Below are 55,234 nucleotides of genomic sequence, written 5' to 3'. Positions count from 1 at the left end.
TTGGGCGTGACGATTTACGAAGGAAGCCGGGTGCTTGACTGGCAAGCCGGGCGGGTCACCACTGAGCGCGGCAGCGTGCAGGCCGACTGGGTAGTGCCGGCGGTGGAGGGCTATGCCGCCAGCCTGCCACACCTGGGCCGGCACCAGTTGCCGGTGCAAAGCCTGATGGTGGCTACCGAGCCGCTGCCGGCCGCCGTGTGGGGCGAGATTGGCCTGGCCAAGGGGCAGGCTTTCAGCGAGTTCAGCCGCCAGGTCACCTATGGCCAGCGCACTCGCGATGACCGCCTGGTGTTTGGCGCTCGCGGCGGCTACCTGTTCGGCGGCCGGTTGCGCACCGACTTCAACCTCAACGACGACGAACGCAGCGTGCGTCATACCCTGATGGGCGAACTGTTTCCCGCCCTGCGCAAGGTGCGCCTGACCCACGCCTGGGGCGGCAACCTGGGCATGGCCCGGCGTTTCCAGCCACACATGCTGCGCGACTCGCGCAACCGCATCGCCCTGGCGGGTGGTTACGGCGGGGAAGGGGTGGGCGCCAGCAATCTGGCCGGGCGCACCTTGGCGGACTTGATCCTGGGCCGTGACAGCCCGTTGCTGCAGCAACCCTGGGTGCTGGCCGACAGCGCCGTGGCCAGCCTGCGCCGCTGGGAGCCGGAGCCCTGCCGCTGGCTGGGCTACAACGCGATCATTCGCAGCTTTGCCAGCGAAGACGCGCTGTTGGCCAACCCGCGCACCCCGGCCTGGCGCCGTCGTCTGGCGCAGGCGCTGGCTGACCGCATGGAAAGCCTGATGTCGTGGAAAGTCGGCTAACCCCTGAATCGAACACACGGAGCGCAGCATGAACATCACCCATTTGAAGAACAGCCACAACGTGGCGCTGGACGAAACCTTCGCCGTGGCTTTGCCGCTGGGCGAGCCGGTGGCCACCGTGTCGGTGACCTGCGTGGAGCGCACCGACGGCGTGGAAACCGGCATCTGGGAATGCACCCCGGGCCGTTGGCGGCGGCAGATCGCCCAGCAGGAGTTTTGCCACTTCACCACCGGCCGCTGCACCTTCACGCCGGACGGTGGCGAACCGCTGCACATCGTTGCCGGTGATGCCTTGATGATGCCCGCCAACACCTGCGGCGTCTGGGACATACAAGAAACCTGCAGAAAAACCTACGTGCTTATCTTTTGAACTGCCATCCCCCCAGGTCAGGAAAATCGAGGTGCTCATGCTCAAGAAACTGTTGCCGCTGATGTTCGTGGCGTGTACCACGCAGGCCGCTGAAGTCGTGCACATTTACAACTGGGGCGAATACATTGCGCCCGACACCCTGAAGAACTTTCAGGCGGCCACCGCCATCGGTACCCAATACGATGTGTACGACGCCAACGAGACCCTGGACGCCAAGCTGATGGCCGGCCATTCGGGGTACGACGTGGTGTTCCCGTCGGCCCACTTCATGGCCAACCAGATTCGCAGCGGTGCGCTGAAAAAGCTCGACCGCAGCCAACTGCCGAACTGGAAGAACCTGAACCCGGTGCTGATGAAGGCCCTGGAAGCCGATGACCCCGGCAACCAGTACGGGGTGCCCTACCTGTGGGGCACCACGGGCATCGGCTACAACATCGACAAAGTCCGCGCGGTGCTGGGCAAGGACGTGCCACTGGACAGCTGGGACGTGCTGTTCAAACCCGAGAACCTGGCCAAATTGCACCAATGCGGCGTAGCGGTGCTCGACAATGGCCCCGAGTTGTTGCCCATCGCCTTGCACTACCTGGGCTTGCCGCCCCACAGCAAAAACCCGGCGGACTACAAGAAAGCCGAGGCGTTGTTGATCCAGATGCGCAAGAACGTCACCTACTTCCACAGCGCCAAGTACATCGGCGACTTGGCCAATGGCGATATTTGCATGGCGGTGGGCTGGTCCGGCGACATCATGCAGGCCGCCAGCCGCGCCAAGGAGGCGGGCAATGGGGTGAAGGTGCAGTACGAGATACCTCGTGAAGGCGGACCCTTCTGGATCGACATGATGGCCATGCCCGCCGATGCGCCCAACGCGGCGGCCGGTTACGCCTTCATCAATTACATCCTGCAACCGCAGGTAGCGGCCGATATCAGCAATTCAGTGCGCTATGCCAACGGCAACGCGGCCGCCGACAGCCTGGTGGACCCGGCGCTCAAGGCCGACCCCACGGCGTACCCGCCTCAGGAAGTGATGAACAACATGTTCATTCTGCAGGCGATGCCGCTGGACATCGACCGCTTGCGCACGCGCATCTGGAGCAAGGTAAAGAACGGCATCTAGGCACGCATGGGCGCCGCGTGCGCCTGCCCAGGCGCACGCGGCAGCCAGTGGCGTCATACCTTGAACTGCAACACCACCTGGTTGAGCTGCACTGCCAGGCGAGACAGCTCGCCGCTGGCGGCGGAGGTCTGGTCGGCGCCGGCCGAGGTCTGGATGGACAGGTCGCGGATGCTGGTGAGGTTGCGGTCCACCTCGCGCGCCACCTGGGCCTGTTCTTCGGTGGCCGAGGCGATGCTGACGTTGCGCTCGTTGATCTGCACGATGGCGGCGATGATGTCCGCCAGTGCATTGCCTGCACCCTGGGCCACTTCCAGGCTGGCGCGAGCGCGCTCGCTGCTCAGGCCCATGGAGGTCACGGCCTTGCCGGCACCGGCCTGGATGGAGGCGATCATCTGTTCGATTTCGGCGGTGGACTGCTGGGTGCGGTGGGCCAGGGCACGGACTTCATCGGCCACCACGGCAAAACCTCGGCCGGCATCACCGGCGCGCGCGGCCTCGATGGCGGCGTTCAGGGCCAGCAGGTTGGTTTGCTCGGCCACGCCCCGAATCACGTCAAGCACGCCGCTAATGTCCTTGAGTTGCAGGGCCAGGCCATCGATTTCCACAGCGGTGGCGCCCACTGACTCATGCAGCGCGTTGATCACGCTCAGGGTTTCGTCCACGCGCTGGCGGCCGTTTTCGGCCGACTGGCTGGAGTCGCGCGCGGCGGTCGAGGCCATGGCGGCGTTACGCGCCACTTCTTCGACCGCGGCGCTCATCTGATTGATGGCAGTGGCGGCCTGGTTGATTTCGTCGTTCTGGCGCTGGATGCCGTGCAAGGCATCCTGGGTCAGCGCGGCCATTTCTTCCGACGTGGAGGCCAGGTGGTTGGATGAACCGCCCAGGTCGCCGATGGTCTTTTGCAGGTTACGCTGCATCACGGCCAGGGCGGCCAGCAGGCGGCCAGGCTCGTCGTGGCCGTCCACGGCAATCGGCTGGCTGAGGTCGTTGGCGGCAATTTGCTGGGCCACGGTCAGGGCCTGGGCCACGGGGCGTACCAGGCTGCGAGTGAACAGGGCGGCCAGGGCCAGCGTGGCGGCCAGGGCCACCAGAATGGCGGCGATGGTGACATTGCGCGCCTGGGAGTAGGCGTTGGTGGCCACCACGTCCGACTCGGCCATTTTCAGGCTGGCCTGGTGCGCCACTTCGTCAATGTCGCTGCTGAACTGGTTGCCCGCCACGGTCTGCTCGCCGGTAGGCAGGCTGAGGGCGGTTGCCACGTCATCGCGCTTCTGCTCAAGGGCCTGGAGGAAGCGCACGTGCACGTCCAGGTACTTGCCCATGGCGATTTGCAGGGTGCTGTAGGCCTGCTGGGCGTCGGGGCCCTGCATCATGGCCTTGAGCTTGCTGACGTGGGCCTGCAGCTCGTCGCGGCCATGGTTGATGCTGGTGCGGGCCAGGTCTGCCGCCTGGCTGTTGGGCGCGGTGCGCAGGTTGGTGTTGCCCAGGCGAATGGTCAACAGGTCGCTCTTGATCAGGCCGATGGTCTGCACCGCTGGCAACACCTGCTCCTGAAGCGTGGCGCGCGAGCTTTTCAGTTCGGCGAACTGCAGCAGCGAGAACAGGCCCAGGGCGGTGATCAGCAACGCGAAGAAGCCGAAGCACAGTAATGAGCGAGGGGCGATATTGAGGTTTCTGAGGTTCATGGCGAGGGCTCGGAGTGATGGCAAAAGGATATTACCTTATCGTCATGAATTGATTCAGCTTGAGGCCGCGTGCTAGACGCTTTGGCGCCGTGTTTCAGGGGCTCAAACACAGGTGATGCGACGTTGTGACGCGGCCTTAAAATTTCATCTTGCTTCGCCTGCCCAACTGCCACAGGGGCAATGAACCGTCTCATGAATGTCCATCACAAGCCGGTAGGCATTGCCGCCGGTTACGGCATGCGCGCGGCGTCTGGCGACGCGGCAAAGCTGGCCAGCACGTCTTCGGCGAATGCCCGCTGGGCTTCGCTGGCGGCCTGGCCACGGCGGCCCGCCAGGTAAAACGGCACTTCGAACAGCCCCTTTTGCTCTTCTATGCAGCGCATCAGGCCTTTTTCCACCCACGGTTGCGCATAGTGGCGGGGCAGGTAACCAATGTGGCGGCCGGACAGAATGAACGCCAGCGTACCTTCCACCTGCTCTGAACACGCCGAGCTGTGGGCCATGACCTGTGTTTCGCGATTCTGCAGAAAGCGATAGGGGTGTTCGACGCGGTCGGCGGCGCGCACGTCCGCTTCCCGGTGGCCCACACCCTCGAACAGTGGGTGGCCCGGGGCGCAGTACAACTGCTGGATTTCCGTGAACAGCGGCCGGTAGTCAAACGCGGTCTGGCCCATGGAAAAATAACCGATGGCCAGGTCCAGTCGCTGCTCCAGCAGCAGGCGCTCCATGTCGGCGGGCATGGTGCTGAGCAGTTCGATACGCACCGACTCGTCGCGCTGGCGAAAACGCTGTACCGCCAGGCCCAGGCGCTGGATCACCCCGGGGTCCAGCGCTTCGGAAAAGCCCAGGCGCACCTCGCCCAACAGGCGTCCGGCCACCCCGTTGGATTGCTGGCGAAATTGCTCGATGGAGGCAAACAGGCTGCGGGTGGCCAACAGCAGTTGTTCGCCCTTGGCGGTCAGGCGAAAGCCCGCCTTGCCACGGTTGCACACACGGTAACCCAGGCGGGTTTCCAGGCGCGCCATGTGCTGGCTGATGGTGGGCTGGCTCAGGCCCAACGTGCCTTGGGCGGCACTGAAACCGCCGGCTTCGACCACACTCACGAACAGCCGTAGTTGTTGCAGGTCCGGATCGTGCAATTGGCCCAGCATCACACATTGCTCCTGATCAATGTCAGCTTGTTAAAGCCGGTATTTTTCCAATTTAAACCGTGCCCCATGATCACTGCACGTCCTTTCTATCGAGATCACTGTCATGCGCCCATGGTTATTGATGCTTTCCTTTGCGTTTGTCCTGCCGGTGCACGCCGAGGACAAGGTGGTGAACCTGTATAGCTGGGCCGATTACGTCAGCCCGCAGACGTTGCAACGCTTCGAAAAGGAAACCGGCTACCAGGTGCGCTACGACACCTTCGATTCGCCGCAAGTGCTGGAAACCAAACTGCTCACCTCCGCCAGCGGCTATGACGTGGTGGTGCCGTCCAGCAGCGTGCTGACTCGCCTGCTCAAGGCGGGGGCGCTGCAACCCACCGGCCAGCAGGGCATGCCCGGCTACGCCAACCTGGACAGCGACCTGCTGGGCAAGCTGGCGGTGGTGGACCCCGGCAATCGCTACGCGATGCCCTACACCTGGGGCACCCTGGGGTTGGGTGTGAACCGGCAGGCCGTGGAAAAACGTCTGCCCGGGGTGGCCCTGGACAGCCTCGACCTGCTGTTCAAGCCCGAGTACGCCAGCAAGCTCGCCGACTGCGGCATTTCCCTGATCGACTCGCCCGAAGAGGTGATCGGCCTGGCCCTGCACTACCTGGGCAAAGACCCCTACAGCAAGAACAAAGCCGACCTCGATGCTGCGGCCGCCTTGCTGCACCGCTTGCAACCCTACGTCAGCTACGTTGCCAACGGCCGGCAGATCAACGACCTGGCCAATGGCAGTACCTGCCTGGCGCTGACCTACAACGGCGATGCCGCCACGGCCGCCGATCAGGCGCAGAAGGCGGGCAAACCCTATCAGGTGGAGTACCGCATCCCGCGCGAGGGCACGCTGATCTGGCAGGACAACCTGGCGATCCCCAAGGACGCGCCGCACCCTGAAGCTGCCAAGGCCTTCATCGCCTTCATGCTGCGCCCCGAATCAGTCGCCGACCTCACCAACACGCTGTTCTTCGCCAACGCCAACCAGAAAGCCACGCCGTTGGTGGACGAAGCCGTGCGCAACGACCCCAACATCTATCCCGCCCCTGACATGCGCCAGCGCCTTTATGCCGACCAAAGCATGAGCCTGGACGCCATGCGCCAGCGCACCCGGCTGTGGACCGCCTTCCGCAGCCGCGAACAATAACAAGGAACCGCCCCCATGGAACAAGCCTTCGACAACGACCAGGCCCTGACTCGCCCCAGCCATTACGGCACGGCGGCGGAGAGCACCTACGGCGGCATCACCAGCTTCATGCGCCGGCGTTACAGCCGTGACCTCAATGGCGTGGACGTGGTGGTGAGCGGCGTGCCCTTCGACACGGCCACCAGCAACCGCCCGGGCGCGCGCTTCGGGCCACGGGGCATCCGCAACGCCTCGGTGCAGTCGGCGTGGGCACGGCACTGGCCGTGGCAGTTCGACCCCTTCGACCACCTGGCGGTGATCGACTACGGCGATTGCAGTTTTGACCATGGCCGCCCGGAGTCGGTACCAGGCAGCATCGAGCAGCACGCCGATCACCTTTTGGCCGCCGGCTGCGCCATGCTCACCCTTGGCGGTGACCACTTCATCACCTATCCGTTGCTCAAGGCCCACGCCAAGGTGCACGGCCCGTTGTCGCTGATCCACTTCGACGCTCACAGCGACACCTGGCCCGATGACGACAACCCGCGCATCGACCACGGCACCATGTTCTACCACGCTGCGCGCCAGGGCCTGGTGGCGCCGGAGCGCTCGGTGCAGATCGGCCTGCGCACCACCAACGACGACACGCTGGGGTTTGAGGTGCTGGATGCGCGCCAGGTCCATCGCCGAGGCGTCGACGCCATCATCGAGGCCGTGCGCCAGCGGGTGGGCGACCACCCGGTCTACCTGACGTTCGACATCGACTGCCTGGACCCGGCTTTCGCCCCCGGTACCGGCACGCCGGTGTGCGGTGGTCTGAGCACGGTGCAGGCCCTGGAGATACTGGCCGGCCTGCGCGGCATCAACCTGGTGGGCATGGACGTGGTGGAAGTGGCGCCGGCCTACGACAACGCCGAAATAACCTCGCTGGCGGCGGCCACGTTGGCCATGGAGATGTTATGCCTGTATGCGGCGCGCAAGGTTGACGCACGGTAGCCGCTGCCGCCAGGCTGCGTTGGGCCTTGACCGTGCCTGCGATCGTTAGAACGCAGGTTGCCCGCCGTTCTTTAGGTACGGCGCTAGAGGTCGCTTTCCGGCTCTGGCGGCTGCTTGTCGCTGTGGTGCGCAGGGTTATCGATGGGGGGCGGGTGTGGTGGGTCGGTGGCTGGGTCGTTGACATCGGGCGAGTCCGGGTCGAAGCCCAGGTCATTGTCCTGGTCGGCGTTAGCGGCAAGCAAGGGAGTGCGGGTCAGGTTCATGGCAATGTCTCCTTGGGCAGGCGTGAAGTGCCTGCTCCTGGGGTTAAGAAGGCATCGCCGGGCAAGAGTGCCTTCGAACGGACAAGCGGCGCGGTTGTAGTCTTGCGGACGAGGGTGAAAGGGTTATGATGATAGCCATGTGATATCTCTCCCCCGCGAGGAGTTGGCCATGGCCCTGCGTACTCGGAAGTCGCTTCAGCTTGCCCCCGGTATCAAAGTTGACGTAGCCCAGGCGGATGTGGGTGCTGGGTTGCTGGTAGCGCTTATATTCGGTGGCATTATCTGGGCCATTTTTAACTGATAGTGCCCCTGGTGTTGAAAAACCGCCCTCGGGCGGTTTTTTATTCTTCCCAGAACATCCGGGAAACGCCAGGGCAACAGCCGAGGCAACGGCTCACAGCTCCTTCTTCATGTGCTTCTCAATCTGCTCCAACGATTTCCCCTTCGTTTCCGGCAAGCACAGAAATACAAACACCAACGAGCCCACATTAATTGCCGCGAACACAAAGAACGTGGGGTTCCCCAGTGAACTCACGGCGATGGGAAATACAAACGCCACCGTGGCATTGAACAACCACTGCATCGACACCGCCACACCCGTCAACAACCCCCGAACCTGCATCGGAAACAGCTCCGACATCAGCAGCCAATACACCGGCGCAATACACATCTGCATGAACAGCAGAAACACCAGAATGCACCCCAGGGCCGCATAGCTTTGTGTGAGGTTCTGCGGCATGAATTGCAACACGCAGCCCAGGCTGGCCTGCATCGCAATGACGATCACCAGTCCCGTCATCAGCAGGTGGCGGCGCCCGTATCGGCCGATGGCCCAGATGCCCAACAATGTGGCGATCACCGATACCACGCCATTGCCGATGGTGGCGGTCAGGGCCGCGTTGGTGCCCATGCCGGTGTGTTTGAGGATGATGGGCGTGTAGTACATGAACGCGTTCACACCCGTGAACTGGGCGGTGAAGCCCAGGCCCACGCCGATGAACAACAGCTTTATCACCCAGCGCTGGCTGAGTAACTGGGACACCGGCGCGTGATGGCGCGACTGCTGGTCGTGGGCCTTAATGGCATCCACTTCGCGTTGGGCTTCGGCCGGGGTGTCGCGCAGTTTTTCCAGGGTGGCCCGCGCTTCGTCGAAACGGCCTTTGGACGCCAGCCAACGGGGTGAAGCGGGTACGAAGAAAGTACCCACCAGCAACAGCACCCCCGGCACCATGGCGATGGCCAACATGGTCCTCCAGATGCCGGGCGTATGCAGCAGCGCCGCCAGCACGGCGCTCAGTACATAGGCCAGCAACTGGCCGCTGACAATCATCAGCTCGTTGCGGCTGACCAACCGTGCGCGCCTCGACGGGCCGGCGATTTCGGCGATGAACACCGGTACGGTCGCCGAACCGCCCCCCACGGCAATGCCCAGCACCAAGCGCGCGGCCACCATGAAGGGGATGGAAGGGGCCATGGCCGTGCCCAGGGCGCCAGCGATGAACAGCAGCGACAACAGCCGTAGCGTGAGGCGTCGGCCGAAACGATCGGACAGGTAGCCGCTGGCCAGCGAGCCAAACGCCGCGCCAACGATCAGCGAAGCGGTGATCAGGCCCTCGCTCACCGGGTTCAAGCCCAGGCCGCCCTGGTCCGGCGGCAGCGTCATGAAGGGCAGGGCGCCGGCGATGATGCCGGTGTCGTAGCCAAACGCGAGCGCGCCCATGGTGGCCACCAGCACCGAGATGAAAATCAGCCGGCTGGCCGACGCCACGGGCTCGTCGGTTTCGTGCGTGGCACAGGTGGTGGTGCTGGAAGACATGGGTGCAGACCTCTCTGGAAACGGCGGGGGCCAGCCTTGCTGACCACGACGTTAGGGCCGTTCCAGAGCGGTGAGTTCCCTATTGCGCCTCAACATTCATCAACGTGCCAGCCTATTTGCACTTCGCCAACACGACTTTGCAGGTGCTGGGCGTACCGCCGGAACGGCTGGCGTACAAGGCGCAATCATCCAGGGATTTCTTGCGCGCGCTGTTCATGCTGTTGGCCCAGGCCAGGCCACCTTCACCTCGGCTGGGCACGGCTTCGGCGTAGCATTTGGAGCCCGCAGGGGCGCTTGAACAGCCCGCCAACAACAGCGGCAGGGCCAGAAGGGTGCGCCAGGCCTGGGGCAAACGTGAGCGCGAAGTGGTGCTGGTCATCCCAAATCCTTGTAGCGAGAGACGGCGACGCCAAGCATCAGGCCTGGCGTGAGGGCGTCATTATGCGGCACGCAGGCAGGGGTGAACGTAAATAATCGACGCTACTGGGCGGCGGCCGCTACAGCCGTTACGCCCCCAACAACTCCCGCACCCGCGCGCCCACTGCATCCACCGCGAACGGCTTGGTCAGCACGTGCATGTTCGCAGGCAAATGCGCGTCGCCGATCACCGCGCTTTCGGCGTAGCCGGTGATGAACAGGGTTTTCAGCCGCGGCCGCAGTTGCAGGCCGGCGTCGGCCATTTGCCGGCCGTTCATGCCGCCGGGCAGGCCCACGTCGGTGAGCAGCAGGTCGATCTGCACGTCCGAGCGCAGCAGTTTGAGCCCTGCGGCGCTGTCGGCGGCTTCCAGCACGGTATAGCCCAGCTCGCCCAGCACATCGGTGAGGAGCATGCGCACGGTGGGCTCGTCGTCGACCAACAGCACCGTCGCCGCCGGTTGCTCGGCCTCGGTGGCGGCCTTGGCGGCGAGGTTTTCGTCACACGGCACTGCGCCGTGATGGCGGGGCAGGTAGATGAACACGGTGGTGCCTTGCCCTGGCCTTGAGCAGATGCGCACCTGGCCGCCCGATTGCTGGGCAAAGCCGTAGATCATCGACAGGCCCAGGCCGGTGCCTTGGCCGATCGGCTTGGTGGTGAAAAATGGCTCGAACACGTGGGCCAGGACTTCAGGGGTGATGCCGGCGCCGGTGTCACTGACGCACAGGCACAGGTATTGGCCCTCGGGCATGTTGTGCGCGCGGCCAGCCTCGCGGTCCATCCACTGGTTGGCCGTTTGCAGGTTGATACGTCCGCCGTTGGGCATGGCGTCACGGGCATTGATGCACAGGTTGAGCAGGGCGTTTTCCAACTGCCCTGCGTCCACCAGGGCGGGCCACAGTGCCTGTTCGCCCACGGTCTCGACCTGTATGCCGGGGCCCACGGTGCGCTGGATCAATTCGTTCATGCCGAACATCAGCGCGTTGACATCGGTGGGGCGTGGCTCCAGGGTTTGCCGTCGCGAGAAGGCCAGCAGCCGGTGGGTCAGGGCGGCTGCGCGGCGAGCACCTGCCTGTGCCGCCACGATGTACTTGTCGATATCACCCAGGCGACCCTGGTCGAAGCGGCGGCCAATCAGTTCCAGGGAGCCGGAAATGCCCGCGATCAGGTTGTTGAAGTCATGGGCGAGGCCGCCGGTCAATTGCCCCACCGCTTCCATTTTCTGCGAGTGGCGCAGCTTTTCCTCTGCTTGCATCAGCTTGGCCGTGCGTTCGGCGACGCGCTGCTCCAGGGTTTCGTTAAGGCTGCGCAGGCGGGTCTCGGCCTGGCGCTGTTGTTCTTCGATTTCCCGCAGCATCGCGCACGTGCGTTGCAGCTCCTGCTCGCGGGCACGCAGGGCTTCTTCGGCCATGGTGCGCTCCAGCAGGTCGGCCGCCTGGCGGGCGAGGATGTCCAGCAGCCGCAGGTCGCGTTCGGAGGGTTGGTGTGGCTCGCGCCAATGGGTGGAGATCATGCCCAGCAAATGGCCGCTGCGCGACAGCAGGGGGGTGGACTGGGCCGAGCGGATACCGGTGCGCCGAAACGCCAGCAGGTCTTCGGTACCCGCTATCTCGTCCCATTGCTCGAAGTCGACAATGATTGCTCGCTGGCCAAGCTTCAATGCCTGCGTGCAGCTGCTGTGTGCCGCAGGGCTTACCCACTGCCAGAAGCCTGCCGCTTCGGGTGGCAGGCCGCGCGAGCACAGCAGTTGCAGCTCACCATCGTGCCCTGGCGCATGCCCTTTGGGGCACAGCAACTGCATCGTGCCGAACTGCGCACCGGTGATGGCAATGGCCGCGTCGACGATCTTGCCATACAGGGCCTCGCTGTCCTGCTCGCGGATCAGCTCCACGCTGATCGCGTGAAACAGGGCAATGTCACCCAGGGCGTTGGCGGGAGCCGCAGGAAACCCTGCCGAAGTGGCGACATATAGTGGGGGCATGGGCGTTCCTGCACTGCTGGCTATGAGCTATAAGCAGCATACCAGCAAATGCAGGGCCGCTGGATGCGGCAGGTTGTTGCGCGACGAGTAGCCGCTATCAGAATCGATAGCTGGCCTTCAGGCTGCCGCTGAACCCCTGGCTGTCGCCACCGGTAGTGGCTCCGGCTTCGGCGCCGACGCTGAAGCCACCCAGGTTGGCGGCAAGGTTGAGGGCGCCGCTGACCTGGTCGCGGGTGGAGTAGGCTGCGCGTTGTTCGATGTCCAAGCCCAGCAGTTGGGCATCGCTGTCTACCTGGTGGTTGCCTAGCACGTGCTCGTAGTCCAGCGACGCGCCCGGTACCAGTTGCCAGCCACCGGCCACGCCGATCGGCGTCAGGCTGGCGTTGAGGTGGGTGAAGGCGGCGCGGCGGGTTTGCGACTGGCTGTCCACGTCCAGGGCCAGTTCGCTGCCTTTTTCGTCGAAGCCGTCGAGGTTCAGGTGGCTGACGCGCAGGCCCAGGCTGGGCTCCAGGGTAATGCTTGCGGCAGGCAGGCGGTAACCCAGGGCCAGGCTGGCGCTGCTGAGGGTGCCGTGGGTGTCGCCCTTGGCCTCGCCCAGGCCACCGCCCAATTGGCGCTTGCTGCTGTAGTCGACGTAGCCGGCACCGGCCTCGGCGGCCACGAATACACCGTGTTCCAGGCTGCCCGGTGCGAAGCGTGCACCCGCAGAGAGGAACGTCAGATCGGTGTCCACCTCGCCGCCGGCACCGCCGACGTTGCCATGGCTGTAGCCAAAGCCGGCGTGGCCGCTGAGCTGATCGGTGAAGCGCTGCGTGAGGCCGATCAGGGTGCCCTGGGTGTGCTCGTTGCTGCTGGCGGCCTGGGACGAGCCGTCGGTGCCCAGGTAGCCGGCAAGGCCGGTGGTCCACAGGCTGCGCTGGCCCACCTTGAGGTCGATGCCCGAGGTGTAGGGCGCGGCGGCCTGGTCGATCAGCGCATTCTGGCGCAGCAGGTAGCTGGCTGCGTCGGCGTGCACCTGGCCACCCACGGTGGACTGCACGCCGCCCAGGGTGCCGGCGTCGATAGCCGATTGCAGGTAGTAGTTGTAGGCGGTGTACGCGCCCGACAGGCCGGTGTTCTGCAGTTTCTGCAACAGCAGCGCGCCGGCGGCGTCGTTGCCGAACATCGCCGCCTGGCCCGGCAGGCTGTTGTAGTAGACCATCTTGGCGCGTAACACGTAGATGGTGGCCTGGGACAGCCCCAGGCCTTCCTTGAGGTAGTTGTCCATGCTGCCGTACAGCGCGGTCACTTCATCCAGGCCCGCCTGCAGATAGCTGGCGTCCACGGTCAGCAGCGGCTCGTAGATGGCGGCCATGCTACTGGGCAGGGCGGCCAGGGTGGCGGCCACGCGGGTAGCGGTGTAGTCATTGGTGGCCAGGTAGTTGGCCATGATGGTCGAGGTATTAACCCCGGCGATGCTCAGCAGCACGGCTGCGGTCCAGCCGGTGCGGTCCTTGCCGGCCGTGCAGTGGAACAGGGCGGCGCCGTCCACGGAGGCCAGGTCATTGAACAACACGCCGAATTGGCTGCGCATGGCGGCGTCGCTGACGAATTCGCGGTTGGTTTCCTGCATCATGGCCACGGCATCGGCGGCGCTGGTCAGCGACAGGCTGCTGATGTCGGCGCCTGACGTGCTGCTCCCGATGATATCGATATTGGTGTAGGTGGCGCCGGTGAGCAGTGTGTCCGGCGTGGCCGCCACTTCGCTGGCGGTGCGCAGGTCATACACGGCGGTGATCCCCAGGCCGTTCAGCGTGGCCAGGTCGGCGGCCGAAGGCGTCAGCGCGTTGGAACGGTAAAACACGCCCTCGCGCAGGGTGCCGTCGTTGGCCGCGGTGTAGGCCGTGGTGGTACCGGCCAGGTCGCGGAAGTTGTCGATGCTGGTGAGGATCGGCGTATTCAGGGCATAGGTATCGGCGGCATGGGCGGCCGAAATGGACAGGGTCAGGACAGACAGCGAACAGACGATGCGGTGCAACACAATGTAGCCTCCTTGGATACAAGTCAGGCTGGCTACTATCTGTGTCGATGTGTGAACGATTATGACAAGTTCAGGTACACGCAAAATGCCCGCGCGAATGGGCCGTGGGCTGCGCGATTGGTCCGTCCACACACCCTCCGTAACGCGGCTTGCGCCGCTGCTACAGGTTATGGGTTAAGGAATTGCTCGTAGTTGGCCTTGGTGATCAGTTGGTAAGGGATGGTCAACTGCGCGGTGTAGGGTTCCTTGCGCACCATCTTCAACGCCAGGTCGATGGCACCGTTGGCTTGGCCCTTGCTGTCCTGATACACGGTGACGGCCAACTGGTCACGCTTCACCGCTTCCAGCCCGGCCGCGCCGCCATCGCTGCCGCCCACCAGTATGTCCTTGCCAGGCTTGAGGCCCGCCTGGGTGATGGCCATGGCCGCGCCGATGGCCATTTCATCGGCATTGGCCGCCACGGCGTCGATTTTCTGCCCCGACACAATCCAGTTGTTCATCAGGTCCATGGCCTTGCTGCGTTGCCATTCGGCGCTCTGCTCCTCCACCACATGAATGTTCGGATAGTCCTTGAGCACCGCTTTCACGCCCTGGGTGCGGCTGTGAGTGGCGTCGTTGGACAGCAGGCCGAGCATGATCGCCAGGTTGCCCTTGCCGCCCATTTTCTCCGCCAGGTAGCGCATCTGCAATTCACCCGACTTGACCTCGTCGGAGCCCACATAGCCCACCCCGGTTGGCAGGCTGGCCACGTCGGGACGGCGGTTGATGTATACCAGCGGCACCCCGGCCTTTACTGCGTCGTCGGTCATTTTCTGAGTGGCGGCGGTGTCCACCGGGTTGACGATGATGGCGTCCAGACCCTGGGCGGTGAAGTTCTGCACCTGGTTGAGTTGGCGCACCACGTCGCCCTGGGCATCTTCGAATTGCAGGGTCACGCCGGGCAACGACTTGGCGTGGGTCGCCATGTAGTCGCGCATCTGCGCCAGGAACACATCGTCGACCTGGGCAATGCTCACGCCGATATGAATATCTGCCAAGGCCAGAGGCGCGAAGATAACGGCCAGCAGGAAGGTCAGGAGTCGTTTTTTCATGGTTTCAGTCCGCTCTTGTTGTTGTAGTCGACTAGGAAAAAAAGGGCGTCATGCATTGCGTTTGTCACGCTGGCGCTGCACCGCTTCGGCAAAGGTTGCCAGCGGCCAGCGCTCAGCCAGTGCCTGGTGCATCAACTGTTGCCCGGTTTGCGGCGCCAGGCCGTGCACGGGCGGATCGGTGTCGAGGTTGGTGGGAAAGGAATAGCCGTCGGCGGTGCAGGCAATTACCGCCGCCACCTGTTTGGCGTCCAGTACCTGGTCGCTTACCCGCTCCAGCAGGCAGGGGTACAGCGCCAGCATCATGCGTTCACGGTCCACCGCTTCCATGGGCTTGCCGAACGCCGAGGAAATCTGCAACAGGTTGGCCATGCGCTGGCAGTCGGCCGTGCGGTTGGTACCGGCGGCGTGGAACAGCGCCGGGTTGAAGAACAGCAGGTCGCCCTTGTTCAGCGGCAACTGCACCGCGTGCTGCTGGAAGTATTCAATGAATTCCGCCCGGCGCCAGGCCAGGTAACCCAATGCGTACTGCTGGGAAAAAGGCAGCAGCTGGGTGGGGCCGGTTTCCAGCGGCATGTCGGAATGAGCGATGGCGCCTTGCAGGGTCAGGTACTGCGACAAGGCATGCAGGGGCAGGGGATAGCGCTGCACCACGTCCACGGTCTGGAAGCCCAGGTGGTAATCGCGGTGCGGCTGTTGCGCCTGGCCGCCGGGGTGCACCACGTTGACCTGGGCGGTGACCTGAAAGTCCGGGCCCAGCCAGGCCTCGGCAATCAGCCCCAGTAACGGGTTGGCGTAATACTCGACGAAAGACGCCGGGGCGTGCAGCGCCGCCTTCTGCAAGGCGTTCCAGATGCGCCCGTTGCTGCCAGCCTTGGCAAAGTGGTCAGCGGCCACGCCCTGTGCCGCTTCCTCGGCGAAGATAGCCTGGAACACCTTACTGTGGCGGTCAACCACGCCGAGGTCGGTATAGGCCTGGCGCACCACCAACACCCCGGGGCCATTGCTGAACAGGTGATGCAGTTCATTCAACACCTGGGTGCGATCACCGTCGCGCAAGGCCTGGGCCTGGTAGATCGGCACATTGCCCTGCACCTCGCTGCAGTGTGCATAGTCATGGGCCAGGGCCTGTTGTTCGCACAGGCGCGCGAAGTCGTGCAACTGCACGGCGTCGGCGCCCGCGAAGGCGGATGCTGCTGTGTTCATCGGCCATCCTCCGCCAGTTTCAAGGCGTGCTCGGGGCGCGGCGAGCTGCCGTCGCCGCAGCCGATCACCCCTTGCTCCAGGTCAATGACGGTGCCGGTCATCATCCCCGACTCGCGGGACAGCAGAAAGGCCACGCTCTGCGCCACTTCCTCAGGTTTGAGCAGGCGACCGAACGGCTGGGCGTGTTCGGCTTTCGCGAGCCAGCCGTCCTGGGCGCCGTGGTACTGGCGCTGGATATCATCTTCGTGAGGCGTGTCCATCCAGCCGATGTTCAGGCCATTGATGCGGATGCGGTTGCGCAGGGCGCTGAACGCTGCGTTCTTGGTGAGAATCGCCAAGGCGCCCTTGGAGGCGGCATAGGCGGTGAGAAACGATTGGCCGCCGTGGCCGGTGACGCTCTGGATATTAACGATGGAGCCTTCCACGCCGCCGTTGATCATCAACTTCAGCGCCTCCTGAATCAGGAAAAACGGCGCCCGCACATTCACCGCGAACAGCCGGTCAAACAGCTCGGGTGAGGTGTCCAGGATGGTGCCGCGGTCGGACATGCCCGCGCAGTTGACCAGCCCGTGAAGCGTACCGAAGTGGGTGCGGGCGGCTTCGATGATGGCGCGGCAATCCTCGACTTGCTCAAGGTCGGCCTCGACGAAAAAAGCCTGGCAATCGAGCTCCGCCAACGCGCGCACCTGCGCCTGGCCCTGCTCGGCACGCCTGCCGCAAATGATCAGCCCGGCCGCGCCACGCCGGGCCAGGGTATGGGCCACGGCAGCACCGAGGCCCTGGGTGCTGCCGGTGACAACAAAGTACTGGCCACTGAATGAAGTGGCGAGGTCAGTTTGAGACATTGGGTTCTCCCGGGTGTTTGTTGTTGTCGGGGCGCCGGCTCGACGCCTGGCGAAACTGAGACTAGCATTGCAATTACCTCAGCAATGCCCAAAAAGACCTCAAGAAAACCTCAGGCTGAACATGATGCTCGAACGCGCCAAACACTTCTCCATCAAGCAACTGGCTACCCAGGCGGGCGTCAGCAAGGCCACGGTCGACCGGGTGCTGCACCAGCGCGGCAGCGTTCACTACCAGACCCACCGGCGCATCGAGCAGGCCTTGGACGAGCTAGAAGCCCAGGAAAAAAATGGCCTGGCGGTGGGGCGCACCTTTCACGTTGACGTGGTCATGCACACGCCCCAGCGTTTCAGCGCTGCGGTGCAAGCGGCCATCAGCGCGCAACTGGGCAGCCTGGCGCCGTTTCGCATTGCCCCGCGCTTTCACCTGTTTGAACAAATCGAGCCCCAGGCCATGCACGACCAACTGCTGCGTTGCCTGGACGCCGGCAGCCAGGGCGTGGTGCTCAAGGCCGCCGACGAACCGGCGGTGAACCTGGCGGTCAAGCAGCTTGCGGCGGCGGGCATTCCGGTGGTGACCCTGGTGACCGATTTGCCCCACAGCGAGCGCATCGGCTATGTCGGCATGGACAATCGCACCGCCGGGCAGACTGCGGCCTATCTGCTGTCGCGCTGGCTGGCGCCGCTGCCGCAGGAGGTGGCGGTGGTGATCGGCAGTGAACTGTTTCGTGGCGAGGAAGAGCGCGAAATGGGCTTTCGAATGTGGTTGCGCACCCGTGCCGAGCACTTGCAGGTGCTGGACATCAGCGGTGGCTATGGCGTCTACGAACGCACCTTCGAGCGGGTGACGGCGGCGCTCAATCAGTACCCCAACCTGAAGGCGGTGTACAGCGTGGGCGGTGGCAACCGCGCGATTGTCGACGCCTTCGCCGCGTTGGACCGGCCCCTGGAGGTGTTCATCGGCCATGACGTGGACGACGAAAACCGCCAGTTGCTGGCCGAGGAAAAGATCGCCGCAGTCATTGACCACAACCTGCAGGTCGATGCCCGAAATGTGTTCCTGCACATTCTGCAATTCCATCGCCTGTGGAAGCCGGAGCCTATTGCACCGTCCCAGGTGCAGATCGTCACGCCGTTCAACCTGCCGTACTGATTCACCTCCCTGTACAACAATAAATTCAGGAGTTCGACCATGTTACGTATCGCCGTTCTGGGTGCCGGGCGCATCGCCAACATCCACGCCGCCAACGTCGCCGCCCATCCCCACGCCCAACTGGTGCTGGTGGCCGACCCGTGGCGCGAAGGGGTCAATGCCCTGAGCGCACAACTGGGTTGCGAAGCCGCTTATGATTGCGCCGCCGTGCTGGGTCGCACGGACATCGACGCCGTGGTGATCGGCACGCCCACCGATACCCACATTGACCTGATGCTGGCGGCTGTGGCCCAGGGCAAGGCGGTGTTGTGCGAAAAACCCATCGACCTGGACATCGCCAAGGCGCGCGCGGCGGTGCAGGCCGTGGAACAGCAGCACGGGCGGGTGATGCTGGGCTTCAACCGCCGTTTCGACCCTGACATCCTGCACCTGCGCGCGGCGCTCGACGGCGGCCACATCGGTGCGGTGCGCCAGGTAATCATCACCAGCCGCGACCCGTCTCTGGCCCCGCGGGATTACCTGGCGCATTCGGGCGGCATCCTGCGCGACATGACCATTCATGATTTAGACATGGCCCGCCACCTGTTGGGCGAGGAGCCCTGCGAGGTCAGCGCCATCGCCAGCCGCCTGGTGGACCCGACGCTTGAGCAGATCGACGATTACGACAGCGTGATGGTCATGTTGCGTACCGCCTCGGGAAAACAGTGCCACATCAACTGCTGCCGCGAGGCGGTGTACGGCTATGACCAGCGGGTGGAAGTGTCCGGGGCGCTAGGCGTGCTGCTGACCGATAACCACCGGCCCAGCACCGTACGCCACTGGAGCGCGAAGCACACCGAGGCGCTGGAGCCGCTGCAGCATTTCTTCCTGGAACGCTACGCCGACGCCTACCGCAATGAGCTGGCGCAGTTCATCGACGCCCTGGCTGCGGGCCGTGCGCTGCCCACCACCGTGCGCGATGGCCTGTATGCCTTGTACCTGGCGGATTGCGCCCTGGAGTCCGTGCGCACGGGGCGGGCGGTGGCGGTCGATTACGACCTTTGATCGGCCGTTGCGCTGTGCTGGGCGTGCACGTTGCCTGGGCACGGTGGGCGCATTCACCTGAACAGGTGCGAATATCCAGCAGTGGGTTCACGTCGCCGTCCCCTGGGCAGATGGTTCGAACTTATGGGGAAAATGCGCTTCACAGCTCAAAGGGCGAGTAAAAACTGCCCGCATCGCGCAGAGGTGAACATCATGCCACGAGGTAGCAAAGACAAATATACCGCCGAGCAAAGACGCAAGGCCGAGCACATTGAAGAGCGTTACGAGGACAAGGGCCTGTCGAAGAGCACCGCCGAAGCCCGCGCCTGGGCCACGGTGAACAAGCAGTCCGGCGGCGGCGAAAAGGCCGGCGGATCCGGCCGCCATACGTCGGCGACGCGAAAGGCCAGCGCCACGTCCGACTCGGCCAAGCGTGCCGCGCAAAGCCGCGCCGGGCATCCGCGCAGTGCGCGTTCGTCACTGGGCACCCAGACCAAGGCAAGCCTGATGAGTGAGGCGCGAAGCCGCAACCTGCGCGGCCGCTCCACCATGACCAAGGCCGAGCTGATCGAAGCGCTGCATCACCCACAGGGCTGAAGGACAATGACCATGACTGATCCCAAGACACCCCAGCACAACCCCAACCCCACGCACCTGCCGGGCGAAGTGGAGCGCGCCAACGACGCCCACCGCTCCAGCGAGCCAAAGCCCGGCAAGCGCGACAGCACCGCCCAGGAAACCGCTCGGCAGGTTAACCCCAAACCCTGAAACCGGTCGCCCGAACCCTGTAGCCGCTGCCCACGCCTGCGGTTACAGGGGTTGGGGATCAGGGATCTGACGCTCAATTGCCGTCGGCCACCTTGCGTTCGATCTCGGCGGTCTTGCGTTCCAGGGTTTCGGCGTCCTGTTCCTTGGCGCGGGTGGAAGACGGGGTGATCACCTCGTCCACGGCGCGGGTGTCGTCGTCGGCGTCGTCCAGGTCCCGCTGCAGAACGTTCACTGGCTTGCCGGAGGTGTCGCGGGGCGGGTCATTTTCGGCAAGGTCATTGCATTTGTCGTTGCTCATGATGGTGTCCTCGCAGGGTCAGGCAGCTTCGATGTCCAGCATCCAGCCGTCTGCTTGATGGTCACGATGGCGAATGATGCCGTGGTAGTGCTGTTGATCCACCTGAAAAGTCAGCGTGTGGGCCTTGCGCAAGGCGTCTGCCCCCGGCCCGCTGACTTCCAGGCGAAAGCCCGGTTCATCACGTTGCTCACGCGGCAGTACGCGGGCGTTGCAGGTGGTGTGGCCGGGCGTGGGGCCGAACAGCGTGTCTTCCACGAAATCGATGTGCAGCGGTAACGGGTCCATGGCGCGTGGCTCCTGTTGTTTACGTATGGAACCACGCGCCACGCCCAAGTTCCGAGCGATTTCAGGGCAGCGGATTGCCGCCGGTCACACCGAAGATCTCACCGGTGATGTAGCTCGATTCCTGGGTGGCCAGGAACACATACAGCGGTGCGCACTCGGCCGGCTGGCCAGGACGTTTCATCGGTGTCTGCGAGCCGAAGGTGGGGATCTTCTCGTCGGGTTGGCCGCCGCTGGGTTGCAGGGGCGTCCAGATCGGGCCTGGCGCCACTGCATTGACCCGCACGCCTTGGGCAATCACCTGTTTGGCCAGGGCCTTGGTGAAGGCGACGATGGCCGACTTGGTCGAGGCATAATCCAGCAGGTTCTGCGAGGGGCTGTAGGACTGGATGGACGCGGTATTGATGATGGTGGCGCCGGCGGGCAGGTGCGGCAGCGCCGCCTTGCACAGCCAGAACAGCGCGTAGACGTTGGACTTGAAGGTGGCGTCGAACTGCTCGGTGGTCAGGTCGGCAATGGCCTCCACGGCCTGCTGCTTGCCCGCCACGTTGACCAGCACATCCAGGCCGTCCAAGGCCTTGACCGCCTGGCTCACCAGGTTCTGGCAGAACTGCTCGTGCTTCAGGTCACCGGGTACGCACACCGCCTTGCGGCCTTCGGCTTCGATGAGTTTCACCACCTCCCGCGCATCACTTTCCTCCTCGGGCAAGTAGTTGAGCACGATGTCCGCGCCTTCGCGGGCAAAGGCGATGGCGGCCGCGCGGCCGATGCCCGAGTCGGCGCCGGTGATCAGCGCCTTGCGCCCCAGCATACGGCCGAAGCCCTTGTAGCTGAGCTCGCCGTGGTCCGCCGCCGGGGCCAGTTTGTGCACGGTGCCTGGGGCATCCTGGTGCTGTTTGGGGAACTCCGGGTGTGGGTACTGGGTGAGCGGGTTTTGCATCGAATACTGGTTTTCAGTCGCCATGACGGATGTCCTCTCGCGTACGTTCAAATCATGACAGTGGAGGCAACGAGTGGCCGGATCGTTCAGATTTTCTGCCCACGCAGATTTTTTAAACCTTCTGCCCACTGCCTGGGTCGATTGGCTACAGGCACTGCTTCGGCACATGAGGGCGACGTATGATCGGTGTGATAATTCCTGCGCATGACGAAGCACGCTACATCGACCAATGCCTGGCCTCGATTAAGGAGGCTGCACGGCACCGGCAGCTGGCCGGCATTGCCGTGCAGGTGTTGGTGGTGCTGGACGATTGCCGCGACGATACCGGCCTGCTGGCCGCTGCGGCGGGGTGTTCGACCCTTGAGGTCAGCTTTCGCAATGTAGGCAAGGCTCGCGCCTATGGCGCCCAGGCACTGCTGAACGCCGGCGCGCAGTGGCTGGCGTTCACTGACGCGGACACCCGCGTGCCCCCCGACTGGCTGGCGCGGCAGATCGGCTTTCAGGCCGACGCCGTGTGCGGCACTGTGTCGGTAGACAGCTGGGAGCATCACCCGCAGCACGTGCGCGCCCGCTATATGGAGGGCTATCGATTCGAAGAAGGCCACCGTCACATTCACGGTGCCAATCTGGGGTTGAGTGCGGCCGTTTACGAAAAGGTCGGCGGCTTCCAGCACCTGGCGGCCCACGAGGATGTGCAACTGGTGGCGGACCTGGAGCGCATCGGCGCGCGTATTGTGTGGACCGCCACCAATTCGGTGGTGACCAGCGCACGGCGCGACTTCAAATGCCGTGAAGGGTTTGGCGAATACCTGCTGTCGCTGGAGGAGCCTGCGGCTGTCATGGCTGCTCCCTGAACTCCCTGAATATAGACTCCCGAATGCCGAATCTGCATGGGCAATCCTGTCGCCTGGCGGCAGCGGCTACAGGTTTCCAGGGCCGGCGCCGCGTTGCCGAAGCGGTTACAGAATTCAAGCTTGGGCCGGTTTCACGCCACGCAGCATATCCAGTGGTGATCGCACCGGTACGGCGCACGCGTGAACACCACGTCCGCCATCAATACCATGCCGCGCTGTTGCAGTGCCTCGGTCAGTTCCACCAGTGTCTCTGCTTCGATAGTCATCGCTGTTACCTCGTCAGATTACCCTGTACATAGGTGTTGACTGGCCCCGTGGCGCGATGATTCAGTTTTTCTTGCCCTTACGTTTTCCAGGGCGACCTTTGTCGGGCCTGCCGGCCCTTGTCTATCGTGGTTTGATGGTGTTCTTTGCGTACAGGGAGTCATCGATGAAAAACGTTCTGCTGCTGTCCAGTCTTTCCTTGGCCCTGCTGGTGGGCGGCACGGCCCACGCCGCAGGCCTGTCCAGCCAGAAAAGCAGCTTCGGCACGCTGGCCGACGGCACCGCCATCGACAAATACACCCTGAGCAACAGCCAGGGCACGCAGGTGTCGGTAATCACCTACGGCGCCATCCTGCAATCGGTGATCGTCGCCGACAAACAGGGCAAGTTCGATGACGTGCTGCTAGGCTTCGACACCGCCAAGGAGTACGAGGCGAAAAACAACGACCCCCATTTCGGTGCCACCATCGGTCGCTACGCCAACCGTATCGCCGACGGTAAATTCGCGGTGGACGGCCATGCCTATAGCGTGCCCATCAATGCCGCGCCCAACGCCATGCACGGTGGCCCCGAAGGTTTCGACCGCCACCTGTGGAAGGCTGCGCCTAGCCATGACAAGGGGGCAGTTGGCGTCACCCTCAGTTACGTGAGTGCCGACGGCGAGATGGGCTTTCCCGGCGCCTTGACGACCCAGGTCACCTACAGCCTCAACGAGCGCAACGAACTGCGTATCCAGTTTCACGCCACCACCACCAAGCCCACCGTGCTCAACCTGACCAACCACGGCTATTACAACCTGGCCGGCGCAGGCAGCGGCACCATACTCGACCAGGTGGCTACCCTGCACGCCAGCCACTTTACGCCGGTGTCGGCCAAGCTGATCCCCACCGGCGAGATCGCTCCGGTGGCCGGCACTCCCATGGACTTCCTGAAGCCCACGCCCATTGGCACGCATATCAAGGATGACCACCCGCAGCTCAAATTCGCCGAACCCAAGCAGGGCGGCTTCGACTTCAACTACGTGCTCGACACCCATGGCGACTTGAGCAAGCCTGCGGTCGACATCCATGACCCGCACTCCGGGCGTCGCCTGCAACTGTTCACGACCCAGCCGGCGGTGCAGTTCTACACCTCCAATTCGCTGGACGGCAGCATCAGTGGCAAGGCGGGCAAGGTGTATCAGCACTGGGGGGCGTTCGCTCTGGAAGCCGAGCATTACCCGGATTCACCCAACCAGCCGGCATTCCCAAGCACTCGCTTGAACCCAGGGCAGGCTTTTTCCCAGACCACGGTGATGAAGTTCACCCATGATTGATGGGGCAACGGTACCCTTGGCGCTTGATACCGACGTTTAGGAAGGCAAACACATGATCTTCGGCTTGAATGGCAAGACCTGCGCACTGTTGGCCACTGTTCTGGCCATGGGCGGTTGCGCGTCGATGAGCCCGCCTGCGGCAAAGCCAGGGGCCGGTTCGCGTACCGTGCTACAGCACGTGGTGTACCCGGCGGGGTATGAGGTGAATGTGATTCGCATCGTACTGCCGGCCAACACCCATTCCCCGCACCACACCCACCCAGGCCTTGAGTCGGGCTACGTGGCGCGCGGTTCGGTGACCATCGCCATCGACGGCCAGCCCGAGCACGTGCTGCAGGCGGGCGACACCTTCGAAACCCCGGCCGGCGCCCCGCACATCGTCAAGAACGGCCCTGAGGAAACCGAGATCGTCTCCACCTACATCACCGAACTGGGCAAGCCGCTGACGCACGTGTTGCCGTAATCGCGCCGCCCCACTGATTGGCTGACTCGTCGCCCCCCCCCGTAGCTGCCGCCAGGCTGCGAAAAGGGCCGCAGGACCTTCGGCGGTGCCATATCGAACGCGGGCCCGCTGCGCGGGCCTTCGCAGCCTGCGGGGGGTAAGGAGACTTTTAGTGTGCGTTGGCGTCGTCGTGCAACAGGTGGAAGATCTCGCGCTTCATGCGAATGAAGTCGGCGTCCATCACCATGTCCAGGTTGCGCGGGCGCTCGATGGGCACGTCCAGCACCTGCTTGATGCGCCCCGGCCGTGCGCCCATGACGAAGATCCGGTCACCCAGCAGGATGGCCTCGTCGATGTCGTGGGTCACGAACAACACGGTCTTCTTACTGTGCTCCCATACCTTGAGCAGCAGTTGCTGCATCTGTAGCCGGGTCTGGCTGTCCAGCGCTCCGAAGGGTTCATCCATCAACAGAATCTGCGGGTCGTTGGCCAGCGCGCGAGCGATGGCCACGCGCTGCATCATGCCGCCCGACAGTTGCTTTGCGTAGTTGTCGGCAAAACGCTGCAGGCCCACTTCGTTGAGGTAGAACTCGACGATCTCCTTGCGCTCGGCCGCCGGCATGCCGCGGCGCTTGAGGCCGAACTCGATGTTCTGGCGCACGGTGAGCCACGGGAACAGGGTGTAGCTCTGGAACACCATGCCGCGGTCGGCGCCGGGGCCGTCCACTTGCTGGCCGCCCACGTAGATCTCGCCGCTGCTGGGCTCGGCCAGGCCGGCGGTGAGGTATAGCAGGCTGGACTTGCCACACCCCGAAGGGCCCACCAGCACGGCGAACTGCTGGTCGGGCACCTCGAAGGACACCTCTTGCAGCGCCGTGAAGGTGCTGCCCGAAGGCGTCTTGTAGTGCAGGCTGACCTTGTCCACTTTCAGCCGTGGCGCCGCATTGGGCGTCGGCATCGTGGGGGGCACCAGCCGTGGCGAAGTTGCGGTTACTGAGCCCATGCGGCCACCTTGATGCGAAGAAGTCGGAACAATTGATCGGTGATCAGGCCCAGCAGGCCGATGACCGCGATCGCCAGGAAAATCACGTCCACCTGAAAGCCGCGCATGGCTTTCAGGCTCAGGTAGCCCAGGCCGCTGGACGCGGCCACCAGCTCAGCCACCACCAGGTAGGTCCAGGCCCAACCCATGGTCACCCGCAGGGTATCGAGGATGCCCGGCACCGAGGCCGGGGCAATCACGTGCACCACCGCATCGACGCGGTTGGAGCCCAGGGTGTAGGAGGCGTTAATCAGGTCCTTGGAAATGCCCTTGGACACGTCAGCGATCATCACCAGTTGCTGGAAGAACACGCCGAAGATGATCACCGACACCCGCTGCTCAAGGCCAATGCCGATCCACAGGATGAACAGCGGCACGAACGAGGTCACCGGCAGGTAGCGGATGAAGTTCACCAGCGGCTCCAGGAATGCCTGCACCACGCGGAAGCTGCCCATCAGCAGCCCCACCGGCACAGCCACCAGGGAGGAGATGATGAAACCGACCATTACCACTTCCACGCTGGCCCACACGTGTGTGCCCAGGGTGCCATCGCGGGCCAGGCGCAGGGCGGCTTCTACCACGGCGCCGGGGGTGGGCAGGAACATCGCCGGCACCACGCCACCGTAGGAGAGCACGGCCCACAGGCCGATCATCAGTACCCACGCCAGGGCGCTGGCGCTCCAGACCACCTGCACAGGCAGGCTGGTCTTGGGCGTGAAGCAGCGGTTAAGCCATGAGTTGCGCTTGGACATGCCAGGCTCCTATCGCGGGGTGACGAAACGGTTGTCGACCAAGTCGCTGTAGCTGACATTGAACGGCTTGCCTTGCAGCTCGCTGGCGGTCTGGTTGGCCAGCTTGATCACGTTGGCGGCGTCGCCGGTGGTGCCGTTGCTGCCCAGCAGTTTTTCGCTCATGGCCTGGTCATAGAAGCGCACGCCCTTGGCGGCCGATGCCAGTTCAGACGGGTCGGCCAGGTAGCCACCCACGCCCTTGGCCATGATCGCGTAAGCCTCCTGCGGATGGTCCTTGGTGTACTGCACGGCCTTGTACAGGCCGGCCACCAGGGCCTTGACGTCTTCAGGCTGCTTTTCCACCACGTCGCAGTTCAGCGCCACCACGTCGACGATTACGCCGGGGGTGGTGCTGCTGTCGACCAGCACCTTGCCGGTGTTCTTCTCGCGCACCGTGGTCAGGTGAGGCTCCCATGTTACGGCGGCGGGCACGCGGCCGGCGATGAAGGCCGTGGCGGCGTCGTCGGCGGTCATGTTCTGGATGGTCAGGTCGCTCATTTTCATGCCGGCGTTCTTCAGCAGGTAGGCTAGCCAGAACTGCGACACCGACCCTTCGTTCACGGCAATGGCCTTGCCTTTGAGTTCTTGCAGGCTGTTGACGTCCTTGCCTACCAGCACGCCGTCGCCACCGTGGCTTTCATCCAGCGCGGCCACGGCCTTGAAGCAGAACTGCGGGCGGTACTTGAGGATTTCGTCCAGGGTGGAGGCCGAACCGGACAGCTTGCCCGACGCCTGGGCGGCCATGTACATGGAGGCCTCTTCGATGGTGGGCAGCTCCACGGTCAGGCCCTTTTCCTTGAAGTAACCCAGGTCCTGGGCCAGGTACAGGGTGCCGTAGCCTACCCAGGTGGTGTGGCCGATGGACAGGGTGCCGGCCTGGGCGCCACTGGCGATGCCGGCGGCGAGTGCGGTCAGGGCCAGCGGGCGCACGCAGCGCGATACGAAAGACTTGATCATGAAACACTCCCGGAACGTTGGTGTTTTAGTTGGTTTCTCGGGGCAGTGGGCGTAACGCCAAAAACGTCGAACGGTGGGTCTCTGACGGACCTTTTGCCTCTGTGCGGCAGGGTCGATGTTGGCTGATGTGGCGGGGCAGGAAAACGAGGAAATTTGTGGTCGCTAACGAGGAAAAAGGTTGTTCGGCAGGAAGAAGGGCGTGTGGCGCATCTAGAGGTGGGAGCGGGCTCTGCCCGCGAAAGGAACGCCGCGTAAACAACAGATACGCGGTGATCTTTTCGCGGGCAGAGCCCGCTCCCACGAGGGTTTCAGGTTAAATCGCGGCCATCTTCGCGGCATTGGCAGTGGCGTTGGCGGGCTCGAGAATCATCGCTGCCGCCTTCTCGCCAATCATGATGCACGGCGCGTTGGTATTGCCGCTGATCAGCGTCGGCATGATCGAGGCGTCCACCACGCGCAGGCCCCTGATGCCGTGCACCCGCAACTGCGGATCGACCACGGCCATGGGGTCGCTGCCCATTTTGCAGGTGCCCACGGGGTGGAACACCGTGGCGGCGTAGTCGCGCACGTAGTCCAGCAACTGCTGGTCGGTCTGCACCTGGGCGCCGGGCAGCATTTCCTTGCCGCGAATGGCGTCGAACTGAGTGTCGGCGAGGATGCGCCGGGCCAGTTTCAGGCCTTCCACCAGCACCTTGGCGTCGTCGGGGTTGCTGAGGAAATTGAAGTCGATCACTAACGTGCCGTCGCGACCCAGGCGCAATTCACCGATGCTCTTGGGCCGCAGCACGCAGGTGTGCACGGCATAGCCATGGCCCCACTCGAACAGGCGACCGCGGTGGCTGCGGTAGCCCGGCACGAAGTGAAACTGCACGTCGGGCAAGGCCTCGGCCAAGGGTGTACGGGCGAAGCCGCCGGCTTCCACGTAGTTGGTGGTCAGCCAGCCCATTTTGCTGACCAGGTAGCGCAACGGCGAGGCCAGGATGGCCGCCAGCGAACCCAGGGAGAAGCCCAGCGTGAGCGGACTTTTCGAACGCACGGTTACCAGGCCGTCCAGGTGGTCTTGCAGGTTCTTGCCCACCCCGGGCAGGTCGTGGCGCACCGGGATGCCGGCCTCGGTCAGTTCGGCGGCCGGGCCGATGCCAGAGGCCAGCAACAGCTGCGGGCTGCCGATGGCACCGGCGCTGAGGATCACTTCCCTCCGGGCCTTGAGGAAGGTCTGCACGCCGTTGCTGTCCACCACCACGCCCTTGGCGATCTTTTGCTCGACCACCACCGACTTCACCGTGCAGTCGGTGACCACGGTGAGGTTGGTACGGTCGAGTACAGGGGCCACGAAGGCGCGGTAGCTGGACAGGCGTCGGGCGGTTTTCTGGGTCAGGTTGTAGATACCGCAGCCTTCCAGGCGTGGGCCGTTGAAGTCGTCATTGCGGCGGATACCGATTTTTTCCGCCGCCTTGACGAACATCCCCGACACCGGATTGGGGTCGCGCGCCGCTTCCACGTTCAGCTCGCCGCCGGTGCCGTGCAGGGCAGGGTCCTGTCCCAGGCGGTTGTTCTCCGATTGCTTGAAGTAGGGCAGCACACTGGCCCAGTCCCAGCCGGGCTGCGCCCAGCGATCGTAGTCGCTGGCATGGCCGCGGATATAGATCATGCTGTTCATCGAGCTGGATCCGCCCAACGCCTTGCCGCGTGGCGTATGCAGCGAGCGGTTGCCGAGGTTTTTCTGCGGCGCGGAAAAGAAGTTCCAGCTGTATTTCTTGCTCTTGTACAGGGTGATGGTGCCGGCCGGTGTCTGGATGCGCGGGCTGTTGTCGTTGCCGCCGGCTTCGATCAGGCAGACCTTGACCTGCGGATCGGCACTGAGGCGGTTGGCAAGCACGCAGCCCGAAGAGCCGGCGCCGACGATGATGTAGTCGAAGTCGGTGTTCATGCACTTCTCCCGGCGGTGCGCAGCGCTGGGGCGCGACGGCGGCGGCTGAGCAGGTAATAGACCGGCGAGATCACCACCAGGCCCACGATCCAGGAAATATCGGCGCCGCCCATGGCCTTGGCCACCACGCCGGTGTACAGCTCGGTGGCCATGAACGGCACCTGCACCAGCACGCCCAGCACGTAGCAGCCCACGGCCGTCCAGTTGCAGTAACCGTAGAGGCCACCGTCACGGCGCAAGAACGAAGCCACGTCGTAGCTGCCGTGGGCCACCAGGTAGTAATCCACCAGGTTGATGGCGGTCCAGGGCACCAGCACGTACAGCAGCAACAGAATGAAGTTGGTGTAGTTGGCCATGAAGTCGTCCTGGCCCAGCAAGGCCAGGGCCAGGGAGATGGAGAACAGCACCAGCGCGGTCAGCGTGCGCGACAGGGCGCCGGCCGACCATTTCGGTACCAGGGTCTGGCCCACGGTGATGGCCGACAGGGTGCCGCAGTACAGGTTCATGGCGTTGGTGGCGGCAATGCCCACCGAGAACACGGCTACCACCAGGGTGGCGATGGGGCCGGTCATTTCGATCAGGCCGGCGATGATGTCACCGTCCACGCTCAGGCCTACCACCACACCCAGGGCCATGGGCAGGATCGAGCCCAGGCAGCAACCCCAGTAGCTGGACCAGAAGGCCGAGCGGTCACCGGTGTCGGCTGGCAGGTAACGCGAGTAGTCCGATACATACGGTGCGTACGCCAGTTGCCACAAAGCGGCCACCGACAGGGTGCCGAGGAAGCCCGGCAGGTTGAAGCTGTTGCGCTGCATGAAGTCGGCCGGCAGCCCGTGCACGCCCACGATCCAGATGAAGCACAGCAGCAGGATGGCGCCGGACAGGTACGACATCACCCGCGTGTAGGCGTGGATCAGGCGATAGCCGAACACCGTGGCCACCACGCTGATCAGCCCCACCAGGACAATGCCCTGGTTGGTGCTGAACAGGGGGTAGCGGCTGTGCAGCGACTGGCCGCCCAGCACCAGGTTGGAGGCGAAGAAGCCCAGGTACATGATGACCACCAGGGCCACCACCAGCAAGGACCCGTAGGAGCCGAACTGACCGCGGGTCTGCACCATCTGCGGCACGCCCAGCTGCGGGCCTTGCGCCGAGTGCAGGGCCATGAACACGCCACCGATGAGGTTGCCGGCGATCAGCGCCAGCATGGCGGTGATGAAGGGCAGCTTGAACACGGTCACGGCCAGGGCGCCGGTGACCACTGTCAGCAGCATGATGTTGGAGCCGAACCAGATGGTGAACAGGTCCCGGGCGCGCCCATGGCGCTGGTCCAGGGCAATGGGCTGGATGGTGCTCAGCTCCAGGGTGGCGGGTTTGGGGGCGTGGTGATTCATGGCATGCGTTCGCTCTGTGAATGGCGGGCAGATAAATCAAGAAAGTGCTGCTGGGGTTTTTGTTGTTTTGTGTGGGCGCGGTCAGTGTGGTTGAAGAGCTCAGCGCAGCTGGAACCAGGTGGTTTTCAGCTGGGTGTACTTGTCGAACGAGTGCAGCGACAGGTCGCGGCCAAAGCCTGACTGTTTGCCGCCGCCAAAGGGCACGCACACGTCCAGGGCGTCCACGGTGTTCACCGACACGGTGCCTGCATTCAAGCGGCGTGCCACCCGGTGGGCGCGGTTGAGGTCGTCGGTCCACAACGACGCCGCCAGGCCGTAGATATGGTCATTGGCCAGGTGCACGGCTTCGTCTTCGTGGTCAAAGGCGCTGATGGCCAGCACCGGGCCGAACACTTCTTCGCGGGCCAGGCGCATGTCAGCGGTGACGCCGGTGAACAGCGTGGGCTGGATGAAATTGTCTGAGCCATTGAGCGTCACGCGCTCACCACCGGCCACGCGCTGGGCGCCGCTGGCGTCGGCGTCGACGATGAAGTTCATGATGCGCGCGGCCTGAGTGGCGTCGACGATGGCGCCCATTTTGCTGGCCGGGTTCAGCGGGTCGCCCGGTTGCCAGTCACGGGCCTTGGCGATCAGGCGCTCGACAAACTCGTCATGAATACTGCGCTCCACCAGCAGGCGCGAGTTGGCCGAGCACACCTCGCCCTGATTGAAGAAAATGCCGAACGCCGCTTTTTCGGCCGCCAGGTCCAGGTCCTGACAATCGGCGAACACCAGGTTCGGGCTTTTGCCACCGCATTCCAGCCACACCTGCTTGAGGTTCGACTGGGCGGCGTACTGCATGAAGTATTTGCCCACCTGGGTGGAGCCGGTAAACGCCAGGGCGTCCACGTCGGGGTGCAGGCCCAGGGCGCGGCCGGCCTGTTCGCCCAGGCCGGTGACTACGTTCAATACACCTTCCGGCACGCCAGCCAGAAGTGCCAGTTCGGCCAGGCGCAGGGCCGAAAAGGGCGATTGTTCGGCGGGCTTGAGGATGACACTGTTACCGGCCGCCAGCGCCGGTGCCAGCTTCCAGGCGGCCATGTCCAGCGGGAAGTTCCACGGCACCACGGCGGCGATCACGCCCAGCGCTTCGCGGGTGATGGTGGCCAGGGTGCCAGGGCCGGTGGGGGCCACCTGGTCATACAGCTTGTCCAGGCTTTCGGCGTACCAGGCGAACACGTGGGCGGCACCAGGTACGTCGATGTTCCAGGCGTCCATCACCGGCTTGCCCATGCTCAGCGAGTCCAGCAGGGCCAGTTCTTCGCGGTGGGCCAGAATCAGCTCCGACAGGCGCAGCAGCACGGCCTTGCGCTCGCGCGGGGCCATGCGTGCCCAGGGGCCGTGGTCGAAAGCCTTGCGCGCGGCGCGCACGGCCAAGTCGACATCGGCGTCGGCGCAGGCGGCAACCTGCGCCAGCAGGCCGTTGGTGGCAGGGTTGATGACCGCGAAGGTCTCGCCGGACAGGGCGGCGTGGGTGCGCCCGTCGATGTGGGCGGTGGTGTCGAAGGGTTGGGTGCGGGCCAGACGTTGCCAGGTGTTGAGGTCAGTCACTGCGGTCTCCAGAATCCACGATCAATGAGGGGATACTGGGGGAAGTGGGGCAAGCACGAAATGAGGAAATATGTGCTTGGGTTCGATAAAAAAGCGAGGCAATTTCGCCCTTTTTCAGGGCGCAAGGCGCCCCCTTCCGGTGCGTCAGAACACCCCCGCTGCATCTACGAAGGGCGTGTGTGGAGGTATTCGGCGATGCGCGCCAGCATGGCGTCGCAGGCGTTTAGCTGGGCCACGCTGACGAACTCGTCGGGCTTGTGGCCCTGGTCCATGCTGCCCGGCCCGCACACCACCGTGGCGATGCCGATGGCGTCGAACAATCCACCTTCGGTGCCGAAGGCCACCGTGCTGAAGGCGTCTGAGCCGCAGAAGCGGGCAATCAGTTGCGCCGCCTGGCTGTGGCGGTCGGTGGCCAGCCCGGGGTACGCCGACAGCTCGCTGAAATGGATGGCACTGTCGGCATTCACCGCCTGCATGCGCGGCAACACTTCATCGCGGGCGTAGCGCTGCAGTTGTTCGGCCACCTGGCGCGGGTCCTGGGCGGGCAGGGCGCGCACTTCGAAGTCGAAGCGGCAGTGCGCCGGCACAATGTTCAGCGCCTTGCCGCCGCTGATCACCCCGGTCTGCACCGTGCTGAAGGGTGGGTCGAAGCGGCTGTCCTGCAACGCAGGGGCGCGCAGGCGTGCACCAATATGGCCCAGCTCGCCGATCAATTGGGCGGCATGTTCAATGGCGTTTACCCCTTGCGGTGCATAGGCCGAGTGACACGCCGCGCCGTGCACGTCACAACGCATGGCCAGTTTGCCCTTGTGGCCGAGCACCGGCGCAAGTTCAGTGGGTTCGCCGATGATGCACAGCAGCGGCGTGTGCGGCCGGGTCGCCAGTTCCGTGAGCAGCGAGCGCACGCCCAGGCAGCCTACTTCCTCGTCGTAACTGAGGGCAATGTGCACCGGCATCGACAGCGGTGCCGCCAGCAGGCTGGGCACGGCGGCCAGCACGCAGGCGATATAGCCCTTCATGTCGGCGGCGCCACGGCCATACAACTTGCCATCGCGCTCAGTGAGGGTGAACGGCGGCACCGTCCACGCCTGGCCGTCCACCGGTACTACGTCGGTGTGGCCCGACAGCACAATCCCGGGGCGGTCATCGGTGCCCAGGGTGGCGAACAGGTTGGCCTTGCTGCGCTCGGCGTTGAAGATCAGTTGGCACGGCACGCCGAACCCTTCGAGGTACTGGCGCGCGAACTCAATCAGTTGCAGGTTCGATTCACGGCTGGTGGTGTCGAAGCCGATCAGGTCGGCCAGTAGTGCGCGACTGCTGCTCATTTATTCGTCCCCGGGCACGCCGTAGCGGGGCGCCTTGGTCGGGTCCAGGGCGCGGGTCAGGTAGTCCTGCAACTGCGGGCGGTAGGCCGTCCACAGTTTGGCCAGCGCGTCGATGGGCGCCTCGTCGGCCCAGTCCACGCGCAGGTCGACGATGGGCCAGGTCAGCTCGCCCACCACCACCAGCGCGGCCGAGTGCACGGGGCCTGCTTCGCCACCGGCGGCCACGGCGGCCTGCATGGCGGCCAACAGGCGGTCGGCCAGTTGCCCCTCGCTGGTTTCAAAGGTGCGCACCAGGGTGTCGATCACGGCGCGGTCGGCCAGCATGTTGCCGGCCCCCACGCATTGCTCGCCGGCCACGGCATTGTGCGTGCCCAGGGTTTCGCTGCCGCTGAAGAAGGCGGCGTTGCCCAGGTGGTCCAGGGCGGTCACTTGGCGGTACTGGCTGTAGCCATTGCTGGTCAGCGCCTTGTCCAGGGCCTGGGCGGGGGTAAGCCCGTGCTCCAGTTGGTCGAGTACCTGCGGGCCCAGGGCAGGCAGGGTGATGTTCTGGGTGGACACCGCGCCCACGCCTGGGCGCAGCCACGGGCAGCGCGCGCCCACGGCAATGCTGGAGGAGCTGATGGCAATGCCCAGCTGGCCGGTTTCGGCGCAGCGGCCGACGATGGAAAACGTCATGGGGGATTCGTCCTGTTGAGTGTACAAGACCATTGTGGGCATGGGGCGGGGTGGGGGAAATTAGGATTTTTATGGTGCTAGGTTCGTAAAAAGCTCTGCAGCCGGATACCCCCGCATGGCGCTGGCGAACGCCTCCCCCGGAGCTGCCGAAGGCTGCGAAGGCCCGCACCGCGGGCCCGCGATCAACCTGACACCGCCGAAGGTCATGCAGACCTTCTCGCAGCCTGAGGGCAGCTGCGAGGGGGAGGGTGTGCTTACAGGACCCCAATCTCGCGGGCGGTGCGGTCCACGGCGATGCGGGTCTTGTCCACCAGTTCGTCCAGTTCGGCACGGGTGGCCACCAGGGCCGGGGCCATGATCATGCGTCCCAGGGTGGAGCGGATGATGATGCCTTCCTCGAAACCGATGGTGCGGCAGCGCCAGGCGATATCGTTCTCGTTGGCAAAGCGCTTGCGGGTGGCCTTGTCTTCGGCGAACTGCAACGCCGCCACCAGGCCGATACCTTGTACTTCACCCACCAGCGGGTGGTTGCCGAACACTTCGCGCAGGCAGTTCTGCAGGTACGGGCCGGTGTCGGTTTTCACTTGGGTAACCACACCTTCGTCGCGCAGCGCCTTGAGGTTGGCGATGGCCACGGCGGCGGCCACCGGGTGCCCGGAGTAGGTCAGGCCATGGGCAAATACGCCGCCGCGTTCCACCAGGGCCTCGGCCATGCGCCGTGACAGGATCAGGCCACCCATGGGGATGTAGCCCGAGGTCAGGCCCTTGGCGATGGACAGGGTGTCGGGTTCGAAGCCCAGTGCCTGGTGGGCGAACCATTCACCCGTGCGGCCGAAACCGCCGATCACTTCATCAGCGCACAACAGCACATCATATTGGCGGCAGATACGCTGAATTTCCGGCCAGTAGGTGGCCGGCGGAATGATCATGCCACCGGCGCCCTGGAAGGGCTCGGCGACGAAGGCGGCGACCTTGTCGGCGCCCAGCTGCAGAATTTTGTCTTCCAGCTGGCGTGCGGCGCGCAGGCCGAACTCTTCAGGGCTGAGATTGCCCTCGTGGGCATACCAGTAAGGCTCGTCGATGTGCACCACATCCGGCACGGTGCCGCCCATGTCGTGCATGAACTTCATGCCGCCCAGCGCCGTGGCGGCCAGGGTGGAGCCGTGGTAGCCGTTCCAGCGGCCGATCATGATTTTCTTCTCGGGCTTGCCCATCACCTGCCAGAACTTGCGCACCGTGCGGATCAGCACCTCGTTGGCTTCGGAGCCGGAGTTGGTGTAGATGGCGTGGCTGTAGTGTGACGGCAGCAGGCTGAACAGCAACTCGGACAGCTCGATCACTGCCGGGTGGGTGGTGTGGAAGAACATGTTGTAGTACGGCAGTTGTTCCAGCTGTTTGCTGGCGGCGGCGGCCAGGTCCTTGCGGCCATAGCCCAGGTTGGTGCACCACAGGCCCGACATGCCGTCCAGGTAGCGCTTGCCGTCGCTGTCCCACAGGGTCAGCCGCTCGCCGCCAACGATGACGCGCGGGCCTTCTTCGTTCAGCGCCTTCTGGTCGACAAAAGCGTGAATGTGGTGGGCCGCATCGGCGGCCTGGTAGTCACGGGTGCTGCGGTTAGGGCGTTCGGTGGTCATTGCCTGTCTCCTGTGGCGGGCGCTGGATGGACAGATTATTTGCAGTCAAAAATATTTTTGTAAACAAAATAATTTGCCTCGAAAATAAAAGACCTTACCCTAGGGCCACCTGTACCGCCCGCCAGAGCCTTCATGACCGGATTACGAGAACGACAGAAAGAGCAGCGCCGCCAGGTCATTGCCGAGGCCGCGCTGGCGCTGTTCAAGGCCAATGGTTTCGTGGCCACCACCCTTGAGCAGATTGCCCAGCGGGCCGGGGTGTCGGCGCCCACCGTGGTCAATTACTTTGGTGGCAAGCAGGAGATCCTGCTGGCGCTGCTCAAGGGCCCGGACCAGCAGGCCATGCTCGAAGCCCGCGCCCACCTGGACGACACCTGCGACCCGCTGGACGCCCTGTGCGAGCTGGAAGGCTTGATGACCCGCTACCAGTTGCAGGCCATGCCGGCGTCGCTGTGGCGCGAGCTGGCGCCGTTCCTGTTCACCGGCGAGTTCGCCGCCACCTTCCAGCCCTGGAACGACGCCGTGGTGGCCGAGACCCGGGCGCTGCTGCTGCATTTCCAACAGTTGGGCAAGGTCAAGGCCACGGTGGACATCGACGTCGCCGCCACGCTGTTCAACCAGTACGCCAACCTGGCGTTCATCCGCCTGGCCACCGAGCCCGCCCCGAACCGCGCCGCCCATGCGGCGCACATGCGCGCGGTGTTGCGGCTGTTGTGCCACGGTCTGTTGGTCTAGCCATACCTGTGGCTGCCGGCTTGCCAGCGAGCTTTTGACCCTCAACAGCTCGCTGGCAAACCAGCGCCCACAGGCTGATTTTCACCCTCCAAGCTTTTTCCTGCCCTGCGACGACAAAAAACCTAATTTCGCTGTACACCCGACTTGCACAGAATGCGCTCAAGAGCATCCCCCTGACCGATTCCATTCGGCACGCTTTTGAGAAGGACACAAACATGACTGTGGCAACCGTGGAAATCGATACGCTTATCGTCGGCGCCGGCCAGGCCGGCGTGGCCATGAGCGAGCACCTGAGCAAGCTCGGCGTTCCGCACCTGGTGCTGGAGCGCAGCCGCATCGCCGAACGCTGGCGCACCGGTCGCTGGGATTCGCTGGTGGCCAACGGCCCGGCCTGGCACGATCGCTTCCCCGGCCTTGAGTTCGATGACCTGAGCCCTGACGGTTTTGCCCCCAAGGAACGCGTGGCCGATTACTTCGAGGCCTACGCCCGCAAGTTCAACGCGCCCATCCGCACCGGTGTCGAGGTCAAGAAGGTACAGCGCAACGTTGGCCGCCCGGGCTTCACCATCGAGACCAGCGACGGCGTCATTGAAGCCCGCCGCGTGGTGGCCGCCACCGGCCCGTTCCAGCGCCCGGTCATTCCGGCTATCGCCCCGCAGAACGTGGCGTTGAAGCAACTGCATTCGGCCGATTACCGCAACCCTCAGCAGTTGCCCGCAGGCGGTGTGCTGGTGGTGGGCGCCGGCTCCTCGGGCGTGCAGATCGCCGACGAACTGCGCCGCGCCGGGCGTGATGTGTACCTGTCGGTGGGCCAGCACGATCGGCCGCCGCGTGCCTACCGCGGGCGCGATTTCTGCTGGTGGCTGGGCGTGCTGGGCGAGTGGGACGCGGCGGCCATGAAACCGGGCCGTGAGCACGTGACCATCGCCGTCAGCGGCGCCCATGGCGGCCGCACTGTGGACTTCCGCGAGCTGGCACAACAGGGCATGAACCTGGTGGGCTTGACCAAGGCCTTCGACGGCACCACGGTGAGCTTCCAGCCAGACTTGGCGGACAACCTCAACCGTGGCGACGAGAACTACCTGAACCTGCTGGACGCTGCCGACGCTTACACCGAGCGCAACGGCCTGGACCTGCCACTGGAACCCGAGGCGCGCCGACGCTTCCCCGACGCGGCCTGCATCACCCAGCCGCTGCTGGAATTGGACCTGGCGGCCGCAGGCGTCACGTCAATCATCTGGGCCACCGGGTTTGCCACCGACTACAACTGGCTGGCGGTGGACGCCTTCGACGCCAACGGCAAGCCTACCCATCAGCGCGGCGTCTCCACCGAGCCGGGCGTGTACTTCCTGGGCCTGCCGTGGCAGTCGCGTCGTGGTTCGTCGTTTATCTGGGGTGTGTGGCACGACGCCAAGTACATCGCCGACCAGATCGCCATTCAGCGTCAGTACGCGGCCTATCACCGTGACGCGGCGCAGCGCCAGGCCAAGGCCGTCGAAAAGCCTACCGTCAGCGCCTGATTCCCTTTTTCGCATTCGAGGAGTAACCGATGCCTACCCATACGCGCATCCGCATGTTCAACACCAAGGAAACCTACCCCAACCAGTCCCTGGACAACGACCTGTGCCAGGCCGTGCGCGCCGGCAACACCGTGTACGTCCGTGGCCAGGTGGGCACTGACTTCGAGGGCAACCTGATTGGCCTCGGTGACCCCCGCGCTCAGGCCGAGCAGGCAATGAAAAACGTCAAGCAGCTGCTGGAAGAGGCGGGCTCGGACCTGTCGCACATCGTCAAGACCACCACCTACCTGATCGACCCCCGCTACCGCGAGCCGGTGTACCAGGAAGTCGGCAAGTGGCTCAAGGGCGTGTTCCCGATCTCCACGGGGCTTGTGGTGTCGGCCCTGGGCCAGCCGCAATGGCTGATGGAAATAGACGTGATCGCCGTTATCCCGGATTGACCCACCGTACACCGCTTGCCGCTGCCGAAGGTTGCGCTGGCCCTGGGCATCGATGAAGATCTCCAGCGCACAGGGTCACACCACTTGCCATTTTCTTGGCCCGGCTGCACCGTGGTAGACACGTCTGCACCGAGAACCCGTCGATGAGCGTTTCGCCAGAAGACCTGCAACACCTGCAACATGCCAAGAACCTGCTGGAAAACCCCGGTTTCGTGGCCAAGGTCACCCACATCATCGGCATGCCCATCGAAGGCGCGCTGGCGTACCTGCCCGCCAGCGTCACCCGGCGCATCGCCGGCATCACCCAGGCCGCGCTGGTGAAGGCTTTGGACGCCGCGGTGTTCACCATCAAGGATGTCCCCGGCGAACAACCCTCCAACCGCTGGCACAAGGCGGGCATCGCCGTGAGCGGCGGGGTGGGCGGCTTCTTCGGCCTGGCCGGGCTCAGCGTGGAACTGCCGCTGTCGACCTCCATCATGTTACGTTCCATCGCCGACATCGCCCGCAGCCATGAAGAACACATCGACACCGACGACGCCAAGCAGGCGTGCCTGGCGGTGTTTGCCCTGGGCGGCCGGGCCAGCGCCGATGACGATTCGGAAACCGGCTACTACGCCGTGCGCGCCGCCTTGGCCAAGTCCCTGACCGATGGTTCGATACTCAAGTTGATCAGCGCGATCGCCGAACGCTTCAGCCTGCACGTCAGCGAAAAGGCTGCAGCGCAGTCCATCCCCGCCATCGGCGCCGTGGGCGGCGCGCTGATCAACCTGGCCTTTATCGACCACTTCCAGGACATGGCCAGCGGGCATTTCATTGTGCGTAAACTGGAGCGCAAGTACGGCCCCGAAACCGTCCAGCGGCTGTACCAGTCATTGCCTCGGCGCGGCTGACACAAGGATAGCCAGCGCCATCGTCATCAGGCACTCTGGGGCTTCCTCCATTGACCTTCGTGACAAGGATTTCAGTAGATGACTACCCCGCGCCAGGTTGACCTGCAACGCATTGCCCAGCAACAGCAACAGCTGCAATTCGCCGCCTTCGACAAAGCCAGTGCCTGGGCGCTGGGCACGCGCCTGAAACAGGCGTGCGAGGCAACAGACGTGGCCACCACCATCGAAGTGCGTCTGGCCAAGGAGACAGTGTTTCTCTACGCCATGCCCGGCACCGCACCCAACAACGCCGACTGGGCGCGGCGCAAGCGCAACGTGGTGGAAGTCATGGAGCAAAGCTCGTATGCCGTGGGCCTGGCCGCCGAGGAAGAGGGCGTGCCGCTGGAGGTCGCCATGGGCCTGGACACGCGTGACTACGCGCCCCACGGCGGCAGTTTTCCGCTGATCGTGAAAGGCGTGGGTTGCGTGGGCGCGGTGACCATATCCGGCCTGCCACAGCGCGAGGACCACGCCTTGGTAGTGGAAGTGCTGGCGTTGATGTGTGGCGTGAACCCGGCCGAGGTGGCCCTGCCGTAAACGACGGGCGCGACCTGGTCTGGCGACCAGGCCGCGCACCTGTTCACAGCTCTTGGTAGTGGGCCGGGTCCTGCCCCAGGATGCGCCCGTCCGGCCGCGCCAGGGTGGCGATGGCCGCCATGTCCTGGGTCGACAGCTCGAAGTCGAACACGTCCAGGTTGTCCCGCTGGCGCTGGTCTGAACTGGCTTTGGGCAACGGCACGCTGCCCAGTTGCACGTGCCAGCGCAGGATCACCTGCACCACGCTGCGGCCGTGCTGGCGGGCGATACCCTGAAGTACCGGGTCGCTCTGCAGGTCGTTGCCGCGGCCAATGGGGCTCCAGGCCTGGGTGACGATGCCGTTGGCCTTGTCCCAGGCCAGTTGCTCGGGCTGGGGAAAATAGGGGTGCAGCTCAATCTGGTTGACGCACGGCTTCACGCCGCTGGCGTCAACGAGCGCCTGCACATGCTCGGGGAGAAAGTTGCACACACCGATCGAGGTCACCCAGCCGCGTTCCTTTGCCTCCACCAGCGCGCTCCAGGCTTCCAGGTAAAGACCTTGGGCGGGGTTGGGCCAATGCAGCAGGTAAAGGTCAATGGTGTCCAGCCGGGTGCGGTAGCGGCTCTCTTCGATACAGGCCAGGGCGTCGTTGTAGGCGTAGTGTCGGCCGGGAATCTTCGAGGTGAAGCGCAGGGCTTCGCGCGGTACCGAAGCCATGCGCATCGCCTGCGCCACGGCGCCTTCGTTCTCGTAGCTGAAAGCGCTGTCCAGCAGCCGGTAGCCGTTGTCGATGGCCCTGGCGATAGCTTGCGCGCCGGGGCTGCCGTTGAGCTTGCAGGTGCCGAAGCCGATGGCTGGCAGGTGGGTGCCGTCGTTGAGGGGAATGGCAGGAACACTCATGCAAAAGGCTTCCTTATTCTTGGGGTAAGACCAGGCCGCGTACGCATCGCCAGGGGCAGGTGCTCACGGGCAGCGGCTGTTGCTCAGGTCATTGTGAATACCCCGGGCGCCCTCTGGCCAGTGCCGGGAGGGGCCTATTTTGAGGGGGAAACGTCATCGACATTGCCCGGCGCATGCCGAAGGTCATGCGAGCCTTTTCGCAGCCTTCGGCAGCTACAAGGTTAGAACTGAGTTTGCACCTGCAGGCCGAACACCAGGGCGTTGTCCACTTGGCGCACGCCGTCCGGGTGTTTGATGTACTGGATGTTCGGCATCACGTTCAGCCATTTGGTGGCCTGGATGCCGTAGTTCAGTTCGGTGGCGTATTCGCTGTGCTGCTCAGGCACGTAACCGGCGTCGTCGTAGCTCAGGCCGCTTTGTTCGTTAGCAGTCTTGGCGTTGCGCAGGAACAGCGAGCTGGCATGAATACGCGCCACGCCAAAGCCCAGAGTGTCGGTGGGGCGTGCGTCAAACGGGCCTTTGTAGACCAGGCTGACTTTCTGGTAGCTGTCCACCGGGGTGGTGGCACGGTCCTGGAAAGTGGCGCTGGCGGTGAGGATCAGGCCGCGCGAAGCGTCGCCGTTCACCGAGGTCAACTGCTGCTTGCCCACTACCCAGAAACCGTGGCGGCTGGAGTCGCTGCGGTAGGCATCACCGGTAATGGCCGCAGGCTGATTGTTGACGTCCTTGTAGACGTCGGTGCCATTGGCGGTGCTGTGGTAGTAACCCACGCGGTATTCGCCGGGCAATTGGTTGACCGTGGGGGCCCAGACCAGTTCGACCGGTACCAGGGTGCCCGTGGTGCCGGCGCCGTTGAGCTTGAAGCCGTTGTCGTTGCTCAGGTCTGAGGGGTTGATGTTGAACGCGCCGATCTGTGCGTACACCTCGCTGCTGATGCGGTAGCGAACGCGGGCCGCCCACTGGCTGATGGGGCCGTTGTAGATGCTGTCCACGTAGTTGCCAGGCTGCGAGCCACAAAAGGCCAGGCCCTGGAACAGGCAGTCTTCCACGGCGAAGTCGTCGCTGACGGCAAAGCGCCCGGCCTTGATGTTCAGTGTGTCATCGAACCAGCCCTTGCTCACCCACAGTTCGCTGAGCCGGGTCACACTGCCGCGGCCCTGGATTTCCTGGGTGGAGCCCAGGCCGGTGGCACGCGGATCGTCGATCTTGTTGTTGATGTTGCTGCCGTTGCGGTTGGTGATCGATAGGCTGAACGCCGCGTCATTCCAGCCCAGCAGCTTTTGCAGGTCGATGTTGGCGCCCAGGTTGAACTGGTCGGCATAGCGGGTCACGTGGTCGTGGCTGTAGCCACCGTGCAGGCTGGACGCCGACTCGCCGGTGTAGCCCATCTGAATGTCGACACCTTTGTTGAGCAGGTCGGTGCGCAGGCCGCCCCAGTCGCCGGTCATCCACGGTGAGTCGACGGCGAACGCGTCGGCGGCCTGCGCGCTGCCAGTGGCGCACACTGAAAGCATCAGCAAAGTCGCGCGTTGGTTGCGCGTCAGCAATAAAGGGAGTGGTCGCATAAGTCGTGATTCCTTTTACGGCGAGTGGAGACGACACGGGAGTCGGGTGGTAGCTGGCCAGCGAGTCTTTCAGGGGGCCCAAAAGCTCGCTGGCACGCCAGCTCCCATACCGTCATCCCAGCGCCGTCGTTATTGTTTTAGTGGGTACTCAACTGGCCAGGCAGCTTCAGGTCCTTGCGAACCCGGGCCACCTGATCTGCCTGCACCGCCGGTGCCGCGTTGCCCCAGGTGTTGCGGATGTAGGTGGCCAGCGAGGCCACTTGTTCATCCGACAACTTCCAGGCAAAGCTCGGCATGGCGCCGCTGGTGGGGTTGTCTTGCGTCACGGCGCCACGGCCACCCTGTAGCACGGTGGTCAGCAGGGTCTGGGCGTTGGCCGATTGCAGCGCCGGGTTGTTGGCCAGGCCTGCGGCAATGCCGTTGATGCCCCTGCCGTCGCTGTTGTGGCACGCCGAGCAGTTGGCCGAATACACGTTGGCGCCCTGTTTCATCGCGTGTTGCTCAGCCGTGAGCGGCTGCGGCTTGGTGGCCGATGAGCCCGGGAGGCTTTGCAGGTAAGCAGCGATGGCCACAAGGTCTTCGTCGCTCATGTGCTGGGTTGAGTTGGTCACGGCTTCTGCCATGGGCCCGGACGCCACCGCCACGTCGTTGCTGCCGGTTTTCAGGTATTGCACCACTTGCGCCTGGGACCAGCCACCGATGCCCACGTAGGGATTGTTGGTGATTTCCGGTGCGTGCCAGCCCGCCAGGTCGCCGCCTTGCAGGAACGCGCCGCCCTTGTCGCCGCCCAGGAAGTTCTTCGCCGTGTGGCAGGCCGCGCAGTGGCCCAGGCCCTGGACCAGGTAAGCGCCGCGGTTGATCTGTGCGGTGGCACCGGCCACCGGCACGAACGGGGTCTTGTCGAAGAACAGCAGGTTCCAGCCCATCATCATCAGGCGGATGTTGAACGGGAAGGGAAGTTGGTTGGACACCACCTTGTTGTCCACCGCCGGCACGGTCTGCATGTAGGCCCACAGGTCGTGCATGTCCTGGTCGCTGACTTTCACGTAGGCGTTGTAGGGCATGGCCGGGTACAGGTTTTCACCATCGCGGCCCTTGCCTTCACGCACGGCACGGGTGAACTCGGCCTCGGTCCAGCCGCCGATGCCGGTGCTCTTGTCTGAGGTGATGTTGCTGGCCAACAAGGTGCCGAACGGCGTTTGCAGGGCGTAGCCACCGGCGAACGGTTTACCCTGGTGCGGGTCGGTGTGGCAGGCGGCGCAGTCACCGGCGATGGCCACGTAGCGACCGCGGGTAACGGCCGGGTCTTCGGTGGTGGCCGGGGCCTTGACGCCCTGGCTGCTGCTGACCTGCTGGCCGGGCTGCACCAGGGCGTCGGCCGCCATGACCAGGCCCACCACCGCGCAAAGCGCCAGGCCGCCCAGGGCCATGCTGGCTAAGGAATGACGTCGCTTCATGCTGGCAGCTCCACCAGGGGGCCACGGTTGGCCAGGTATTTTTCGATAATGGCCTTGGCCGTCCACAGGCTCAGCGCGCCAATGGTGGACGTGGGGTTGTAGCCGGCGTTGTTGGGGAACGACGAGGCGCCCAGCACGAACACGTTGTGCACGTCCCAGCTTTGCTGGTAACGGTTGAGCACACTGGTTTTCGGGTCGGTACCCATTACCGCGCCGCCAATAGTGTGGTCGCTGGCGGGCAGGTACGGGCCGTAGTTGACGGCGGCGGAGTCGAAGCCGTTGACGATTTTCGCGCCCATGGCCTTGCCGATTTCCACGGCGCGGTCTTCGGTGAAACGCGCCATGCGCCGGTCGTTTTCGTTGTAGTCGAAGGTCACGCGGATCAGCGGGTCGCCGTGGGCGTCCTTGTATTCCGGGTCCAGGTCCAGGTAGCACTCGTCATGGGAGAAACTGGTGCCCTGGTTGAAGATGAAGGTGCCGTTCTGGAACGCGTGGGTGTAGGCCTTCTTCCAGTCGCTGCCCCAGCGCGGGGTGCCCGGTGGCAGGGTGTCGGCGTTGCCGATCGGGCGCGCGCCGCGGGCCACCACCAAAATGCCGGCGCCGCCGATGAAGCCCTTGCCGGTGTGGTCGAAGTTGTCGCCGTTGTAGTCGTCCACCTGGGCGGACAAGGCACCGGCGCCGATGTATTGGTTCAACTGTTCGTCCTCAAAGAACAGGTTGGCGCCCGACACGGTCTGGAAGCTGTAGGCGCGGCCCACCACGCCCGAGCGGGTTTGCGGGTCGTACGGCTTGCCGATTTTCGACAGCAGCAGCAACCGCACGTTTTGCATCTGGAACGCCGAGAAGATCACCAGGTCGGCCGGCTGTTCCCATTCCTTGTTGTTGCGGTCCAGGTAAGTCACGCCGGTGGCGGTCTTGCCGTCTTCGGCCAGGTTGGCGCGCAGCACGGCCGACTCGGTCAGCACGGTGAAGTTGCTGCGCTGCATCAACGCCGGGATCACGCAGGCGTTGGGGCTGGACTTGGAGAAGTTGCCGCAGCCGTAGTACAGGCAGTAGCCGCAGTACGTGCACGGCCCCATGCGCACGCCCAGCGGGTTGGTGTAGGCCTGGGAAGCTTGGCCGGCGGGCACCATGAACGGGTGCAGGCCCAGTTTCTGGCTGCCTTCGGTGAACAGGTCGGTGAGCCGCGTGGTGGCCAGCGGCGGCAACGGGAACTCGCTCTTGCGGTTGCCTTCGAAGATGTTGGCGCCTTCGATTTTCTCGCCGTTGAGCACGCCGGCCTTGCCCGATACGCCGGCGATTTTCTCGAAACGCTCGTAGAAGGGTTCCAGGTCTTCGTAGCTCACGCCCCAGTCCTGGACGATCAGGCCTTCGGTGAGTTGCTGCTTGCCGTAGCGCTTCAGGGTAAAGCTGTAGGGCTCGAAGTCGAACGGCAGGAAGCGCCAGGCCATGCCGGCCCAGTGGGTGCCCGAGCCGCCGACGTTGTAGCCCAGCTCATTGAGGCTCCAGTCACGGGTAGGCAGGGCGGTTTGCGAGCGGTTGTTGCGGAACGTGGTGGTCTCGATGGCCGGCGGCAGCAGCAGGCTGCGGCGCGTGTCCCAGCGCAGTTCATCGGTGTCGACCGAAGGCGGGAAGTCGGTGGAGGTCTCGACCCACGGGCCGCGTTCGATTGCCACCACGTTGAGGCCGGCACGGGTCAGTTCTTCGGCCATCAACGAGCCGCACCAACCGAGGCCGACAATCACCGCGTCGGCTTTTGGGCGTACATTCGCCATGAATCAGTACCTCTTCAATACAGCGTAGTCACGGGGTTCTAGGCAGTGTCGGCAGGGCCGCACTGCTCACGGAATGGGTGTCTCAGAGCGTGTTGTCGATCAGGCTGGTCGGGATGATCGAAAGCTTCTGGCCCTTCTTGGCGATCAGGTCGCGGAAGTCGTAGCGGGCACCGGGGAAGCCGATCATTTTCCAGCTGGCCATGTCCTTGTTGCCGCCATAGATCGGGTCGGCAAAGAAGCCCTCGCGCACGTTGGCCAGGATCTGCTCGAACAGCTCCTTGGTTTCCACGTCGTGGCCCAGGTCCAACTGCCCGGATTCCAGGCTGCGCAGCAGGCTGTCCTGCTCGTTGCCGTTGAGTTGCACGAAAGTACGCACGTAGGTTTTCTGGCAGTAGGCGTCGATGGCGGCCAGGCCCTTGCGCCAGCGTTCGGCCGGGGTCAGCGGCGACTGCGTGCCTTGCTGGGGCGTGCCCTTGACGAAGCGGCCCAGGCGGTAGAGCGTGGCGCCCTTGCCGTAGTCACCGGCCAGTTGGCGGTCGATGAACACGGCGCAACCGGCTTCCTTGCCGCCGATGCTCAGGGCATCCGCCGGGATCAGGCGGTCGGCCATGGCGCCGGCGGTATCGAACTCCGCCTGGGTGAAAAAGGCCAGGCCACCCTGGCGCGGTGCTGGCAGCTCGGGCAGGCTGACGTTGCCGGGTTCCCACGGCTGGCCGCCGGTGACGACTTCGGCACGCGCAGCGGGCAACGTGGAAGCTGCCGCCAGGGCCAGTGCCGATGAAAGGAAATCTCTGCGCTGCATGAAGGTGTCCTGTAGGCGATGAGGAAGGTCCGACCGCACTAGCCCGCGCCTCAGCGCGCGACCAGGTGGTCACGGCGGGCGAGTCTAGGGGTGTGACATATCACCACGCCACTAACTAATTGACGTTTTTACGTCAAAAGCCATTCAGTTGGGCAGGGTTTCGTCGATCACAATGCGCAATTGAGGGGCGGCCTGGATGGGCGCTTCCAGGTCGCCGTTGGCATACAGCAGGTGCTGGATAGCGGCCTCGGCCTGGCCCTCCGGGTCCTGGTCGATGACCAGCGACAACAGGCCTTCGCGCAGGAACTCGGCGTGCTGCTGGCTGGCTTCATGGGTGATCCACACCGGGCGCTGGGCCTGCTCCAGCAGGGCTGTGCGGATGCCGCCCGAGCCACTGCCGGTGTTGTACACCGCGGCCAGGGGCTGGCCGCCGGCCACGGCGTTGCGTAGCGCCTGGGCGGTTTGCTTGTCGTCGTCATGACAGGCGATCGGGCCGATCACTTCCAGGCTCGGTGCCCGCTCGCGCAGCACCTGCAGGAAGCCGGCCACGCGCTCCTGGTGGGCGTGATACAGCAGCGAATTGGTGATCAGCAGCACCCGCCCCTGGGTGGGCAGGGCCCACTGGCTGAGCAGGCGCCCGGCACTGCGGCCGGCCACGCGGTTGTCGATACCGATGTAGGTGGCCCCGCGCAGTTGCGACAGGCCACTGGTGAGCAGGACCACCGGCACGTCCTGGTCAACCTGCGCTTGCAGGGCGGCGCGCACCGCCGGCTGGTCATGGGCCACCACAATCAGGCCCTGGCGCATGGTGGTGGGGTGGTTGATGAAGTCCACCAACTGGCCGGGATTGCCTTCGTGCCAGGTCTGGCGTTGCAACACCAGGCGCGAGCGCAGCAGGTTGGCCTGGCGGGCAAAGGCGGCCGCCACCCGGCGGTAATGGTCGGTGGTGCTGTCGACCATCAGCAGGTCGAAGCGCAACAGGCCGTGAACCGGGGAGGGTAACAGGCGCTTGATGCCCAGGGCGCGAGCGGCATTCAGCACCTTGCGGCGCTTGCCGTCCGACACGCTGCCGCGTTCGTTGAGCACCCGGTCCACGGTGCTGAGGCTCACCCCGGCCAGCTCGGCAACGTGGTTGAGGCGAGTCTTTTGATTGATGCTGTCCAACAGAAAACTTCCGTAGCAGTGAATAAGCTGAATCTACCATGCGCCGCCGCATAACCGTGCAATCCCCCCGACGCTGCCGCGGGCTGCGAAGGCGCGCACAGCGGGCCCGCGATCGGCATGACACCGTCGAAGGTCCTGCGGACCTTTTCGCAGCCTGCGGCAGCTCCAGCGCCCGCAGCCTGGCGGCCGCGCCTACAAAGGGTTGCTGGCCTTCAGTGCGGTGCGGGCCTTGGCCACTTGTTCGGCGGCCACGCCCGGTGCGGCGTTGCCCCAGCTGTTGCGTACGTACGTCAGCACGGCGGCGATGTCGTTGTCGTTGAGCTTCCAGCCGAAGGACGGCATGCCCGCCGCCGTCACGTTGCTTTCAGTCGCCGCCGCGCGTCCGCCCTTGAGCACGGCGCTGATCAGGTTGGCGCCGCTGCTGGCGCGCATGCCCGGGTTGTTGGCAAACGCCGGCACCATGCCGTTGATGCCTTCGCCGTGCACGTTGTGGCAGGCCATGCAGTTGTTTTCATACACCTGCGCGCCGCGTTGCATCACCGGGCTGCTGGCGTTCAGCGCCGCTGGTGCCTGGGTGCCAGAGCCGGGCAGCGATTTTAGGTACAGGGCGATGTCCGCCAGGTCCGCGTCGTTGAGGTACTGGGTGGAATGCTCCACGGCCTCGCCCATTGCACCTGCGGCCACGGCGGTGTCGTTGCTGCCATCTTTCAGGTAGCGCTGGATCTGCTCGCTGCTCCAGGTGCCCAGGCCCAGGTGCGCGTCGTTGGTGATTTCGGGCGCATGGCCACCCAGCAGGTCGGCGCCTTGCAGGTAGGCGGAGGTGTCGCCGCCCAGGGCGTTTTTCGCGGTATGACACGCGGCGCAGTGACCGGCGCCGTCCACCAGGTAGCGGCCACGGTTCCATTGCGCCGATTGCCCGGCCACCGGTGCGTAGGGCGCGTTCTGGAAGAACAGCAGGTTCCAGCCCAGCATGGCCAGGCGAATGTTGTACGGGAAACCCAGGGTGTTGGGCGCAGGCGCCTGCTTGACCGGTTCCAGCGAGCGCATGTAGGCCCACAGGTCATGCAGGTCGCTGTCGCTCATCTTAACGTAGGCGTTGTACGGCATGGCCGGGTACAGCAATTGGCCGTCCTTGCGCTTGCCATGGCGTACGGCGCGGAAGAAGTCGCGTTCGGTCCAGTTGCCGATGCCGGTGTCGCGGTCCGGGGTGATGTTGGTTGCGTTGATCACGCCGAAGGGCGTCTGCAGGCCGTAGCCGCCGGCGAAGGCCTTGCCGCCTGGCGCCGTGTGGCAGGCCGCGCAGTCACCCTGCACGGCAATGTAGGCGCCATGGCGGATCTGGCCAGGTTCGGCCGCCGGGCTGTCGGCGGCGCGCAGCTGATTGTCGGCGATGTCGTCGGCGCGGGTGTTGCCGTTGATGTACAGCGCCGCGCCAACGCCTGCCACGACCACCACCGCCAATCCTGCTATGAGTTTGCTTTTCATGCGTCAGCGTCCTTTATGCCTGAACCAGCGGGCCGGGGTTTTTCAGGTACTGTTCCTTGATCGCCTTGGCGGTCCACAGGGCCAGGGCACCGATGGTCACGGTGGGGTTGAAGCCACCGTTGTTGGGGAACGATGAAGCGCCGAGCACGAACACGTTGTGTACGTCCCAGCTTTGCTGGTAGCGGTTGAGGGCGCTGGTCTTGGGGTCGGTGCCCATCACCACGCCACCGATGGTGTGCGAGGAGTCGTTGGCACGGAACGGTGTGTAGTGGTCGGCGGCAAAGTTGTAGGACTCGATCTGCGTGCCGCCCACGGCCTTGGCGATGGCGTCGCACTTCTGTCGCACGAACTCGCCGGAGCGCTTGTCGTTGAGGTTGTAGTCGAAGGTCATGCGCATCAGCGGCCGGCCGAAGTTATCCTTGTACACAGGGTCCAGGTCAAAGTAGGCGTCTTCGTGGGAGTAGCTGGTGCCCTGGCCCTGTACCATCGCCCAGTTCTGGTAGCTGTGCTGGAAGGCTTGCTTCCAGCCCTTGCCCCAGCCGGGCGCGCCTTTGGGCAGCACGCCGGCCATGCTGATGGGCAGGCCGTTGTTGGACAGCGACTGGATACCCGCGCCGCCGATGAAGCCCAAGCCGCTGTGGTCGAAGTTGTCGGCGTTGTAGTCGTCGATCTGGATCGCCAGGCAACCGGTGTTGATAAACGGGTTGAGGTGCTCGTCCTTGAACCACAGGTAGGCGTAGGACAGGGTCTGGAAACTGTAGTTGCGACCAATCACGCCTTGCTTGGTGCGCGGGTCATAGGGCTGGCCGATGCCGGACAGTAACATCAGGCGTACGTTGTCCAGTTGGTAGGCGGCGACGATGACGATGTCGGCGTGCTGCTCGCCCACCACGCCGTCCTTGCCCACGAAGCTGACGCCGGTGGCGGTCTTGCCGTCGGCGGCCTTGTTGATGTGCAGCACCTCGGTGTCGGTCATCACCTGGAAGGTAGGCTGGCGCATCAGCGCCGGTACCACGCAGGCGTTGGGGCTGCTCTTGGACCAGTTGCCGCAACCGAACAGTTGGCAATAGCCGCAGTAAGTGCAGGGGCCCATGTGCACGCCCAGGGCGTTGACGTAGGCGCGCGAGATGGTACCGGCCGGCACGGGGAAGGGGTGCAGGCCCATCTCGGTGGTCTTCTGGGTGAAAATGTCGTTCCAGCGGCTGGGCACCAGCGGCGGTGTCGGGTAGTCGCGGCTGCGCGAGCCTTCGAAGGGATTGCCGCCGGGAATGACCTTGCCGTTGATCACGCCGGCCTGGCCGCTGGTGCCGGCGATGCGCTCGAAGCGGTCGTAGAAGGGTTCCAGTTCATCATAGGTGATGCCCCAGTCCTGCACTTGCAGGCCCGGCACCAGTTGTTGCTTGCCGTAGCGTTCGACGGTCTTGCTGTAGGGCTGGAAGTCGAACGGGTTGAAACGCCAGGAGGCCGCGGCCCAGTGAGTGCCGGCGCCGCCGACGTTGTAGCCCAGGGTCAGGTTGCTCCATTCGCGCACCGGCAGCGCCTGCTGGGAGGCGTTGTTGCGGAAGGTGTAGGTTTCCAGTTTCGGCGGCTGAAGGATTTCCTTGCGCGTGGACCAGCGCAGCTCATCGGTGTCCACCGACGGCGGGAAGTCGGTGGCCGTGTCGCGCCAGGCGCCACGTTCGATGGCCACTACCTTGAGGCCCGCTCGGGCCAGTTCTTCGGCGATCACCGAGCCGGACCAGCCGAGGCCGATCACCACTACGTCCGCTTTGGGTCTTGCGTTTGCCATGGGTCAATCCTTTGTTGCGCGCAGCCGGGCGCCGTGCCGGCTGGCGAGTAGAGAGGGCTGTTGTAGCTGCTGCCGTCAGGCTGCGCTGGCCCGGAGCCTCGCTGGAGATCCTCAGGGGCCTTGGGGGGCCAGCGCAGTCTGGCGGCAGCGGCGGGAACGCGTACGGTCAAGCCGCCAAGATCAGGTGGCGCGGTCGAGCAGGCTCACCGGTTCGATGTTCAGCGCCATGCCCTTCTTGCTGAGGTAGGGGCGGTAGTCGTAGCGCGCGCCGGGAAAGCCGATCAGCTTCCAGCCCACCATGCCGCGGTTGCCGCCGTACAGGGGGTCGGCCAGGTAGCCTTCGCGCACGTTCTGCAACAGCAGGGCGAAGAAGTCGGCGGTGCCGGTAGCGGGCAGTTGCAGGGTGCCGTTTTCCATGCTGCGCAGCAGCGCGTCCTGGGTGTCGCCGTCCAGGCCGCTGAACACCTTGCCGTGGCTGGCCTGGCAGTAAGTGGCCAGGTCCTTGAGCCCGGTGCGGTAGCGCTCGGCGGGGGTCTGCTTGAACTGCGGGCCCTGCTCGGGGGTGCCTGGCACGACAGGCCCCAGGCGGTACACGCTGGCGGCCTGGCCGAAGGCACCGTACAGCTCGCGGTCGATGAACTCGACACAACCGGCCTGGCTGGCGCCGATGCCCAGTTCGTCTTCTGGGATCAGGCGGTCGAAGATGGCCGCCACCTCACGCGCCTCGTCAGGGGTGAAATAGGTCAGCCCGCCCTTGCGTGGCAGCTTGGGCAGCGCGTCGGGCTGGGTGCCGACAGGCATGGGGGTATGGGCGCCGATGACACTAGCGCCTGCGCTGCTCGCCACGCCCAGTGCAGTCAATTGCACAAGCGAAATCAAGGCATCTCGTCGTTTCATGGTGGTGATCCTCAGGTCTCACGGTGCAGTACGCCGCTGCTGCTCGAATTGCGCTCTCAGGCCCGTTCCAGACGGGTTGGCACAGTCACGGCGGGCGAGTCTAGGGGTGCGGCATATCACCGCGCCACTAACTATTTGACGGTTTCCCACCAAGTGCCCGGGGCTGTGTGGCCCTCGCGGCGCAGCGGTTGCAACTGGTAGCATCGCAACCGAACGGTTTTTTCGAACCCCTCGCCCATTGAGAGCGCCATGGCCGGCATGCCCCCCGACAACCCCGATTCCTTCGGTGCCCCCGTCACCTTGAGCGACGTGGCGCGCCTGGCCGGCGTGGCGCCCATGACCGTGTCGCGCTGCCTCAACCAACCGGACACGGTGCGCAGCGCCACGCGGCTGAAAGTGCAGCGCGCCATCGAGCAGACCGGCTACGTGCAGAACCGCCTGGCCGGTGCGCTGCGCTCCAGCCGCAGCCGCCTGGTGGCCGTGGTGATGCCCATGGTCACCAACCCGATTTTTTCCGATACCTTTCAGGCCATCAACGACCGCCTGGCCCGGGACGGTTATCAGGTGCTGTTGGGCGTGTCCGGCTACGAGCGTGAGCACGAGCAGGAACTGCTGGAAGTGATCCTCAGCCGCCGCCCGGACGGCATCATCCTCACCGGTACGCTGCACACCACCGCCAGCCGCACCCGGTTGCGGGCCGCCCGGGTGCCGGTGGTGGAAACCTGGGACCTGACCCCCGAGCCCATCGACATGCTGGTGGGGTTTTCCCACGAGCAGGCCGGCCGTGCCGTGGCCCTGCAACTGCTGGCGCAGGGTTACCGCCGATTCGCCCTGGTGGCCGTGGATGACCCCCGTGGCCTGAGGCGTGCTGAAAGCTTCACCCGCACCCTGGCCGAGCAGGGCGTGGTGGACGTGCGCCGGCAGGTGTTCCCGGGCACGCCCACCCTGGCCATGGGGCGGCTGGGCCTGAGTGCGCTGCTGGATGAGCACACCGATCAGTCGGGCGCACCGCTGGCCGTGGTCTGCACCTCCGACACCATCGCCCACGGCGTGCTCACCGAAGCGGCGGCGCGAGGCATTCGCGTGCCCCAACACCTGGCGGTGATGGGCTTCGGCGACATGAGCTTCGCCGCCCACACCTTCCCTGCGCTGTCCACCGTGCGCATCGATGGCGCCCTGATGGGCGACACCGCCGCGCAGATGCTGCTGGAGCGGTTGCAGGGGCAGGGGAGCGCGGGGGGTGTGCGGGATATCGGGTTTACGTTGGTGCAGCGGGGAAGTACTGGAGGGCCGCACTCCGATCGGTAGCCGGGCAAACAAGGCGGACGGTAAAGATGCCACTGACTGCCCAGCGCCAGTGGCATCCACCGCCGGCCTTGTTTTTGGTTCTTCACGGATTACCTCTCAGCTTGCATCGCGCAGACCGTCATCAGCGATTGGTTTGCTGCCAGCAGGTAGGGCAGGTGGACAGGCCGCTGCGGTTTTTAATGTTCTGGGGGTTACGCAGCAGGAGCCAGCACACCTGCTTGGTGATTTATCTCAAGGCTCGTCGTGACGCAGGCGATTCACCTCGTCCACTCGCCCCCGGTCAATGACTTCTCGCCCGGACTTTTATGGCCACCACGAATGGCCAACCTGTTTTTCCGGCTGGCGATAAGTGCCGCCCGCAACAATTTTGACGTTTCCCCCTCAATTCGTTGAATGCCCCTTGCCAGATTTTCCGCGCGGCGCTAGCGTTTGAACCAGAAATGGTAACGATACCATTTGCCCTGAAGCAGTCTCGGGAATAACAACAATGTCGAAGATTACCTGCGTTCGAACGCTGCGCCTGCCGCAACGCCCCAAGTTGATCTGGCTGGAGATCGAGACCGATGAAGGCCTCATTGGCCTCGGTGAGACCTTCCGTGGCGCGGCCACGGTGGAAGCGGCGGTGCATGAGCTGATTGCCCCCGGCCTGATCGGTCGCGACTCGCGCCAGGTCGAGGCCATCTCGCTCGAACTGAGTAACCCTTACGTGGGTTATCACAGCGCCAGCGCCGAGATTCGCGCTGCCAGCGCGGTGGACATCGCCCTGTGGGACCTCAAGGGCCAGCGCCATGGCATCCCCATCCACGAGGCGCTTGGCGGTGCCTGCCGCGACAGCATTCGGGTGTACAACACCTGCGCCGGCTATGAATTCAATACCCAGCAAGGCGCGCGCCGGGAGATTGCCACCAGTGATTGCGCCCAGGGCCCTTACGACGACCAGTTGGCCTTCAGCCGCGACCCCGGCGCGCTGGCGGTCAGCCTGGTGGAGGAGGGCTACACGGCCATGAAAATCTGGCCGTTCGACCGCTTCGCGCGCCAGGCCGGTGCCAACAGCATCAGCCTGGCCGACGTACGCGAGGGCACCCAGACCTTCCGCCAGATCCGCCAGGCCGTGGGCAATCGCATCGAGATTATGTGCGAACTGCACAGCTTGTGGGATGGCACCGCGGCCCTGCGCATCTGCCAGGCCCTGGAAGAGTTCGACCCCTATTGGGTGGAAGACCCGCTGTGCAAGATGGACGACGCCCAGGCGCTGGCCGACCTGCGTCGCCGCACGCGGGTGCCCATCTGTGCCAGCGAAACCCTGGGCGGCAGCGTGGCCTACCGCGACCTGCTCAATGCCGGCAGCCTCGACTACCTGATGCTGGACCTGGTGTGGTGCGGCGGTTTCACCGAGGCACGCAAGATCGCTGCCCTGGCCCAGGTGTACAACAAGCCCTTGGCGCCCCACGACTGCACCGGGCCGGTGGCGCTGTTCGCCGGGCTGCAACTGGCCCTGCACGCGCCCACGGCGGTGTTGCAGGAAGTGGTGCGGGCGTCGCTGTCCACCTGGTACGGCGAGCTGGTCACCCACCTGCCCGAGATCAGCGCCGGCTTTGCTGCCGCGCCCACGCGCCCAGGGTTGGGCACCGCGCTGCGTCCGGAAGTCAAGCAACGCCCCGACGCCATCATCCGGGAAACGCGCCACTGACTGAACGCCGCTGACCACCGCTGTCGGGATCGAGAACACAATGAAAAAAACAGATTCTCTTCGCCGCTTCATCGCCGAGCATCGCCGCTACGAGGTGATTGCCCTGCTGTTTATCATGATGATTGTCAACCAGGGTGACCGCGCCACGCTGTCGGTGGCCGGTGCCAGCGTGTCCCAGGAACTGGGCCTGAGCCACGGCGAAATGGGCTGGCTGTTTTCGGCGTTTGCCTGGGCTTACATGCTGCTGCAACTGCCCGGTGGCCTGGCCATCGACCGTTTTGGCAGCATCAAGGTGCTGGGGGTGGCCATTATTGCCTGGGCGGCCATTACCGCGGCCATCGGTTCGGTGGCGCTGATGCCGGTGGGCGTGGCGTTTTTCGCCATCTTTGCCCTGCGCTTTCTGGTAGGCGTGGCCGAGGCACCGTGCTTTCCGGCCAACAGCAAAATTGTCTCCCTGTGGTTCCCCACGGCCGAGCGCGGCACGGCCACCTCCATTTTCAATGCGTCGCAGTACTTCGCCGCCGTGGTGTTCACGCCGTTGCTGGCGTGGATCTCCACGCGCTGGGGCTGGCCGTGGATTTTCTATGTGATGGGCGCGGCGGGCGTCGCCATCGGCGTGGTGTTCATGGCGCGCATCAAGGCGCCGGTGGAACACCCGGCCT

52 protein-coding genes and 3 pseudogenes (2 of these 55 running past the window's edge) are annotated in these 55,234 nt (G+C 64.6%); 21 read left to right on the top strand and 34 right to left on the bottom strand.

The genetic code is table 11. The features are described 5' to 3' along the window. The 3 genes in view from PMM47T1_RS12905 to PMM47T1_RS12895 are tightly spaced (at most 37 nt apart) and all read left to right on the top strand, a layout consistent with a single transcriptional unit that may run on beyond the window. Window positions 1-810, top strand: the 3' portion of a protein-coding gene (locus tag PMM47T1_RS12905; protein ID WP_008369400.1) for an NAD(P)/FAD-dependent oxidoreductase. The gene continues 609 nt to the left of window position 1, outside the view; only the last 810 of its 1,419 coding nucleotides appear in the window; its start codon lies off the left edge, out of view; it ends in the stop codon at window positions 808-810. 28 nt (window positions 811-838) lie between these two features. After that, complete coding sequence (locus tag PMM47T1_RS12900) at window positions 839-1,180, top strand: cupin domain-containing protein (protein WP_008369398.1); 342 nt, start codon at window positions 839-841, stop codon at window positions 1,178-1,180. 37 nt (window positions 1,181-1,217) lie between these two features. Then, complete coding sequence (locus tag PMM47T1_RS12895; RefSeq protein WP_008369396.1) at window positions 1,218-2,294, top strand: polyamine ABC transporter substrate-binding protein; 1,077 nt, start codon at window positions 1,218-1,220, stop codon at window positions 2,292-2,294. 53 nt (window positions 2,295-2,347) lie between these two features. Here PMM47T1_RS12895 and PMM47T1_RS30870 read toward each other — a convergent pair. The 3 genes and pseudogenes from PMM47T1_RS30870 to PMM47T1_RS12885 form a co-directional block, all read right to left on the bottom strand. Then, window positions 2,348-2,944: pseudogene (locus PMM47T1_RS30870) on the bottom strand (methyl-accepting chemotaxis protein); the annotation flags it as partial. Window positions 2,945-3,253: 309 nt separating this feature from the next. Beyond that, a pseudogene (locus tag PMM47T1_RS30865) lies at window positions 3,254-3,979 on the bottom strand (MCP four helix bundle domain-containing protein); the annotation flags it as partial. A 230-nt stretch (window positions 3,980-4,209) separates the two neighbouring features. Beyond that, a complete protein-coding gene (locus tag PMM47T1_RS12885) occupies window positions 4,210-5,130 on the bottom strand; it encodes a LysR family transcriptional regulator (RefSeq protein WP_008369391.1) in 921 nt (306 codons plus the stop codon). Between the two features lie 103 nt (window positions 5,131-5,233). Here PMM47T1_RS12885 and PMM47T1_RS12880 point away from each other — a divergent pair, with 103 nt between their 5' ends. After that, on the top strand, window positions 5,234-6,316 hold the full coding sequence (locus tag PMM47T1_RS12880) for an extracellular solute-binding protein (protein ID WP_008369389.1): 1,083 nt from the start codon (window positions 5,234-5,236) through the stop codon (window positions 6,314-6,316). Window positions 6,317-6,331: 15 nt separating this feature from the next. Further along, window positions 6,332-7,291 (top strand): agmatinase, encoded by a 960-nt coding sequence (speB, locus tag PMM47T1_RS12875; RefSeq protein ID WP_008369387.1) that lies wholly within the window; start codon window positions 6,332-6,334, stop codon window positions 7,289-7,291. Window positions 7,292-7,374: 83 nt separating this feature from the next. On the opposite strand, the gene PMM47T1_RS12870 is transcribed toward speB, so the two are convergent. Continuing rightward, window positions 7,375-7,554 carry a DUF6021 family protein gene (locus PMM47T1_RS12870; protein ID WP_043300976.1) on the bottom strand — a complete coding sequence of 60 codons (180 nt, stop codon included), beginning with the start codon at window positions 7,552-7,554 and terminating at the stop codon, window positions 7,375-7,377. A 169-nt stretch (window positions 7,555-7,723) separates the two neighbouring features. Here PMM47T1_RS12870 and PMM47T1_RS30590 point away from each other — a divergent pair, with 169 nt between their 5' ends. Next, window positions 7,724-7,855, top strand: a complete 132-nt coding sequence (locus tag PMM47T1_RS30590; RefSeq protein ID WP_274379858.1) for a hypothetical protein — start codon at window positions 7,724-7,726, stop codon at window positions 7,853-7,855. Window positions 7,856-7,948: 93 nt separating this feature from the next. Here the strand turns inward: PMM47T1_RS30590 and PMM47T1_RS12865 are convergent, their stop codons facing one another. From PMM47T1_RS12865 to PMM47T1_RS12835, 7 genes are all read right to left on the bottom strand, one after another. Next, the gene (locus tag PMM47T1_RS12865; RefSeq protein ID WP_008369386.1) at window positions 7,949-9,370 is read right to left on the bottom strand and encodes a sugar porter family MFS transporter; all 1,422 of its coding nucleotides are present in this window, start codon (window positions 9,368-9,370) and stop codon (window positions 7,949-7,951) included. Between the two features lie 112 nt (window positions 9,371-9,482). Further along, complete coding sequence (locus tag PMM47T1_RS12860; RefSeq protein ID WP_008369384.1) at window positions 9,483-9,749, bottom strand: hypothetical protein; 267 nt, start codon at window positions 9,747-9,749, stop codon at window positions 9,483-9,485. Window positions 9,750-9,876: 127 nt separating this feature from the next. Further along, window positions 9,877-11,766, bottom strand: a complete 1,890-nt coding sequence (locus tag PMM47T1_RS12855; RefSeq protein WP_008369382.1) for a GAF domain-containing hybrid sensor histidine kinase/response regulator — start codon at window positions 11,764-11,766, stop codon at window positions 9,877-9,879. A 97-nt stretch (window positions 11,767-11,863) separates the two neighbouring features. Further along, window positions 11,864-13,786: a tyrosine-protein phosphatase gene (locus PMM47T1_RS12850; protein ID WP_008369380.1), complete on the bottom strand. Its 1,923-nt coding sequence runs from the start codon at window positions 13,784-13,786 to the stop codon at window positions 11,864-11,866. A 167-nt stretch (window positions 13,787-13,953) separates the two neighbouring features. After that, entirely contained in the window at window positions 13,954-14,877 is a 924-nt protein-coding gene (locus tag PMM47T1_RS12845) for a sugar ABC transporter substrate-binding protein (protein ID WP_008369377.1), read from the bottom strand. A 48-nt stretch (window positions 14,878-14,925) separates the two neighbouring features. Then, entirely contained in the window at window positions 14,926-16,080 is a 1,155-nt protein-coding gene (locus PMM47T1_RS12840) for a phytanoyl-CoA dioxygenase family protein (protein WP_008369375.1), read from the bottom strand. Next, complete coding sequence (locus PMM47T1_RS12835) at window positions 16,077-16,925, bottom strand: SDR family oxidoreductase (protein ID WP_008369373.1); 849 nt, start codon at window positions 16,923-16,925, stop codon at window positions 16,077-16,079. The genes PMM47T1_RS12840 and PMM47T1_RS12835 overlap by 4 nt, the downstream gene beginning before the upstream one ends. A 124-nt stretch (window positions 16,926-17,049) precedes the next feature. Here PMM47T1_RS12835 and PMM47T1_RS12830 point away from each other — a divergent pair, with 124 nt between their 5' ends. The 4 genes from PMM47T1_RS12830 (at window position 17,050) to PMM47T1_RS30095 (ending at window position 19,866) form a co-directional block, all read left to right on the top strand. After that, window positions 17,050-18,075, top strand: coding sequence for a LacI family DNA-binding transcriptional regulator (locus tag PMM47T1_RS12830; RefSeq protein ID WP_043300975.1), 1,026 nt, complete (start codon window positions 17,050-17,052; stop codon window positions 18,073-18,075). Between the two features lie 39 nt (window positions 18,076-18,114). After that, a complete protein-coding gene (gene iolG, locus PMM47T1_RS12825; RefSeq protein ID WP_008369368.1) occupies window positions 18,115-19,119 on the top strand; it encodes an inositol 2-dehydrogenase in 1,005 nt (334 codons plus the stop codon). 192 nt (window positions 19,120-19,311) lie between these two features. Continuing rightward, window positions 19,312-19,695, top strand: a complete 384-nt coding sequence (locus PMM47T1_RS12820; protein ID WP_008369365.1) for a hypothetical protein — start codon at window positions 19,312-19,314, stop codon at window positions 19,693-19,695. A 12-nt stretch (window positions 19,696-19,707) separates the two neighbouring features. Continuing rightward, complete coding sequence (locus PMM47T1_RS30095; RefSeq protein WP_177323378.1) at window positions 19,708-19,866, top strand: hypothetical protein; 159 nt, start codon at window positions 19,708-19,710, stop codon at window positions 19,864-19,866. 73 nt (window positions 19,867-19,939) lie between these two features. Here PMM47T1_RS30095 and PMM47T1_RS12815 read toward each other — a convergent pair whose 3' ends face one another. From PMM47T1_RS12815 to PMM47T1_RS12805, 3 genes are all read right to left on the bottom strand, one after another. After that, the gene (locus PMM47T1_RS12815; RefSeq protein WP_008369362.1) at window positions 19,940-20,164 is read right to left on the bottom strand and encodes a hypothetical protein; all 225 of its coding nucleotides are present in this window, start codon (window positions 20,162-20,164) and stop codon (window positions 19,940-19,942) included. An 18-nt stretch (window positions 20,165-20,182) separates the two neighbouring features. After that, a complete protein-coding gene (locus tag PMM47T1_RS12810) occupies window positions 20,183-20,449 on the bottom strand; it encodes a hypothetical protein (protein ID WP_008369361.1) in 267 nt (88 codons plus the stop codon). Between the two features lie 61 nt (window positions 20,450-20,510). Beyond that, the gene (locus PMM47T1_RS12805; protein WP_008369358.1) at window positions 20,511-21,410 is read right to left on the bottom strand and encodes an SDR family oxidoreductase; all 900 of its coding nucleotides are present in this window, start codon (window positions 21,408-21,410) and stop codon (window positions 20,511-20,513) included. A 155-nt stretch (window positions 21,411-21,565) separates the two neighbouring features. Here PMM47T1_RS12805 and PMM47T1_RS12800 point away from each other — a divergent pair, with 155 nt between their 5' ends. After that, window positions 21,566-22,240 carry a glycosyltransferase gene (locus PMM47T1_RS12800; protein ID WP_008369356.1) on the top strand — a complete coding sequence of 225 codons (675 nt, stop codon included), beginning with the start codon at window positions 21,566-21,568 and terminating at the stop codon, window positions 22,238-22,240. 131 nt (window positions 22,241-22,371) lie between these two features. On the opposite strand, the gene PMM47T1_RS30585 is transcribed toward PMM47T1_RS12800, so the two are convergent. Continuing rightward, complete coding sequence (locus PMM47T1_RS30585) at window positions 22,372-22,506, bottom strand: hypothetical protein (protein WP_008369351.1); 135 nt, start codon at window positions 22,504-22,506, stop codon at window positions 22,372-22,374. A 164-nt stretch (window positions 22,507-22,670) separates the two neighbouring features. Between PMM47T1_RS30585 and PMM47T1_RS12795 the strand changes: the two genes are divergently transcribed. Beyond that, window positions 22,671-23,819, top strand: coding sequence for an aldose epimerase family protein (locus PMM47T1_RS12795; protein WP_008369349.1), 1,149 nt, complete (start codon window positions 22,671-22,673; stop codon window positions 23,817-23,819). A gap of 52 nt (window positions 23,820-23,871) precedes the next feature. Continuing rightward, window positions 23,872-24,282, top strand: coding sequence for a cupin domain-containing protein (locus PMM47T1_RS12790; protein ID WP_008369348.1), 411 nt, complete (start codon window positions 23,872-23,874; stop codon window positions 24,280-24,282). 148 nt (window positions 24,283-24,430) lie between these two features. Here the strand turns inward: PMM47T1_RS12790 and PMM47T1_RS12785 are convergent, their stop codons facing one another. From PMM47T1_RS12785 to PMM47T1_RS12745, 9 genes are all read right to left on the bottom strand, one after another. Then, entirely contained in the window at window positions 24,431-25,264 is an 834-nt protein-coding gene (locus PMM47T1_RS12785; RefSeq protein ID WP_043300973.1) for an ABC transporter ATP-binding protein, read from the bottom strand. Then, entirely contained in the window at window positions 25,252-26,055 is an 804-nt protein-coding gene (locus PMM47T1_RS12780; RefSeq protein WP_008369344.1) for an ABC transporter permease, read from the bottom strand. Before PMM47T1_RS12780 ends, PMM47T1_RS12785 begins: the two co-directional genes overlap by 13 nt. A 9-nt stretch (window positions 26,056-26,064) precedes the next feature. Further along, entirely contained in the window at window positions 26,065-27,051 is a 987-nt protein-coding gene (locus PMM47T1_RS12775) for an ABC transporter substrate-binding protein (protein ID WP_008369342.1), read from the bottom strand. Window positions 27,052-27,364: 313 nt separating this feature from the next. Beyond that, the gene (locus PMM47T1_RS12770) at window positions 27,365-28,981 is read right to left on the bottom strand and encodes a GMC family oxidoreductase (RefSeq protein ID WP_008369339.1); all 1,617 of its coding nucleotides are present in this window, start codon (window positions 28,979-28,981) and stop codon (window positions 27,365-27,367) included. Next, a complete protein-coding gene (locus PMM47T1_RS12765) occupies window positions 28,978-30,375 on the bottom strand; it encodes a purine-cytosine permease family protein (RefSeq protein ID WP_008369331.1) in 1,398 nt (465 codons plus the stop codon). The genes PMM47T1_RS12770 and PMM47T1_RS12765 overlap by 4 nt, the downstream gene beginning before the upstream one ends. Window positions 30,376-30,474: 99 nt before the next feature. Then, window positions 30,475-31,965, bottom strand: coding sequence for an aldehyde dehydrogenase (locus PMM47T1_RS12760; protein ID WP_008369329.1), 1,491 nt, complete (start codon window positions 31,963-31,965; stop codon window positions 30,475-30,477). Between the two features lie 164 nt (window positions 31,966-32,129). Beyond that, a complete protein-coding gene (gene argE / locus PMM47T1_RS12755) occupies window positions 32,130-33,290 on the bottom strand; it encodes an acetylornithine deacetylase (RefSeq protein WP_008369328.1) in 1,161 nt (386 codons plus the stop codon). Then, on the bottom strand, window positions 33,291-33,965 hold the full coding sequence (locus PMM47T1_RS12750) for a DUF1028 domain-containing protein (protein ID WP_008369326.1): 675 nt from the start codon (window positions 33,963-33,965) through the stop codon (window positions 33,291-33,293). A 254-nt stretch (window positions 33,966-34,219) separates the two neighbouring features. After that, window positions 34,220-35,599 carry an aspartate aminotransferase family protein gene (locus tag PMM47T1_RS12745; RefSeq protein WP_008369324.1) on the bottom strand — a complete coding sequence of 460 codons (1,380 nt, stop codon included), beginning with the start codon at window positions 35,597-35,599 and terminating at the stop codon, window positions 34,220-34,222. Between the two features lie 132 nt (window positions 35,600-35,731). Between PMM47T1_RS12745 and PMM47T1_RS12740 the strand changes: the two genes are divergently transcribed. The 5 genes from PMM47T1_RS12740 (at window position 35,732) to PMM47T1_RS12720 (ending at window position 39,760) form a co-directional block, all read left to right on the top strand. Then, a complete protein-coding gene (locus tag PMM47T1_RS12740; RefSeq protein WP_008369322.1) occupies window positions 35,732-36,334 on the top strand; it encodes a TetR/AcrR family transcriptional regulator in 603 nt (200 codons plus the stop codon). Between the two features lie 215 nt (window positions 36,335-36,549). After that, window positions 36,550-37,854: a flavin-containing monooxygenase gene (locus tag PMM47T1_RS12735; protein ID WP_008369320.1), complete on the top strand. Its 1,305-nt coding sequence runs from the start codon at window positions 36,550-36,552 to the stop codon at window positions 37,852-37,854. Between the two features lie 29 nt (window positions 37,855-37,883). Then, the gene (locus PMM47T1_RS12730; RefSeq protein ID WP_008369318.1) at window positions 37,884-38,294 is read left to right on the top strand and encodes a RidA family protein; all 411 of its coding nucleotides are present in this window, start codon (window positions 37,884-37,886) and stop codon (window positions 38,292-38,294) included. Window positions 38,295-38,437: 143 nt separating this feature from the next. Beyond that, a complete protein-coding gene (locus tag PMM47T1_RS12725) occupies window positions 38,438-39,184 on the top strand; it encodes an EcsC family protein (protein ID WP_008369316.1) in 747 nt (248 codons plus the stop codon). Window positions 39,185-39,262: 78 nt separating this feature from the next. Then, complete coding sequence (locus tag PMM47T1_RS12720; protein ID WP_008369314.1) at window positions 39,263-39,760, top strand: heme-degrading domain-containing protein; 498 nt, start codon at window positions 39,263-39,265, stop codon at window positions 39,758-39,760. Window positions 39,761-39,803: 43 nt separating this feature from the next. Here PMM47T1_RS12720 and PMM47T1_RS12715 read toward each other — a convergent pair whose 3' ends face one another. The 9 genes from PMM47T1_RS12715 to PMM47T1_RS12675 form a co-directional block, all read right to left on the bottom strand. Further along, entirely contained in the window at window positions 39,804-40,640 is an 837-nt protein-coding gene (locus PMM47T1_RS12715; protein WP_008369312.1) for an aldo/keto reductase, read from the bottom strand. A 221-nt stretch (window positions 40,641-40,861) separates the two neighbouring features. Beyond that, window positions 40,862-42,205 (bottom strand): carbohydrate porin, encoded by a 1,344-nt coding sequence (locus tag PMM47T1_RS12710; RefSeq protein WP_008369310.1) that lies wholly within the window; start codon window positions 42,203-42,205, stop codon window positions 40,862-40,864. A 137-nt stretch (window positions 42,206-42,342) separates the two neighbouring features. Beyond that, window positions 42,343-43,662, bottom strand: coding sequence for a c-type cytochrome (locus PMM47T1_RS12705; protein WP_008369308.1), 1,320 nt, complete (start codon window positions 43,660-43,662; stop codon window positions 42,343-42,345). After that, entirely contained in the window at window positions 43,659-45,437 is a 1,779-nt protein-coding gene (locus PMM47T1_RS12700) for a GMC family oxidoreductase (RefSeq protein ID WP_008369306.1), read from the bottom strand. The genes PMM47T1_RS12705 and PMM47T1_RS12700 overlap by 4 nt, the downstream gene beginning before the upstream one ends. An 82-nt stretch (window positions 45,438-45,519) precedes the next feature. Continuing rightward, window positions 45,520-46,239 carry a gluconate 2-dehydrogenase subunit 3 family protein gene (locus PMM47T1_RS12695; RefSeq protein ID WP_008369304.1) on the bottom strand — a complete coding sequence of 240 codons (720 nt, stop codon included), beginning with the start codon at window positions 46,237-46,239 and terminating at the stop codon, window positions 45,520-45,522. Between the two features lie 144 nt (window positions 46,240-46,383). After that, window positions 46,384-47,403, bottom strand: a complete 1,020-nt coding sequence (locus PMM47T1_RS12690; RefSeq protein ID WP_008369301.1) for a LacI family DNA-binding transcriptional regulator — start codon at window positions 47,401-47,403, stop codon at window positions 46,384-46,386. A gap of 192 nt (window positions 47,404-47,595) precedes the next feature. Beyond that, on the bottom strand, window positions 47,596-48,888 hold the full coding sequence (locus PMM47T1_RS12685; RefSeq protein ID WP_008369298.1) for a c-type cytochrome: 1,293 nt from the start codon (window positions 48,886-48,888) through the stop codon (window positions 47,596-47,598). Window positions 48,889-48,901: 13 nt separating this feature from the next. After that, entirely contained in the window at window positions 48,902-50,677 is a 1,776-nt protein-coding gene (locus tag PMM47T1_RS12680; protein WP_008369296.1) for a GMC family oxidoreductase, read from the bottom strand. Window positions 50,678-50,857: 180 nt separating this feature from the next. Then, window positions 50,858-51,574 carry a gluconate 2-dehydrogenase subunit 3 family protein gene (locus tag PMM47T1_RS12675; protein WP_008369293.1) on the bottom strand — a complete coding sequence of 239 codons (717 nt, stop codon included), beginning with the start codon at window positions 51,572-51,574 and terminating at the stop codon, window positions 50,858-50,860. 249 nt (window positions 51,575-51,823) lie between these two features. On the opposite strand from PMM47T1_RS12675, the gene PMM47T1_RS12670 reads away from it, so the two are divergent. Continuing rightward, window positions 51,824-52,882, top strand: coding sequence for a LacI family DNA-binding transcriptional regulator (locus PMM47T1_RS12670; protein WP_008369290.1), 1,059 nt, complete (start codon window positions 51,824-51,826; stop codon window positions 52,880-52,882). Window positions 52,883-52,977: 95 nt separating this feature from the next. Here the strand turns inward: PMM47T1_RS12670 and PMM47T1_RS30860 are convergent. Beyond that, window positions 52,978-53,185 (bottom strand): annotated as a pseudogene (locus PMM47T1_RS30860) (ISL3 family transposase); the annotation flags it as partial. 184 nt (window positions 53,186-53,369) lie between these two features. Between PMM47T1_RS30860 and PMM47T1_RS12665 the strand changes: the two are divergent. After that, the gene (locus PMM47T1_RS12665) at window positions 53,370-54,572 is read left to right on the top strand and encodes a mandelate racemase/muconate lactonizing enzyme family protein (protein ID WP_008369288.1); all 1,203 of its coding nucleotides are present in this window, start codon (window positions 53,370-53,372) and stop codon (window positions 54,570-54,572) included. Window positions 54,573-54,612: 40 nt separating this feature from the next. Next, a protein-coding gene (locus tag PMM47T1_RS12660; RefSeq protein WP_008369286.1) for an MFS transporter crosses the window boundary here: on the top strand, window positions 54,613-55,234 show its 5' end (the start). Its footprint extends 755 nt past the window's final position; 622 of the gene's 1,377 nt are visible here — the first part of the coding sequence; its start codon is at window positions 54,613-54,615; the stop codon falls past the right edge of the window.

Source organism: Pseudomonas sp. M47T1, assembly GCF_000263855.1.
Lineage (GTDB): Bacteria > Pseudomonadota > Gammaproteobacteria > Pseudomonadales > Pseudomonadaceae > Aquipseudomonas.
The sequence above is the reverse complement of the archived record's forward strand: the minus strand, read 5'-3'. Positions and strand labels throughout refer to the sequence as shown.

What these genes read in the sequence shown, in the direction of transcription:
- PMM47T1_RS12710 (WP_008369310.1), bottom strand. Translation starts at nt 42,205, where the DNA reads ATGCGACCACTCCCTTTATTGCTGACGCGCAACCAACGCGCGACTTTG.
- PMM47T1_RS12870 (WP_043300976.1), bottom strand. Translation starts at nt 7,554, where the DNA reads ATGAACCTGACCCGCACTCCCTTGCTTGCCGCTAACGCCGACCAGGAC.
- PMM47T1_RS12840 (WP_008369375.1), bottom strand. Translation starts at nt 16,080, where the DNA reads ATGAACACAGCAGCATCCGCCTTCGCGGGCGCCGACGCCGTGCAGTTG.
- PMM47T1_RS12835 (WP_008369373.1), bottom strand. Translation starts at nt 16,925, where the DNA reads ATGTCTCAAACTGACCTCGCCACTTCATTCAGTGGCCAGTACTTTGTT.
- PMM47T1_RS12750 (WP_008369326.1), bottom strand. Translation starts at nt 33,965, where the DNA reads ATGACGTTTTCCATCGTCGGCCGCTGCGCCGAAACCGGCCAGCTGGGC.
- PMM47T1_RS12900 (WP_008369398.1), top strand. Translation starts at nt 839, where the DNA reads ATGAACATCACCCATTTGAAGAACAGCCACAACGTGGCGCTGGACGAA.
- PMM47T1_RS12805 (WP_008369358.1), bottom strand. Translation starts at nt 21,410, where the DNA reads ATGGCGACTGAAAACCAGTATTCGATGCAAAACCCGCTCACCCAGTAC.
- PMM47T1_RS12785 (WP_043300973.1), bottom strand. Translation starts at nt 25,264, where the DNA reads ATGGGCTCAGTAACCGCAACTTCGCCACGGCTGGTGCCCCCCACGATG.
- PMM47T1_RS12715 (WP_008369312.1), bottom strand. Translation starts at nt 40,640, where the DNA reads ATGAGTGTTCCTGCCATTCCCCTCAACGACGGCACCCACCTGCCAGCC.
- speB (WP_008369387.1), top strand. Translation starts at nt 6,332, where the DNA reads ATGGAACAAGCCTTCGACAACGACCAGGCCCTGACTCGCCCCAGCCAT.
- PMM47T1_RS12885 (WP_008369391.1), bottom strand. Translation starts at nt 5,130, where the DNA reads ATGCTGGGCCAATTGCACGATCCGGACCTGCAACAACTACGGCTGTTC.
- PMM47T1_RS12705 (WP_008369308.1), bottom strand. Translation starts at nt 43,662, where the DNA reads ATGAAGCGACGTCATTCCTTAGCCAGCATGGCCCTGGGCGGCCTGGCG.
- PMM47T1_RS12820 (WP_008369365.1), top strand. Translation starts at nt 19,312, where the DNA reads ATGCCACGAGGTAGCAAAGACAAATATACCGCCGAGCAAAGACGCAAG.
- PMM47T1_RS12735 (WP_008369320.1), top strand. Translation starts at nt 36,550, where the DNA reads ATGACTGTGGCAACCGTGGAAATCGATACGCTTATCGTCGGCGCCGGC.
- PMM47T1_RS12810 (WP_008369361.1), bottom strand. Translation starts at nt 20,449, where the DNA reads ATGGACCCGTTACCGCTGCACATCGATTTCGTGGAAGACACGCTGTTC.
- PMM47T1_RS12695 (WP_008369304.1), bottom strand. Translation starts at nt 46,239, where the DNA reads ATGCAGCGCAGAGATTTCCTTTCATCGGCACTGGCCCTGGCGGCAGCT.
- PMM47T1_RS12845 (WP_008369377.1), bottom strand. Translation starts at nt 14,877, where the DNA reads ATGAAAAAACGACTCCTGACCTTCCTGCTGGCCGTTATCTTCGCGCCT.
- PMM47T1_RS12865 (WP_008369386.1), bottom strand. Translation starts at nt 9,370, where the DNA reads ATGTCTTCCAGCACCACCACCTGTGCCACGCACGAAACCGACGAGCCC.
- PMM47T1_RS12720 (WP_008369314.1), top strand. Translation starts at nt 39,263, where the DNA reads ATGACTACCCCGCGCCAGGTTGACCTGCAACGCATTGCCCAGCAACAG.
- argE (WP_008369328.1), bottom strand. Translation starts at nt 33,290, where the DNA reads ATGAGCAGCAGTCGCGCACTACTGGCCGACCTGATCGGCTTCGACACC.
- PMM47T1_RS30590 (WP_274379858.1), top strand. Translation starts at nt 7,724, where the DNA reads ATGGCCCTGCGTACTCGGAAGTCGCTTCAGCTTGCCCCCGGTATCAAA.
- PMM47T1_RS12795 (WP_008369349.1), top strand. Translation starts at nt 22,671, where the DNA reads ATGAAAAACGTTCTGCTGCTGTCCAGTCTTTCCTTGGCCCTGCTGGTG.
- PMM47T1_RS12675 (WP_008369293.1), bottom strand. Translation starts at nt 51,574, where the DNA reads ATGAAACGACGAGATGCCTTGATTTCGCTTGTGCAATTGACTGCACTG.
- PMM47T1_RS12670 (WP_008369290.1), top strand. Translation starts at nt 51,824, where the DNA reads ATGGCCGGCATGCCCCCCGACAACCCCGATTCCTTCGGTGCCCCCGTC.
- PMM47T1_RS12830 (WP_043300975.1), top strand. Translation starts at nt 17,050, where the DNA reads ATGCTCGAACGCGCCAAACACTTCTCCATCAAGCAACTGGCTACCCAG.
- PMM47T1_RS12770 (WP_008369339.1), bottom strand. Translation starts at nt 28,981, where the DNA reads ATGAACACCGACTTCGACTACATCATCGTCGGCGCCGGCTCTTCGGGC.
- PMM47T1_RS12855 (WP_008369382.1), bottom strand. Translation starts at nt 11,766, where the DNA reads ATGCCCCCACTATATGTCGCCACTTCGGCAGGGTTTCCTGCGGCTCCC.
- PMM47T1_RS12765 (WP_008369331.1), bottom strand. Translation starts at nt 30,375, where the DNA reads ATGAATCACCACGCCCCCAAACCCGCCACCCTGGAGCTGAGCACCATC.
- PMM47T1_RS12725 (WP_008369316.1), top strand. Translation starts at nt 38,438, where the DNA reads ATGAGCGTTTCGCCAGAAGACCTGCAACACCTGCAACATGCCAAGAAC.
- PMM47T1_RS12800 (WP_008369356.1), top strand. Translation starts at nt 21,566, where the DNA reads ATGATCGGTGTGATAATTCCTGCGCATGACGAAGCACGCTACATCGAC.
- iolG (WP_008369368.1), top strand. Translation starts at nt 18,115, where the DNA reads ATGTTACGTATCGCCGTTCTGGGTGCCGGGCGCATCGCCAACATCCAC.
- PMM47T1_RS12780 (WP_008369344.1), bottom strand. Translation starts at nt 26,055, where the DNA reads ATGTCCAAGCGCAACTCATGGCTTAACCGCTGCTTCACGCCCAAGACC.
- PMM47T1_RS12665 (WP_008369288.1), top strand. Translation starts at nt 53,370, where the DNA reads ATGTCGAAGATTACCTGCGTTCGAACGCTGCGCCTGCCGCAACGCCCC.
- PMM47T1_RS12740 (WP_008369322.1), top strand. Translation starts at nt 35,732, where the DNA reads ATGACCGGATTACGAGAACGACAGAAAGAGCAGCGCCGCCAGGTCATT.
- PMM47T1_RS12775 (WP_008369342.1), bottom strand. Translation starts at nt 27,051, where the DNA reads ATGATCAAGTCTTTCGTATCGCGCTGCGTGCGCCCGCTGGCCCTGACC.
- PMM47T1_RS12685 (WP_008369298.1), bottom strand. Translation starts at nt 48,888, where the DNA reads ATGAAAAGCAAACTCATAGCAGGATTGGCGGTGGTGGTCGTGGCAGGC.
- PMM47T1_RS12815 (WP_008369362.1), bottom strand. Translation starts at nt 20,164, where the DNA reads ATGAGCAACGACAAATGCAATGACCTTGCCGAAAATGACCCGCCCCGC.
- PMM47T1_RS30095 (WP_177323378.1), top strand. Translation starts at nt 19,708, where the DNA reads ATGACTGATCCCAAGACACCCCAGCACAACCCCAACCCCACGCACCTG.
- PMM47T1_RS12880 (WP_008369389.1), top strand. Translation starts at nt 5,234, where the DNA reads ATGCGCCCATGGTTATTGATGCTTTCCTTTGCGTTTGTCCTGCCGGTG.
- PMM47T1_RS12745 (WP_008369324.1), bottom strand. Translation starts at nt 35,599, where the DNA reads ATGACCACCGAACGCCCTAACCGCAGCACCCGTGACTACCAGGCCGCC.
- PMM47T1_RS30585 (WP_008369351.1), bottom strand. Translation starts at nt 22,506, where the DNA reads ATGACTATCGAAGCAGAGACACTGGTGGAACTGACCGAGGCACTGCAA.
- PMM47T1_RS12700 (WP_008369306.1), bottom strand. Translation starts at nt 45,437, where the DNA reads ATGGCGAATGTACGCCCAAAAGCCGACGCGGTGATTGTCGGCCTCGGT.
- PMM47T1_RS12730 (WP_008369318.1), top strand. Translation starts at nt 37,884, where the DNA reads ATGCCTACCCATACGCGCATCCGCATGTTCAACACCAAGGAAACCTAC.
- PMM47T1_RS12895 (WP_008369396.1), top strand. Translation starts at nt 1,218, where the DNA reads ATGCTCAAGAAACTGTTGCCGCTGATGTTCGTGGCGTGTACCACGCAG.
- PMM47T1_RS12680 (WP_008369296.1), bottom strand. Translation starts at nt 50,677, where the DNA reads ATGGCAAACGCAAGACCCAAAGCGGACGTAGTGGTGATCGGCCTCGGC.
- PMM47T1_RS12790 (WP_008369348.1), top strand. Translation starts at nt 23,872, where the DNA reads ATGATCTTCGGCTTGAATGGCAAGACCTGCGCACTGTTGGCCACTGTT.
- PMM47T1_RS12860 (WP_008369384.1), bottom strand. Translation starts at nt 9,749, where the DNA reads ATGACCAGCACCACTTCGCGCTCACGTTTGCCCCAGGCCTGGCGCACC.